Source organism: Pseudomonas folii (assembly GCF_014357575.1).
GTDB lineage: Bacteria > Pseudomonadota > Gammaproteobacteria > Pseudomonadales > Pseudomonadaceae > Aquipseudomonas > Aquipseudomonas folii.
On record NZ_JACONW010000040.1, the window covers coordinates 1 to 42,622 of the forward strand.

Here is a 42,622-nt window from a genome sequence, read left to right on the forward strand (position 1 = left end):
AAAATCGCACCCGTTCAATGATTTATAGGTGTTTGATAAGAGCCATCCTAGCTCTGCGGTTCTTCGTCGTCAGAAGCAGCGTCGGCTTGCAGCTCATCGGCGGAGGTATCCTCGTCAGCGATGCTCAGCGCTTCGCCTTCAATGATTTCGCCGTCTTCACCGATCACCAGCTCTTCGCCTTCGACTTCCGAAGGCTCCTGTACACGCTCCAGGCCAACCAGTTTTTCGTCGCTGGCCAGCTTGATCAGCGTCACGCCCTGAGTGTTACGACCCAGGCTGGACACTTCACTGACGCGGGTACGAACCAGGGTGCCCTGATCGGAAATCAGCATGATTTCTTCACCGTCGAGTACCTGTACCGCGCCAACCAGTCGGCCGTTACGCTCGTTGCTGACCATGGCGATAACGCCCTGACCGCCACGCTTGTACTCCGGGAACTCGGAAATCGCCGTACGCTTGCCATAACCACGCTCGGAAGCGGTGAGGATCTGGCTGCCTTCTTCCGGGATCAGCATCGAAATCAGCTTCTGACCTTCTGGCAGACGCATGCCGCGCACACCGCGGGCAGTACGGCCCATGGCACGAACGTCGGATTCCTTGAAGCGCGTTACTTTGCCGCCGTCGGAGAACAGCATGATTTCCTGCTCGCCGTCAGTGATGGCTGCGGAGATCAGGATGTCGCCTTCGTCCAGCTCAAGGGCGATGAGACCCACGCTACGCTGACGGCTGAAGGCCACCAGCGGGGTTTTCTTCACGGTACCGTTGGCGGTGGACATGAAGATGAACGGGGCCTTCTTCTTGTCTGCAGCCTTTATGCGCGCTTTGCGCTCTTCTTCGGTCTCGTTGCTGTTTTCTGCTTCGTCGAGTTCGCCTTCGACGCCAGCCTCTTCTTCCTCGTCAGCCCGCTTGCGCATGGCCTCCAGGTCGACCGGCAACATAGTGGTGATGTACTCGCCGTCGCTCAGCGGCAGCAGGTTGACCAGCGGACGGCCACGGGCAGCGCGGGACGCTTCCGGGATCTCGTAGGTCTTGAGCCAGTAAACCTTGCCCTTGCTGGAGAACATCAGCAATGTGGTATGGCTATTGGCGACCAGCAGGTGGGCAATGTAGTCCTCATCCTTGATGCCGGTGGCCGACTTGCCTTTACCGCCGCGACGCTGAGCCTGATAGACCGCCAGAGGCTGAGTCTTGGCATAACCGCCGTGGGAAATCGTTACGACGCGTTCCTCTTCAGGAATCATGTCGCCCAGTGTCAGGTCCAGACGCGCATCGAGAATTTCAGTACGACGCACATCGCCGTATTCGACGCGGATCAGCTCCAGCTCTTCGCGGATCACTTCCATCAGACGCACGGCGCTGTTGAGGATGCGCAACAGTTCGCCGATCTGGCTGAGGATTTCCTGATACTCGGTGAGCAGTTTTTCGTGCTCAAGACCGGTCAGGCGGTGCAGACGCAATTCGAGAATGGCCTGAGCCTGCTCAGGCGACAGGAAATACTTGCCGTCACGCAGACCGTACTGCGGATCAAGGTTTTCCGGACGGCATGAATCCGCACCGGCGCGCTCGACCATTTCCACGACTGCGCTGGATTCCCAAGGCGTCGAAATCAATCCGACCTTGGCTTCCGCAGGTGTTGGCGAGGCTTTGATCAGGGCAATAACCGGATCGATGTTCGACAGCGCTACTGCCTGACCTTCGAGCAAATGACCACGCTCGCGGGCTTTACGCAGTTCGAAGACGGTACGGCGGGTGACCACTTCGCGACGGTGACGAACGAAGGCTTCGAGCAGATCCTTGAGGTTCAGGATGCGCGGACGGCCATCGATCAGTGCAACGATGTTGATGCCGAAAACGCTCTGCAGCTGGGTCTGGGCGTAGAGGTTGTTGAGGATAACCTCAGGCACTTCGCCGCGACGCAGTTCGATTACGACGCGCATACCATCCTTGTCGGACTCGTCGCGCAGCTCGGTGATGCCTTCCAGCTTCTTCTCTTTAACCAGCTCGGCGATCTTTTCGATCAGACGAGCCTTGTTCAATTGATATGGCAGCTCGGTGATGACGATCTGCTGACGGCCACCGACCTTGTCGATGTCTTCAACCATCGAACGGGCACGCATATAAATGCGACCACGACCGGTGCGGTAGGCTTCGACGATACCGGCACGACCGTTGATGATCGCGGCAGTCGGGAAGTCAGGGCCCGGGATGAACTGCATCAGTTCATCAATGGAGATTTCCGGGTTGTCGATCAGCGCCAGGCAACCGTCGATGACTTCACCGAGGTTGTGCGGCGGGATGTTGGTCGCCATGCCCACGGCGATACCGCTGGAACCGTTGACCAACAGGTTGGGAATACGGGTTGGCATGACCGCCGGGATCATTTCGGTGCCGTCGTAGTTCGGCACCCAGTCCACGGTTTCTTTATGCAGGTCGGCCAACAGCTCGTGAGCCAGCTTGGTCATGCGCACTTCGGTGTATCGCATGGCCGCAGCGTTATCGCCGTCAACCGAACCGAAGTTGCCCTGACCGTCTACCAGCAGATAGCGCAGCGAGAAAGGCTGGGCCATACGAACGATGGTGTCGTACACGGCAGTGTCGCCGTGCGGGTGATACTTACCGATAACGTCACCGACCACACGGGCGGATTTCTTGTACGGCTTGTTCCAGTCGTTACCCAGTTCACTCATCGCGAACAGTACACGCCGGTGCACGGGCTTCAAGCCATCACGTGCATCGGGCAGCGCCCGCCCGACGATTACGCTCATTGCGTAGTCGAGGTAGGACTGCTTCAGCTCGTCTTCGATATTGACCGGGAGGATTTCTTTGGCCAGTTCGCCCATGAGAAGCTCGATTCCTTTTTCTGGTGAAACTTCGAACATCCATCCGGGAGGAACGAAGCTCGCCGTTACCGGCACGTTTGCCTGGCAACGACTTACGACAAATCAACGAGTTATGCACTGGATCTGCGCAGTAGGGACGACTACTGCATGCGCCCCTGGAAACCGCCGGATGTTACCACAATCGCCGCTAAGCACCTATCCTTTGAAAGCCCTGAAAACGAGCTTGTCTGTCGCAAGACCGCTGAGAAGCGCTTACAGGCCCGCTTAGCGCCCTTGCGGCCAAACTTCCGCTCGTCTTCAAAGGGATCAGTGCAAGCGTTTGCGACACATCAATTGAGTCATTTTTGCGGTGTCCGGGCGCTCGACAATGCCCTTTTCAGTGACGATCACGTCAATCAAATCGGCCGGAGTGACGTCGAACACCGGATTGAATGCTTCGACATCCGCACCCACCCGTTGACCGCCCACTTCCAGCAGCTCACGACCGTCGCGCTCTTCGATGACGATTTCGTCACCGCTGGCCATGTCCATATCAATCGTCGAGCTGGGCGCGACCACCATGAAGCGCACGCCGTGGTGCATGGCGGCGACGGCCAGATGGTAAGTACCGATCTTGTTGGCCACATCGCCATTGGCGGTGATGCGGTCGGCCCCCACGATCACCCAGGTGATGCCTTTGGTGCGCATCAAATGCGCGGCCGCCGAGTCGGCATTGAGGGTCACGGGAATACCTTCGTTGGCCAGCTCCCAGGCGGTCAGCCGTGAGCCCTGCAACCATGGACGGGTTTCATCGGCGTAGACACGTTCGATCATCCCTTCCAGATGCGCCGCACGGATAACGCCCAGCGCGGTGCCAAAACCACCGGTAGCAAGGGCCCCCGTGTTGCAGTGGGTCAGAACCGCCTGCAGGTTGCCCTGATTCTTGCGGATAAGGTCGGCACCCAGTTGCGCCATGGTCAGGTTGGCTTCGCGATCACTGAGGTGGATGGACACCGCTTCAGCTTCCAGCACGACGAGAGGGTCATCGCCTTTCTTGATACGCTGCAGACGTTCGCGCATCCGGTTCAGCGCCCAGAACAGATTCACGGCCGTGGGGCGCGAGTCTGCCAGCACTTTGAAATCTTCTTCAAGGGCCGCCTTCCAGTCACCACCGGCGGCGATACGGGCGCGAGCACCCAGGACAACGCCATAAGCCGCAGTGATGCCAATAGCCGGAGCGCCACGGACAACCATGGAGCGAATGGCCTCGGCCACCCCCGCCGCGTTTTGATAAGCGAGCCAGGTTTCCTCGAAAGGCAAGATGCGCTGATCCAGCAGATACAGAGCGTCATCCCGCCAATCGATGGCTTTCACCTTCTCAGCAGCCAACAATCGATCGCGCATTGCACACTCCATACTCAAAAAACCCAAACCGGACATCAAAAGCTGCCGATTATAGCGAGCCGTCGGCGAAGACGCTCGGGTATACTGCGCCGTCCCCATAATAAGCCCCGGAAGCCCAGTCATGCCTAACGCCGCTGCCCCGCTCGACCTCCTGCTCCTGCCCGCCTGGCTGGTGCCGGTCGAACCCGCTGGCGTGGTACTCAAGGATCATGGCCTGGGCATTCGCGATGGCTGCATCGTTTACATCGGCCCACGCGCCGAGGCCTTGAAGCAAACCGCTCTGCAAACCCTTGAACTGCCTGAAATGCTGCTCAGCCCGGGACTGATCAACGCCCACGGGCATGCGGCCATGACCTTGTTCCGTGGCCTGGCCGACGATCTGCCGCTGATGACCTGGCTGCACGACCATATCTGGCCCGCAGAAAGCAAATGGGTGAATGAGGATTTCATTCGCGACGGCACGGACCTGGCCATTGCCGAGCAGCTCAAAGGCGGCATTACCTGTTTCTCGGACATGTACTTCTACCCCTCAGTGGCAGCGGACCGCGTGCACAACAGCGGAATTCGCGCACAGATCACCGTGCCGATTCTGGATTTTCCGATCCCTGGGGCACGGGATACCGACGAAGCCCTGCACATGGGCGTGCAGCTGTTCAATGACCTGGTCCATCACCCGCGCATTAAAATCGCGTTCGGTCCTCATGCACCGTACACCGTTGGCGATGAGAATCTGGAAAAAATCCGGGTTATTGCCGACGAGCTGGACGCGATGATCCAGATGCATGTTCACGAGACTGCCTTCGAAGTGGAGCAGGCTGTAGACCATTCAGGTGAGCGCCCGCTGGCGCGCCTGAACCGTTTGGGCATGCTCGGTCCGCGCTTTCAAGCCGTGCACATGACGCAGATAAACGATGAAGATCTGGAGTTGCTGGTAGAAAGCAACACCAGCGTGATTCATTGCCCGGAATCGAACCTGAAACTGGCCAGCGGTTTCTGTCCGGTCGAACGACTGTGGCAGGCTGGCGTCAATGTAGCAGTAGGCACTGATGGTGCAGCCAGCAACAACGATCTGGATCTGCTGGGCGAGACCCGCACCGCTGCGCTGCTGGCCAAGGCCGTGGCAGGCTCGGCTGCCGCACTGGATGCCCATCGCGCGTTACGCATGGCTACCCTGAATGGCGCACGGGCGCTGGGAATTCAGAACGAAGTCGGCTCGCTGGAGATCGGCAAGGCTGCCGATATGGTCGCTTTCGACCTGTCCGGGCTGGCCCGCCAACCGATTTATGATCCGGTTTCACAGCTTATATACGCCACTGGCCGCGACTGCGTCAGCCACGTCTGGGTAGCAGGCAAGCAATTGCTCGACGATCGCCGCCTGACCCGTATGGATGAACAGGCGTTGTGCGACACCGCCAAAGCCTGGGGCAAGCGTATTTCCGGGCGCACCGAATAAAGAACGGGCTGGTTGCTCTTCAGCCAGCCCGCTGCACGTATTTTGAGTTCAAGAGGACATCCCATGAGCAACGTCGATCACGCAGAAATCGCCAAATTCGAGGCATTGGCCCATCGCTGGTGGGATCGCAACAGCGAATTCAAGCCGTTGCACGACATCAACCCGTTGCGGGTCAACTGGATCGACGAGCGCGTCAATCTGGCGGGCAAGAAGGTTCTGGACGTCGGTTGCGGCGGCGGGATTCTCTCCGAAGCCATGGCACTGCGCGGCGCAACCGTAACCGGTATCGACATGGGTGAAGCGCCACTGGCGGTCGCCCAGTTGCACCAGTTGGAATCGGGCGTGCAAGTTGAATACCGGCAGATCACTGCCGAAGACCTGGCCGAAGAAATGCCTGGGCAGTTCGACGTCGTGACCTGCCTGGAAATGCTTGAGCACGTACCCGACCCATCGTCGGTGATTCGCGCCTGCTACCGCATGGTCAAGCCCGGCGGCCAGGTGTTTTTCTCGACCATCAACCGCAACCCGAAGGCTTTTCTGTTCGCCATCGTCGGCGCGGAATACATCATGGGCCTGCTGCCGCGCGGCACCCACGACTTCAAGAAATTCATCCGCCCTTCCGAACTGGGTGCCTGGAGCCGTGCCGCTGGCCTTCAGGTCAAGGACATCATCGGTTTGACTTACAACCCGCTGACCAAGCACTACAAACTGGCTTCGGACGTTGACGTCAACTACATGATCCAGACGCTCCGGGAGGCATAAAACATGCGCTTGAGAGCAGTTCTATTCGACATGGACGGTACCCTGCTCGATACCGCTCCGGATTTCATCGCCATTTGCCAGGCCATGCTTGCCGAACGCGGCTTGCCTGCTGTGCCGGACAAGCTGATCCGTGATGAGGTTTCCGGCGGTGCCAAGGCGATGGTTGCTGCGACTTTTGCCATGTCCCCGGACGCCGAAGGATTCGAGGCGCTGCGCCTTGAGTTCCTCGAACGCTACCAGCGTGACTGCGCCGTCCACAGCAAGCTGTTCGACGGTATGGCGGAGTTGTTGGCCGATATCGAAAAGGCCAATCTGATCTGGGGTGTTGTCACCAACAAACCGGTACGCTTTGCGCAGCCGATCATGGACCAGTTGGGACTGTCGCAGCGCTCGGCCTTGCTGATCTGCCCGGATCACGTAACGCGCAGCAAACCCGATCCAGAGCCGCTGACCCTGGCCTGCAAGATGCTTGATCTGGACCCGGCGAGCGTGCTGTTTGTCGGCGACGATCTGCGAGACATCGAATCCGGCCGCGATGCAGGCACCAAAACCGCAGCGGTGCGCTATGGCTACATCCACCCCAACGACAACCCTGATCATTGGGGCGCCGACGTGGTAGTGGATCACCCGCTGGAACTGCGCAAGGTGCTGGATAACGCGCTGTGTAGCTGCTGAAGTCACTTCAGAACTGCCTGCAAAGCGCTGACCTGTGGGAGATCCATATGTGTGCGCAAACTGACGTGGGACCGGCTTTAGCCGGGAAGGCGGTATTTCTGACAACTGATTTTCAGTGACTGTACAGGCCTCTTCCCGGCTAAAGCCGATCCTACGACATCGCGCCCAAAAGGGTCAGCTGTCACTCCGGATCATATTCACCCGAGGTAACCCATGTTCGATTACTCCCCTCGCCCCGACCTGCTCACTGGCCGGGTCATTCTGGTCACGGGTGCTGGACGCGGCATTGGTGCTGCGGCGGCGAAAACCTACGCGGCCCATGGCGCGACCGTCTTGTTGCTGGGTCGCACCGAAGCCAATCTGACTCAGGTGTATGACGAAATCGAAGCCGCGGGTCATGCCAAGCCAGCGGTGATCCCTTTCGATCTGGAAACTGCCCTGCCCCATCAATACGATGAGCTGGCAGCCATGATCGAAAAAGAATTCGGCCACCTCGACGGCTTGTTGCATAACGCCTCGATCATCGGCCCGCGCACGCCTCTGGAGCAGTTGTCCGGGGAAAACTTCATGCGGGTCATGCACATCAACGTCAATGCGATGTTCATGCTGACCAGCACGCTACTGCCGCTGCTCAAGCTGTCCAGGGATGCCTCGGTGGTGTTCACCTCCAGCAGCGTTGGCCGCAAGGGCCGTGCGTATTGGGGCGCTTACGGGGTTTCGAAGTTTGCAACGGAAGGCCTGATGCAAACCCTCGCTGACGAACTCGATACCGTGGCCTCGGTACGCTCCAACAGCATCAACCCTGGCGCCACACGGACCAGCATGCGCGCCCAGGCTTACCCGGCAGAAAACCCGGAGAACAATCCGACCCCGGAAGAGATCATGCCGTTCTATCTGTACCTGATGGGCCCGGACAGCAGCGACGTCAACGGCCAGGCCCTCAACGCTCAGTAATATCGCCCTGCACCCGCCGCGACGGAAAACCGTCGTCGGCGGGTGACTGACGGGTCCCGCAAGTCAAGGTTATGTCACGCAAGACCGCATATCGGCTTCAGCCCCCGCCCAACCCCTTGTATTTAAAGCGTTCTATTTAATTTTCAAGACTGGCACGACTTTCGCTCTGACTCAGCCAATCCAGCAATATGCGCTGAGGAATGACGCCATGATTTCTCCTAATCCACCTAAAGCTATTAATTTCGATGCAGCCAAATTGAAACGATTGGGCATGCATCAAAGACAGGTTCAGAACAACGCCCAGCCGGCAGTTGGCTTGACGCAGCTGGTGCAGCAGCTCGGCCAGCAATTGCAAACCAGCCTGGAAGCGGAGCGAATCCTGGGGATGTTCTTTCGGGGTGTTCAACGTCTGGTCCCGCTTGACGGGCTCAACTACGAATACGCTGAAAGTGACCTTTACATGCAGATGGGCGAACGCGCTCCACACAGCGTCAGTTACAACCTGAGCAATGAAGGCGAAGTTCTGGGACTGTTTACCTTCGAGCGTAGTGTGCGCTTCAGCGAGGAGGAGTTTGCGGCGCTGGAATCCCTCATGACCTGCATACTGTTCCCGCTGCGCAACGCGCTGCTCTACCGGGCCGCCATGCAAAGTGCGTTGCGCGACCCGCTGACCGAGACTGGCAACCGTGTCGCCATGGACCAGACTCTGGCCCGCGAAATAGAACTCGCGCGACGCAACGCCCAACCGTTGTCAGTGTTGATGCTGGATATCGATCATTTCAAGCGCGTCAACGACACCTACGGCCACGCCACCGGCGACGATGTGCTCAAATCCATCGCCCAGGCGATCAAAAGCGAGTTGAGAAACGTCGACCAGATATTTCGCTATGGCGGCGAAGAGTTTCTGATCGTGCTGTCCAACACGGGTCGTGATGCGGCAGGTTTGATGGGGGAACGCTTGCGTCGGGCAGCTCAAGCGCTGATGCACCCAGGTCTGGATCAAACTATGGAACTGACAATCAGCCTGGGCGGCTCAACGCTGCTGCCGGCGGAATCCGCCGGCAGCCTCATGCGCCGCGCCGATATCGCTCTATATGTCGCTAAGCGGCAAGGACGTAATCGTCTCGCGATGGCAGGCTGAACTCAGGTTTCCAGCTCGGCCACTCGGGTGCGCGCTGACTTGGCCTTTTCCAACTGCATGCAATGCTCCAGAAAGAGATACATGTAGTCGTAGCTTTTAGTGACGGCCTGCCGCAGTTCAGTCTGCAATTGCACGCTTGGGTTATTGCCCGCCAGCGTGCAGATGATTTCCAGCGCTTCCCAAGGGTGCGAGTCGTCATACTGCGCGTGCATCTTCAACCACTTCATCGCACGCTTGCGCGACTCCTCGGGAAACCCGTCGGCATACACGTCCGAGGAGCACACGACAGCCGCCCACTCCCCAGTGGCCCCTTCAATGGCGTAGTTGGTTGCGGCCATGCCGACCACCAGTGAATCAGACGAACTGGTGTGCCAGCACCAGTGACTCAGCGCATGCAACTCGGGAGAAACATGCTGAGCCTTGAGGTCATCAAGGCTGACACCGTGGGCATCCGCCCAATTCACCCAATAGTCGGCATGATTAAGCTCCACGCGAATATTGCGCATCAACCAGCGGCGCGCCATGTCCTCGCCGGGATGGCGGGCAAAGCGGGTTTTCGCCAGGCTGTTGGCCATGTAGATGGCGAACTGCTCAACCACCGGCCAGCCACCAATCAAATAGTGACGCATGACTTTAGGGCTCAGGCGCCCGTCACGCATGCGTTGATAAAGCTCGTGCTCGACGACTCTGGATTTGGCGAAACTGCAATCCTTGATCAACTGCTGTGCCCATACCGGATAACTGCTGGCTTCCATGAGCGGACCGGTTCTGCTGAAAGTATCGATCACTGTGTAGCTCCTTTTTTCGTGAAGTTGATGGCTTAGCGGAATGTTCCTGGCGTGCTGAACAAAAGCGGGACGGCCCTTGAAGGGCGTGAATGAAGACTTTGGCACGTGAACAACTGAGGACGTTCAATCAGATATCCCTGAGCGAAGTCAACTCCAATCTCACGCAGTGCAATCTCGATCTGGGGCGTTTCGACGAATTCGGCAATGGTGCGTTTGCCCATGACATGGCCGATGTGATTGATCACCTCGACCATTGCGCGATTGATCGGGTTGTCGAGCATGTCTTTGACGAAGCTGCCATCGATCTTCAAGTAATCCACTGGCAGGTGTTTGAGGTAGGCAAACGACGACATCCCGGCGCAGAAGTCGTCGAGGGAGAACTTGCAGCCCAGCGACTTCAAATCGTTGATGAAACGGATCGCACAGCCCAGATTGGCAATCGCGATGGTTTCGGTGATTTCAAAACAAATCAACGAAGGCGGGATGTTGTAAGTCCGGAATTGCTGCTTCAGGTAGTCGAGAAAGGCATCATCACCGATGCTCGCCCCGGAGAGGTTGATCGCGCACACCATCATGGGTCCGTGGTAACGCTCGTCGTCCCTGCACTGGGCGATGATCTCGAAAACATTGCGCACCACCCAGCGGTCCAGCTGGGTCATCAAACCATAACGCTCGGCGGCCGGAATGAAGTTCTCGGGCAAGATCATCCGCCCCGCCTCATCGCGCAGGCGCAGCAGGATTTCGATGTGCCCGCTGTCATCCTGGCCGTGCTGACCGATACTCGCGATCTGCTGGGAGAACAGGCAGAAGCGGTTTTCGTCCAGCGCCATGTGCAAGCGCTGCACCCACGCCATCTCACCAAAGCGAATGGATACTTCGGAGTCCTCGGCGTGATAGACCTGAACCCGGTTACGGCCTTTTTCCTTGGCCATGTAACACGCCATATCCGCCGAACGCAGCAGCGCCTCCAGCGTCGTCGGAAGCTGGGAGATGTGCACCAGACCCACACTGACCGTGCTGACAAACGGCCTGCCCTTCCAGACGAAGTTCAGGCTCTGAACAGTCTGGCGCAGGGACTCCGCGATCGTTTCAGCCGTCTCCGGCGGGCAGTGCTCCAGCAAGATACCGAACTCGTCACCGCCTAACCGTGCAAGCGTATCGCCTTCACGCAAGCCCTGTTGCAGCAGTGTGCAGATATGCCGCAGCAACTCATCACCGGCCGCATGCCCGCTGGTGTCATTGACCAGCTTGAACTGATCCAGATCCAGGTACATCACCGAATGCTGACTGGCTTGCCGCCCCAGTTCATCGAGCGCCTGCTCAAGTCGATATTCAAACTCACGCCTGTTGGCCAGGCCGGTCAGAGCATCGTGGGTCGCTTGCCAGGAAAGATTGGCGATGTACTGCCGCTCCCGCGTCATGTCGTGCAGCACCAGCACGGTGCCACTGACCTTGCCATCGGTAAAGATCGGCGAACCGACCAATGCCACCGAAACGGTGCTGCCATCCAGACGCTGGATCAGTTTTGAGTGCTCGCTGCCGCCGCTGAGCTGACCACTGAGAATATGCTCGATCAGGGTTGAGCTGTCCTTGCGGTCATTCTCGTCAAGCAGGTTGAACAAGGCCGCAAGCGGAAGACCACTGGCCTGAGCGTTTTTCCAGTGAGTCAGCCCTTCGGCAGCGGGATTCATGTAAACAATGGCGCCCTCGACGTCAGTCGTAATCACGCCATCACCGATGGACTCCAACGTTACCTGCGCACGCTCTTTTTCCACTTGAAGGGCATCTGCAAAGGCATGCCGCTGAGCCAGCAGTTTGTGCGTCCTGAGCAGCGCCAGGATAATCAGCACCACCGCCGTGGCCAGGTTGATGACCAACAGCCACCGCAGAATCCCTCGGGAGCCTTCGCCCAGCGCGTCACTGAACGCTCTGGCAACCGGCGTGACGCGCTCATTGATGGCGGTGATCTGGCCACGCCACTCGGCAATATCCGCCTCGGTTGCCGCACCCGACGAAATACCCTCATGCATCCGATGAGCAAGCGTGTCCAGCTGCATCAGAAAATCATCGCCGAGCCGCCATTGGTCGACGGCTTTTTTCATGTAGCCAAGTTCACGAAAATTCACATACAGCCAAATGACGCTCGCGGCGTCATCAGGGTGATTACCCCCTTGCAGGAAGCCGTCTGTCGCTTTTTCGATATCCGGGACGGGCTTATCCAGGGCTACGCGTAGCGCATGGCCGCCTTTGGGAATAGAAATCGCCTGCTCATAGCGCTGGAAATTGATCTCATCGTGGCCGTCGGCATAGAGATTCAGGTAGTAAATGGCATCTTTCTGGCCCTTGGACCATAGACTTTCGCCGCCGACATAGCTGCGCACGGCCGAAAGCATATAAAGGCTGACACACCCCAGTAAGGCCTGAAACAGCGCGACAGCGATAAATGGCCATACGATGCCCAACAGGCGGGGCTTTTCGAGGATCCGCTTTTGCTTCATGGGTTCCCTTTCATAAGCGATGCCAGATGCTCAACCAGCTGTCTTCAATTCGTCCTGCCCAGAGCCTAGGTCAAATCTGTGAAACCGTTCAGGGAAATTTCTCGAATCCGAAACACACTACCGCCTCGCGTGTTGGAATCGCGATGCAGAGCACATAAAAGAGGAATCAGAGATTGTTAAGTTAGTGAGAGAACGCTGTTAATGCGCCATTACTTACTACCAAGAAAGACCCTTAATCGAGTCTTGGCAAGTAACCGGGGGAATTAAATGTGCTGCAGGTGACCGTAGAGTTTTGCGTAGAGCCCGCCTTCGGCAATCAATTGCTGGTGATCGCCCTGCTCTGCAATACGCCCGCCGTCGAAAACCAGCACCTTATCGGCCTGCTTCACCGCGGATAAACGGTGAGCAATGATCAATGTGGTACGGCCAGTGAGAAACCGCGACAACGCCTGATGCAGGCTGTATTCCGTCGCGGCGTCGAGTGCAGAGGTGGCCTCGTCGAGGATCACCACGCAGGGATCGGCCAATACCATACGAGCGATAGCCAGACGCTGACGCTGACCGCCAGACAATCGCACGCCTGAGCGGCCCACAACACTGTCGAGCCCTTGGGGCAAGCTGCGAATAGTCGATTCGAGCTGGGCAATTTCCAGCGCTCGCCAACACGCTTCGTCGCTGCGCTCGCGACCCATGGTGAGATTGGCGCGCACGGTATCGTTGAACAGCGCCGGATGCTGAAGCACCACCGCGACATTCTCCCGAACGGTTTCCAGGCCGATCTCCTGCTGGGTGGCACCACCAAAGCTGATGGTTCCGGACTGTGGCGTGTACAACCCAAGCAGCAGCTGTACCAACGTACTTTTACCGCCGCCACTGGCGCCGACAATAGCGATCTTCTCACCGGGCGCAATCGTCAGATTCAGTTGATCGAGAATGTTCTCCTCGCCATAACCGAAGCTCAAACCACGCACTTCAATGCCCACGGTCTTCTGACCGGCGAAAGGATTGACGCCACCCGGATACTGCGGCTCATCGGCACGAGCGAGGAGTTCGTTGATTCGGGTCAGCGCCCCGCCTGCGGCGTAATAAGCGTATTGCAGGTTCAGTAGCTGTTCCACCGGGCCGATCATGAACCATAGGTAACTGAACACCGCCAACATGTGACCAATGGACAGGTCTGAAAACAGCACCGTCAACATGGCAGCGGCGCGGAACACATCGATTCCGAACTGGAACAACAGCCCACTGGCGCGATTGGACGCATCGCTTTTCCATTGTGAAGCGGTGGCGTAATCACGAACTTCCCGGGCACGCACGCCCAGGCGACCGAGGAAATATCCCTGGCGGTTACCGGCGCGGACTTCCTGAATCGAGTCCAGCGTTTCAGTCAACGCCTGGGTAAACCGCGAGGTGCTGTCGTTTTCCTGTTTTTTCAGGTGTTTGACCCGCTTGCCCAACTGCACCGTGGCGTAGATCACCAGCGGGTTGAACAACAGAATCAGCAGCGCCAGCTTCCAGTGCATCCACATCAGAATCGTAGCGGTGCCCGTCAGCGTCAGCATCGCCACCAGAAAACGGCTCAACGTATCGCCAATGAATTTGTCCAGTGTGTCCAGATCGGTGACGAGGTGCGCAGTGACCGTGCCGCCGCCCAGGCTTTCGTACTCCCCCAAAGAAATGCGCTTGAGGCGCTCGATCAGGCGAATTCGTACGCGGTAGACAATGTCTTTGGACAGCCGGGCGAACAGCTTGGCCTGCACCACGTTGAACACCAGTGCACCAAGGCGCAGACCGAAGGTGAACAGCAGCATCAGGCCGATGTAACCGGCAGGTTTTTGCAGGCTGTCGGGCAGGAAGTTGTTCATGAACTTCAACGCGCCGTCGCCATGCCCCAACAGCACCTCATCCACCAACAAGGGCAACAGCAGAGGAATCGGCACAGTACACAGCGTAGCCAGCACCGCTACACCATTGGCGATCCACAGCGCTTTTTTATGCCGTGCAGCCAAACGACGAATTTGCGCCCAACTCAAGCGATTGAACGTCGTACCGGGCTCGTGCTGATCAGTGTTGAGAGGATCAGGCACTGGCAGCACGCTCAAGCCAGCGACCCAGTAAAGGTGAAAGCTCTTCCAGCGACTGATAGCCATTGGTCAACAAAGCCAGTTGACCGTTGCGCTCAGCCAGCAAGGTCGGGAAACCCGCAATACCCAAATCCTGGACCCAGGCGAAATCTGCCTGGGTGGCGGCCAACTGTTCAGCGCTGTCGAAGGCTGCGGCGAATTCGATACGCGGCAAGCCAGCGTGCTCGGCGAGTTCGGCCAGCACCGCTGCACGGGTGACGTCACGCCCCTGAACATAAAACGCCTGTTGAATCAGGCCGACCAGTTTCCAGGCAAACTCTGGCTCAAGATGGCGCGCGGCGACGATGGCCCGGCATGCGGGCTCGGTGTCATAGACAAAACCGTCGGGCAACGCATCGTCGAAACGGAACGTCTGCCCGGTGGCTTTCTCAACCGCCTGCCAGTGCTCAAGGATGTAACGCCGGGTGGTCGGATCAAGCGCCGCCCCGCTGCCGGTGCGCAAACCGCCCATCACCAGATGCAACGCCACACCACTCGCCTGCGCCTGCTGAACCAGCGCTTGCGCCACGGGAGCAAAACCCCAGCACCATGAGCACATGGGGTCCATTACATAAAGCAGGCGGGTGGACATGGATCAAACCTCGTCTGGCTGGCGGTCTTCTAAACGATAATTGCGACCGATCGGGTGCGGCTGATTACGCGCTTTGGCCAGTTCGATCTGCTTCTGGCGGTCGATGGCGCTGCGACGGGTTTTCTCACTCAGGCTGTCCCAGCAATACGGGCAACTGATGCCCGCCGAGTAATGCTCACTGGCACGGTCTTCAGCGCTGATCGGCGTACGGCATGCATGACATTGATCGTAGTCGCCTTCGGTCAGGTCATGGCGGACGGTGACACGATTGTCGAAGACGAAACACTCGCCACGCCACAGGCTTTCATCCTGCGGGACTTCTTCGAGGTACTTGAGAATGCCGCCCTTGAGGTGATAGACCTCGCCATAGCCTTCACCCAGCATGTAGCTGGACGCTTTTTCGCAACGGATGCCACCGGTGCAGAACATCGCGACTTTCTTGTGCACTGCAGGGTTGAAGTGTTCTTTGATGTACTCGGGAAACTCGCGAAAACTGGTGGTCTTGGGGTCGATAGCGCCTTCGAACGTGCCGATGGACACTTCGTAGTCGTTACGGGTGTCGATGACCAGCACTTCCGGATCGCTGATGATGGCGTTCCAGTCTTTGGGTTCAACGTAGGTACCGACGGCTTTGTTGGGGTCCACGCCTTCGACGCCCAGGGTCACGATTTCTTTCTTGAGTTTGACCTTGGTGCGATAGAACGGCTGTTCTTCGCAGTACGATTCCTTGTGATCGATGTCGATCATGCGCGGGTCGTTCTTGAGCCAGGCCAGCAGGCCGTCGATGCCTTCACGGCTACCGGAGACGGTTCCGTTGATGCCTTCTTCGGCGATCAGCAAGGTGCCTTTGATGCCGTTGTCGACCATTGCTTGCAACAGCGGCTCGCGCAGTTGGACGTAGTCGCTGAGGGTGACGAATTTGTATAGCGCCGCTACGACGATCGGCTGATTCATCGGCTGTTGGGTCATGTGTATCTCCAGGTGGCGACCCTCGCAAAGGGCCTACCGGATAGAAAATAATTCAATAAAAACACGCAGGGTGTGCAGCGCGGGGCGGATTCTAGCAAAGATGGGGGGATGGGTGGGATGAGAGACCCGCGATAAGCGTAGGATCCGCAGCATCTATATCTTTGTACATATCCGTTACCGTGGTCACGGCTACTATTGGTTGCGCTTTTACAGCGCCTCACTTTCGAAGAGCGCGAAAGTAAGCAAAGCGCTCTTACCCCACCACTCGGCACCTCGCTGTCGCTCGGTGTACCCGCCCACAGATCCTGAACCGTGGGCCGCCGCAACGGGCCATCCATGGCCCAATGCGGCTAACCCGGCGTCCTGCCACTCTTCAACTCAAGAGCGCCCCACGGTTCAGAATCTGCGTTCGGCCAGCGTGGTTTGACGGGGCGCCTAAGATCAAAATCAAAAGCAGATCAAGAGCACGGCCTGGATACACGCGGTTTTATGTGGGAGCGGTGCTTGCCCGCGATTCAGGCGCCGCGGTACGTCAGATATACCGCGGCGCCTGAATCGCGAGCAAGCTCACACAACAAGGTCGGCTCTCAGGCCGCCGCCCTTTTGATTTTGATCTGGGGCGCCCCGTTAAACCACGACGGCCGGAATTCGATATTGCTGTGTGGGGGCTCTTGTTAAAGGAGGGGGCGGCAGGGATGCCGGTTTAGCCGCCTCAGGCCATGGATGGCCGGTGGCGGCGGCCCCACGCAGCAATGTCGGATTACGGGCATGCCGAGCGCCAGCGAGGCACCGAGTGGTGGGGCAAGAGCCTTTTGGTTACTTTTGGTTGGGCCGGCTTCCGGCTCTTTTCAAAAGTGACGCGCTGTAAAAGCGCAACCCATAGATGCCTTCACCGCGATAACGGATATACACAAAAAACCGCTATCACTCCCCACCCGCACAAACAGGCGAAACCGGCGCAGCGCCGGTTTTCGCCCACTCGACTGGCGTATAAGTGTGCAACGCCAGGGCATGAAACTCGCCCATCAAGCCGCCAAGAATGCCGTAGACCTTCTGGTGCCGCTTGACCGCGTTAAGCCCTTCGAATTGCTCACTGACGATGACAGCCTTGTAGTGAGTCTGCTCGCCACGGCTATGCATGTGACTCTCATCAAGCACCTGCAGATGCAAGGGTTGAAACACAGCCAGTGCTGACTCGATTCGCGTTTGCATAGTCATGACGGGCTTCGCTTATGGCTTTTTGGCAGGAGCAGGAGCTGCTTTCTTGGCAGGTTCCAGTTCAGTGGTCATGTCAGCCAGCAACTTGTTGACCACCGGCACAGCGCTTTCCAGCTTGCCCTGAGTCAACTGAGCAGACTGCTGAGTCAGTTCAGGCATCTTGGTCAGAACCTTCTTGCCCAGTGGCGACTGATAGAACGCAACCAGGTCCTTCAGCTCACTTTCAGTGAAGTTCGCCGTGTAAAGCTTGACCATGTCAGGCTTCAGCTTGTTCCAGCCAATGGCCTGGTCCAAAGCAGCGTTGGCTTTGGCCTGGTAAGTTTCAAGAACGGCTTTTTTCGCTTCTGGCGCTTTGGTTTCGGCGAAACGCTGAGCAAACATCTGTTGTACTTGCATGTACACCGGGGTGCCCAGCTTGTCGGCGTTAGCCAGTTTCAAGAAGGTTTCAGCGCTGGCGTTGTGGCTGGCGGTATCGGCAAGAACCTGGCCGCTGGCGCATACCAGAACAGCCGCAGTACAGATGGCGCGAAGACGGGTCATCGAATTTCCTTTCTAGCAGGCGAGGCAGAACCTCAGGGCCGACCATTCTGCGCTCATGTTTGCTAAAGGCTCAACCCCTGACTGCCCAAGCGGTTAAAAACGCGATTGGGGGAACCCAGATGGGATCACGCAGCCTAAACTGCGCATACAAACTTAAGGAGTGAGTCCAGTGAGCCGCACAGAAACCGATAGCATTGGTCCGATCGACGTTCCCGATAACGCTTACTGGGGAGCCCAGACTCAACGCTCACTGATCAATTTCGCCATCGGCGACGAGCATATGCCGTTGCCGGTGCTGCATGCCCTGGCCCTGATCAAGAAGGCCGCCGCCCGGGTCAATGACCGCAACGGCGACCTGCCCGCAGACATCGCCCGGCTGATCGAACAAGCCGCCAACGAAGTACTCGCAGGCGACCTCGACACGCAGTTTCCGCTGGTGGTCTGGCAGACCGGCAGTGGTACCCAGAGCAACATGAACGTCAATGAAGTGATCGCCGGACGCGCCAACGAACTGGCCGGTCAGGGCCGCGGCGGCAAGACGCCTGTCCACCCCAACGACCACGTCAACCGCTCGCAAAGCTCCAACGATTGCTTCCCGACCGCCATGCACATCGCAGCGGCGCAGGCCGTCAAAGAACAGCTTTTGCCTGCGATTGCAGAACTGTCTACCGGTCTGGCCGAGCAATCGGCGCGCCACATGAAGCTGGTGAAAACCGGGCGCACGCACATGATGGACGCGACGCCGATCACCTTCGGTCAGGAGCTGTCGGCCTACGTCGCGCAGCTGGATTACGCCGAGAAAGCGATTCGCGCCACCCTCCCGGCGGTTTATGAACTGGCCCAAGGCGGTACAGCGGTCGGCACCGGGTTGAATGCGCCCCATGGCTTTGCTGAAGCAGTGGCTGCGGAGTTGGCGGCGTTGTCCGGTCTGCCGTTTGTGACGGCCCCCAACAAGTTTGCCGCTCTGGCGGGTCATGAACCGTTGATGGCCTTATCCGGCGCGCTGAAAACCCTGGCCGGGACCCTGATGAAAATCGCCAACGACCTACGCTTGCTGGGCTCCGGTCCACGAGCCGGGTTTGCCGAGGTGAAGCTGCCTGCCAATGAGCCCGGCAGTTCGATCATGCCCGGCAAGGTCAACCCGACGCAGTGCGAAGCGCTGTCGATGCTGGCCTGTCAGGTGATGGGTAACGACGTCACTATTGGTTTCGCCGCCAGCCAGGGCCACCTGCAATTGAACGTGTTCAAGCCGGTTCTGATCCACAACCTGCTCCAGTCGATTCGCCTGCTGGGTGATGGCTGCCGTAACTTCAACGAGCATTGCGTGGCGGGCATGGAACCCGATGCCGAGAAAATGGCTGAACATCTTGAACGTGGCCTGATGTTGGTGACGGCGCTGAACCCGCATATCGGTTATGACAAGTCCGCGCAAATCGCCAAAAAAGCATACAGCGAAGGCCTGACCCTGCGTGAAGCGGCGCTGGCGCTGGGCTACCTCACCGATGAACAGTTCGACGCCTGGGTGCGACCGGAAAAAATGCTTGAGGCAGGCAGCAATGGTTGAGGCCAGACACGGCGCGACCCGTCTCGAAGGTGACGGCAAGCGCATCCTGATGATTTTCGGTACGCCTAAAAGCGCCAGCTTTGGCCATGCCTTGGGCGAAGCTTATGCTCAAGGTGCCCGCAGCGGCGGGCATGTGGTACGTATGCTGAAACTGAGCGAACTGGATTTCGATCCGGTGCTGCATAACGGCTACCAGCAAAGTCAGACGCTTGAGCATGATTTGCTGGAAGCTCAGCGGGAGATTCACTGGGCCGAGCATCTGGTGTTTGTCTATCCGGTCTGGTGGGGTGGCTTGCCGAGCCTGCTGACAGGTTTTCTGGACCGGGTGCTGATGCCCGGTTTTGCCTTCAAGAGCCACGGCCGCAAGAGCGCGGCCAACGAGTTGCTCAGAGGCCGCACCGCGGAACTGCTGGTCACCATGGACACACCGCCGCGCTACTTCCGCTGGGTATACGGCGCTCCGGCACACCGGCAGATGGTCCGCACGGTGCTGGCCTTCTGTGGCATCAAAACCAAACGTTTGAGTGAGTTCGCACCGGTGCAAACTTCGAGTGAAGAGCAACGCCAGCAATGGCTCAAGGAAGCCGAACAGCTCGGCAAACGTTAAGCCTGACTCGCCAGCCTGGCTTTGCGTGCGCGCAGGCCAGCCAGCAAAGACGGCCCCAGCGCTACCACGGCAGAACCCACTACCACCAGCACTGCCCCGCCATACCCCAACGCGTTGATCTCTTCATGCTTGACGAAATCCGGCCACAGCCAGGCGGCGACGGCAACCGATGCGAAGGTCACTAAAGGCGTCAACGCGAGGGTTGCACTGACCCGGGATGCTTCCCAATGCGCCAGCGCTTCAGCAAAAGCGCCATAGGCGACCAGCGTATTCAGGCAACATGCCAGCAGCAGCCAGCCCTGCACGGGGCTGAGTTGCAAGACTTCCATCGGGTGCGCCCAGGGTGTGATCACCAAGGCACAAAACAGGTAGATCACCATCATTACCTGGAATGAATTCCATACCGTCAGCAGTTGCTTCTGACTCAGACCGTAGAACGTCCAGACCGTCGCCGCCAGGAAGGCAATCAGCACGCCGGTGGTGTATTCGCTCATGGATGTCAGCAACTCGCCGAGCCGCTGATTGAAGAACAACGTGAAACCGATCAGCAGCACAGCCAGGCCAAAACCCTGAGCGATGGTAAAACGCTCCTTGAACAGGAACACGCTGCCAATCAGCAGCAGAATCGGGCCAACCTGAATGATCAGTTGCGCGGTGCCGGGGCTGAGAATCTGCAGACCCAGCAGGTACAGAATGTAATTACCGACCAGACCGAACACGGCCAGCGCTACGAGGGCTTTGCCGCGCACGCCTAGCACTTTGAAACTGGGCAGTTGCCGTTTTGCGGCCAGCCAGATGAACAACAACATCCCCGATACCAACAGCCGAAACCAGGTCACCGTGACCGGGTCCATGACCTGCAGAACCTGCTTGAGCTTGACCGGCAAAATGCCCCACAGGAACGCGGTGACCAGCGCCAGACACAGGCCATAGACCCAGCGGCCAGAAGAAATATGCATGAAGAAGTCCCGGATATAAAGCAGAGCGACAGTCTAGGCCCTATGAGCCTGACGACACAGTTACAGTTGCGCAGTGAGAATGCTGACAAGTGTTTTAGTCAGCATCAGCTTTGCGCGGTTCAACGTGATTGCGTTGGTAGGTTTCATCGCCCATGGCTGCGATCTGCTGGTCGATCAGCGCCTCGAACGGCACCAGCAAGGGCGCGAATGAACGCGGGGCTTCGATAATCTCCAAGGCATAGGTAATCGCCTCCAGGGTCGATAGCGCATCCGGTCCCGGTGCTTTTCGCAGGCGGTAGCGCGATTCAGGAGCGGTGCCCAGCGTCACTCGCGGCAACGCAGCCAGCTCCGGATTCAGATGCAACAGCTTGCGCGCCTTGCGCCAGGTCCCGTCAGGAACCACCAACAGAATCGGCAAATTGTCCGGTGGCTCAGCCACCAGATGCTGCGCGCCCTCCCCCGGAAACAACAGGCACGGCCGATAGCCCGGCGGATTGAGTAACGCGTGCAGATCCTCGAAAACCTCACCCACTATCCACTGCGAATTGTTCAGGCCCAGCGCCGCCAACCGCGCGGTATTCAGCGCATGGTTCACTTCACTGGGATGCTGCAAAACCAGTACACGCGTGCGGCTATCCAGCTGCGGGATCAGTGAGCACAGGCAATGGCTTTCGGGACGCAAACAGCGTTCGCAACGCGGGCGGGACATCGGTGTTCCTCAGATCGGGTTGAGTTGCGCTTTGAGCAAATCGCGGAAGGTCTGAATCAATGGCTCGCGGCTGCGTCCGCGTCGCACGATCATGGAGAACGGTGCCTGATAGCCGAACGTCGCTGGCAGCAGAACGCGCAGGTGCCCGGAGTCCACCCAGGATTGCGCGTAGTGCTCCGGCAAGTAACCGATGTAAGCGCCCGACAACACCAGGATCAACTGCGCCTCCATACTTTCGACGGTGGCAGCGCTGTGCTTGAAACCGTGTCGGGCCAGCTCGGCCTGGCTCCAGTAACCGCGTCCAACCATCCGTTGCTGGGCGATGACAGGCTCAGGGATACGTCGCTCGGTAAACAGCGGATGGCGATTACTGCAATACAGCCAGTGCTGCTCGCGATACAGCGGCTGATAAAGCAAGCCGTTCATGCGTGTGGAAAACGAACCAATGGCCAGATCCAGACGGTTATCCAGCACGCCCAGTTGTAACTCGTAAGGGCTCATCACTGACAAATGCAGATGCACAGCGGGATGCTCGGCGCTGTACGCACCGATCACTTCAGCAAACGGCAAAGCCCGGTCACTGACGGTGGAGTCCAGCACCCCGAGGTTCAAGGTACCGCGCAGTTCGCCCTTGAGCGCTGCGGCGTAAAGCTCGAAGCCTTCCAGCTCCCCCAAAAGACGCAGGGTTTCCTGATGGAACAGCTCACCTTTGCTGGTCAGGCTGAAGCCACCCCGGCCTCGATGACACAGGACGATGCCAAGCGCCGCTTCGAGTTGACTCATATAAGTGCTGATTGCCGAGGTCGACAGGTTCAACTCCTGTTGCGCACTGGCAAAGCCTTGATGACGCACCACGCTGGCGAAAATCCGCAGGAGTTTGAGGTCGGGTAAAGCGCTGGGCATGGCGGGGTCCGGTAGAAAAAGATCGCATGTCGTTTTTTCAGGAGCTGCCGAAGGCTTCGAATTCAGTTGTCATGTCACACCGTTTTCGCAGCCTTCGGCAGCTCCTACAGGGATCAATCCAGCTCAAAAGCAGAATTGATCCCTATCTGAATTTGTCGCGCAGCTTAGCCCAAAACCCCTTTAGTTCTGAAATTCCTGAACTAAGTATTTCGCCCCAGCGATTGTTCCTCATCCCTATGCTTCGCAAAATCGACCTCATTGAAACCAACGCTGAGGCACTCTCGTGGACAAGATTTTTCACCAGCCACTGGGCGGCAACGAAATGCCGCGCTTCGCCGGTATCGCCACCATGATGCGCTTGCCGCATTTGCAAACCGCCGCAGGCCTGGACGCCGCATTTGTCGGGGTTCCGCTGGATATCGGCACTTCATTGCGCGCAGGTACTCGCTTCGGTCCTCGGGAGATTCGCGCCGAGTCGGTGATGATTCGCCCCTACAACATGGCCACTGGGGCTGCGCCGTTTGATTCGCTGTCCGTTGCGGACATTGGTGACGTCGCCATCAATACGTTCAACCTGCTGGATGCCGTCCGCATCATCGAAGAAGCCTACGACGAAATCCTCAGCCATGACGTAATCCCTCTGACGCTAGGGGGCGACCACACCATCACCCTGCCGATCCTGCGGGCCATCCACAAGAAGCACGGCAAAGTCGGACTGGTGCATATCGACGCCCACGCCGACGTCAACGATCACATGTTTGGCGAAAAAATCGCTCACGGCACCACATTCCGCCGCGCCGTTGAAGAAGGTCTGCTGGATTGCGACCGTGTCGTGCAGATTGGTCTGCGCGCTCAGGGTTACACCGCCGAAGACTTCAACTGGAGCCGCAAACAGGGTTTCCGTGTGGTCCAGGCCGAGGAATGCTGGCACAAGTCGCTGGCACCTTTGATGGCCGAAGTGCGAGAAAAAGTCGGCGACGGCCCGGTTTATCTGAGTTTCGACATCGATGGCATCGACCCGGCCTGGGCACCCGGTACCGGAACCCCGGAAATTGGCGGGCTGACCACGATTCAGGCTATCGAGATCATTCGCGGCTGCCAGGGTCTGGATCTGATTGGTTGCGATCTGGTGGAAGTCTCTCCGCCTTACGACACCACCGGTAACACTTCTTTACTGGGTGCCAACCTGCTCTACGAAATGCTCTGCGTATTGCCGGGCGTGGCACATCGCTGATCTGCACTTCGCTACAAAAAGGATGCCTCAGGGCATCCTTTTTTATTTGCCCGCGAAGACGACGGATGACAAGGATATTGGCGAATATGAGCTAGCCTTAAAGGCATGATCGACTGGACACACCCTCTGTTTTTACGGAAGTCAGGGCTGATCTCCAACGACAGAACAGGGGATTATCATGGATCGAGACGAAGTTCGGCGGCATGTCGAGGGTGCCCTTGGGGTTATCCTCGTCGACAAGTCAGTGATTCGAGAGAGTCGAACGCTCGAAGACCTCGTTCTTGACGAGGAAGATATTGATGAGCTTTTCAAGAAACTTCACGAATCTGGAATCAACGTCAAGAAACGGGAAAAAGAGGAAGCGCTAAAGCACCCTGAGAGCACGACGGTGATGGCGTTGATTGATCACATCTTTGTCAGCCTGCAGAAGTAACAGCGATGTGCGTTATTCATCGGCAAAAGCGCATTCAGGTAGTTTCAAGGTCATCAGACCTGAACACTGCTGCGGGACGCGGACGCGTCCCGGGAGGGATGTGGCGCGGTGATGACTACCGACGCTGAGGCTGACGGCGCCGCTTGTCGTCGTCGGTGCGCACCGGTACAGGTTGCAATTTAGGGCGCTCGATCAAACCCAGAGCGACCCCGAGATCATGAAGCCAATCTTGCAATTTAGTGTCCATATAGCCCCCCTTCAGGGAAATACTTAACGACCCTATTTTCAAGCCGCTTGTTACAGATAAATAGTAGTGCCAACTCACACTTTACGCCTGCTCGCGCAGTCTTGCGGAAAAACATCTTTCACGATGTGTTCAATGTGACATTTCTTGTGTCGATGCCGCGTATTTATGCGACAGACGGTGACACCGCGCAGCCCTTCTCGCCAACAAGTGCCTCCTACCCGGACAACCGACACCGCGCCAAACGGCAGGAGCGAACTTGTTCGCGAGGCGTCATGCCTGAAACACCGCGCAGCCCCCTCTCACCAACAAGTTGCCTCCTACCCGAACAACCGACACCGCGCCAAACGGCAGGAGCGAACTTGTTCGCGAGGCGTCATGCCTGAAACACCGCGCGGCCCCCTCTCGCCAACAAGTTGCCTCCTACCCGAACAACCTGACACCGCGCCAAACGGTAGGAGCGAACTTGTTCGCGAGACGCGTCATGCCTGAAACACCGCGCAGCCCCGTCTCGCCAACAAGTTGCCTCCTACCCGGACAACCGACACCGCGCCAAACGGTAGGAGCGAACTTGTTCGCGAGGCGTCATGCCTGAAACACCGCGCATCACCCTCTCGCCAACAAGTTGCCTCCTACCCGAACAACCTGACACCGCGCCAAACGGCAGGAGCGAACTTGTTCGCGAGGCGTCATGCCTGAAACACCGCACAGCCCTTCTCGCCAACAAGTTGCCTCCTACCCGAACAACCTGACACCGCGCCAAACGGTAGGAGCGAACTTGTTCGCGAGGCGTCATGCCTGAAACACCGCGCAGCCCCCTCTCGCCAACAAGTTGCCTCCTACCCGAACAACCGACACCGCGCCAAACGGCAGGAGCGAACTTGTTCGCGAGACGCGTCATGCCTGAAACACCGCGCAGCCCCCTCTCGCCAACAAGTTGCCTCCTACCCGGACAACCGACACCGCGCCAAACGGCAGGAGCGAACTTGTTCGCGAGGCGTGATGACTGAAACACCGCGCAGCCCTTCTCGCCAACAATTGGGCGGCATTCCGACAATGAACGATGACGCGGTCAGCCATGAATAAACCACCACATCACTCCGGCAACTGCACCAGCCCCTCATCATCGGTCATGGCTCGCTCCAGCAAATCAGCAGGCAGGTTCTTGCTGGCGCGGGCGCCAAGTAACTTGAGTTGTTCACTGCGGCTTACCAGGTTGCCTCTCCCGTCAGTCAGTTTGTTGCGGGCGGCGCTGTAGGCCTTGTCCAGTTGCTGCAAGCGGCTGCCGACTTCATCCAGGTCCTGGATGAACAATACGAACTTGTCGTACAGCCATCCGGCACGCTCGGCGATTTCCCGGGCGTTCTGGCTTTGACGCTCCTGCTTCCACAAGCTGTCGATAACCCGCAAGGTAGCCAGCAAGGTCGTCGGGCTGACGATCACGATGTTGCGATCAAAAGCTTCCTGAAACAGATTGGGCTCAGCTTGCAGGGCTGCGGAAAATGCCGCTTCTATCGGCACAAACAGCAGCACGAAATCCAGACTGTGCAGCCCTTCCAGACGTTTGTAATCCTTGCCTGACAAGCCTTTGACATGATTGCGCAGCGAGAGCACATGCTGCTTCAGCGCGGTCTGACCGATCACATCGTCGTCGGCACTGATGTACTGCTGATAAGCCGTGAGGCTGACTTTGGCATCCACCACCACTTGTTTGTCGCCGGGCAACATGATCAACACGTCAGGCTGAAAGCGCTCGCCGTCCGGTCCCTTCAGGCTGACTTGGGTCTGATATTCGCGTCCCTTTTCCAGACCGGCATGTTCAAGCACGCGCTCAAGAATCAGTTCACCCCAGTTACCCTGGGTCTTCTGCCCTTTTAGGGCGCGCGTCAGGTTGGTCGCTTCATCGCTGAGTCGCAGATTGAGCTGCTGCAGGCGCTCCAGCTCTTTGCCCAGAGAAAACCGTTCACGGGCTTCGGCCTGATAACTCTCCTCCACGCGTTTTTCGAACGACTGAATACGCTCCTTGAGAGGGTCAAGCAGTTGGCCGAGCTGCTGCTGACTGGTCTCGGCAAAGCGCTGCTCGCGCTCGTCGAAAATCTTGCTGGCCATTTCCGCGAATTGAGCCCGCAGCTCATCCCGAGAACTTTGCAGATCGTTCAGGCGTTGTTGATGGTTTTCCTGTTGCTCGCGCAGTTCGGCAGTCAACGCCGCGCATTGCACATCCAGACGACGCAACTCCGCCTCTTTATTAGCACGCTCGTGATTCCAGTCCTGGGCAGCGGCCTGAGCATTATCGCGCTCATGGCGCAGCAGCTCGACTTCACGACGCGTTGCGGCCAGGTCAGCTTGCTTGACGGAGTTGGCCTGACTCAGATCACTGATCTCATCGCGGCTGGCATCAAGCTGCGCATTCAATCCGTCCTGAGCCATTTGCGCAGTGCTCAGTCGCTCGTCGAGCAGCGCGGTGTCCGCTTGTTGCTGAGTCAGTTTGCGCTGCAGTTGCCAGGCCAAAGCCAACAATGGCAAAGCCGCTGCACCAAGCCCAAGTAGCAGGCTGTTCAAATCCATTGCCATAGGGACTCCAGATGCCGGATTCATGCAGCATTATGCGCGATGCAGCGTGTGCGTCAGCAGCGGATTGCGCGGGGCCTAGCGGCGGTCCAGTTGACCGAGCAAATGCCGGGCGTCCTGCGAGCCCTTGGCCGAGGCCAGTTCCAGCCAGTGGCGCGCCTGCTGCGGCTCGTTGATAGGCGCTTGAGCACACAGCCGACCGTATTCGAATTGAGCGCTGCAATCTCCGGCACGAGCCGCCTGCCGCAATAGCTCGTGGCCAATGCGACGGTCACGGGTGTTGCCGCAATCACGACAGAGCATTTGCCCCAAGCGGCTTTGTGCAACCACCACTCCGCTGCGCGCAGGTTGTTTGAGCAGGCGACCGGCTAAGTGTTTAATGCTGGGCTTTTGATTCAAGCGCGGGTTATCCAGCAACCATAACGCGACACGCAGGGAGAAACGTGCGGGTTCGCGGGCGACAGCTTGAGATTCGTGCGATGGATCAGGACGAGACTTCATAAACACAACGGGGGCAAATCAGGAGGCGCGCAACTCTACACTTTTTCTCACAGAGGTAAAGAGGCAGGCAGCGAAAGGTGCGTTGTAGAGCGAGCGCTCGGGACAATCCACAGAAGCTGTGGATAACTCAGTGGACAACCGCCCCTCGCGCCTCGCAAACGTAGATAGAATGGGGCCTGCGCTCAAACTGACGATTTTTTCACCAGCAAAAAAATTTGATGTTTTTCATTGACTTAATAATTCACCACGCTAAATCAAGCCCTTAGAAGCGCATATGACAGTGATGTGGCAGCAGTTTGCGCCAATGTGCACAAGTCAATCTCGGGCCGGGATTTTTTTCCTGAAAACGCGCGACACAGTGCTCACTATTGAAAGTCGATCTCAACTGGAGCCATGGATTGCGCGGGGTCGGCGACGAACGGACGTCCTTCTCTGTATATTTTTTCACCAGCGCACTTCCAATGCCTTGGCAACTCCGTTACCATCATCGCCGTTAGTACCAAGCTGAAAGTCAATTTTTTTGGTCGAAAAAGTCCCCCGGCAAACTTTCTTCAAAACGTAAGGAAGTTGCTGACAACAAGGGATCGACCACCTCGATGGTTTCCAGACATGGCCTGCATGCCGACTACCCTCAGACGGGAGTGACAGTGCAATCATCCATGGCCTGACCAAACCAGCCTGCAATTGATCAGGATCTGCACCCAGAGCGTCGAACCTTTGCTCTTGTTGTGTTGCCTGCCCTCCTAAGTACCTACCGGTCAGCCCGAGCGCCATACGATAAAGTGCGCTTCAACTGGCTGCTTTTGTTCCAGACAGGTTCTTCGCCCAGCCATATCCTGCACATCAGGATCGCCCGCGTTTACTGGAACGTTTATTTTTGCACGGTAATGTTCCGTGTCGTTTTAGGAAACACCTTAATAATGACTACTCATCATCAGACTCAACACGCTATCCATACACTGACCAACGCTTTTGCCCCAATGAACTGTCTGATCATGGCCGCTCGCAAAGGCTGCTTCAGCTTCACCCTGGTCAACGAACACGGCATCGCTCGTCACACCGAGCGTCTGTACCCCGATCAGTACTCCAGCGCAGAGCCGCTGCAGGCCGTGATCGAGCGTACCCGTCAGGCCCTCATCGCCTGATACGCCGTTCGTTTTCGCTGGAATAAAAAGCCCCGCCCATCAAGGCGGGGCTTTTTTTCGTCCCGACGTTGCTCACACCCGCTATCGCCAAGGGCTATATAGGAACCGATGACCGGCAGGAATTAACTTAAAAACAGTCCTTTACACGCGGAATATGACACTACACTTCAACTCAGGCGATAGAGATCGCTTCCGTCGGGCCTGATCCTGTTGTCGCTGCCATACGTCCGGGCCCGCCGGTCACTTCTTCCCGAGGATGTCATGGGAATCGATGCCAGAGATTTATCCCGCCACGTGATCCGGCCCACTTTGTTGTATCTGGGTCGGCATAGCCCGCGCGCCGAGTCATTCCTGCTCGCCGTCGCCGCCAGTCAATCCCATCTCGGTGCTGCGCTGGACAGCCGCCGCGGGCATGGCCTCTACAGCATATCCGAAGGCCGTCATCGGCAGCTCTGGGATAACTATCTGGCGCTCGATCCCGAACTGGCCAGTCTGGTTCGTGGTCTGGCCAGTCAGCATGCTTTTCTCACCGGGCCGCACCTGGAGCTGACCGTCAATCTGCGTTACTCCACCGCCATCGCCTGGTTGATGGTCGAGGCTCAAGGATCTCGTCTGCCCGCCGATGAAGATCCCCGCATAATGGCCAAAATATGGCGCGAAATATTTCAGCCCCAAGGCCGTTTACGGGATTTCATGAGCGCGTGGCAAACCTGTGTGACGCCACTTTCGCACCCGGCGTGAATGACTTTAAAGCAGATATCAATACAAACAGATCGCGACATCTTCCGCGGATTGTCCTACAAAAAACGCTCTAGATCAGGCCATTCGGACTATGGCGCAATCTGAGAAATGTTGGTAGTTTTCGCGCGGTGATCAACATGGAGTTCTAATAATGAAAAAAGTAATGCTCAAGACCACACTTGGCCTCACCGTCAGCCTGGCTGCCTCTCAGCTGTTCGCCGCTGGCTTCGCTATCAACGAACAAAGCATCAGCGGAATGGGTACCGGTTTTGCGGGCCGCTCTTCCTCTGCCGATGATGCAAGCACGGTATTCGGCAACCCTGCCGGTATGTCCCGTCTCAAGCGCGAACAAGTCAGCGTTGGCGCAGCAGCAATCATCGCCAAGACCGATATTGATAACGCCAGCAGCTCTTTTGGCGGTAGCAATGATGGCGATATGGTACCGGTCGTCGGAGTTCCGATGGGGTATTACGTCAAGCCAATTGATGATCACTGGGCTTTTGGCGTGGGGGTTTACGTTCCATTTGGTCTGGTCACTGACTACGAAAGCAGCTTCGCCGGTCGCTATTTTGCGGATAAGAGCCACGTTCAGGTCGTCACCTTCCAGCCCACCATCAGCTATGCATTCAACGACAAGGTGTCCATTGGTTTTGGCCCAACCATCAACCGTATCGATGGCGAGCTGACCTCCTCAGCCCTTAACCGCGTAACCGGGCCGATCAACGACGGCAAGGTCAAGGTCAAAGGTGATGACACTGCGTTGGGTTTCAACGTCGGCATCCTGGTACAGGCCACCGACAGCACCCGAGTGGGCGCAACCTACCACTCCAAGGTTAAATACAAGCTCGACGGCGACACCAAGATCTCCGGCCCTAACTTCGGTCCATTCAGCGGCCAGAAGTACGACGCCTCGCTGGATCTGACCACGCCTGAATCCGTCGACTTCTCGGTCACCCATGAGCTGGACGCAAACTGGACACTTTATGCGGGCAGTACATGGACTCGCTGGAGTCGTCTGGAAAGCATCGACGTGAAAAACAGCGGCGTACCAGGCCCGCTGACCCCAACTATCGGCACCATCTCCGAGCCTCAGAACTGGCATGACACCTGGGCTCACGCCATTGGCGCCGCCTATAAGGTCAACAAGGAATGGACCTTGCGCACCGGTTTCTCGGTGGATCAATCGCCCACCAATAACGAAAACCGCTCGCCGCGCATTCCTACCGGTGACCGCAAAGCGATCAGCTTCGGCGCTGGCTGGAGCCCGAATGACAACTTGACCATCGATGTTGCGTACTCGTATCTGCGCGAAGATGAAGCGAAGATCCGTGATTCCAGCGCGCAAAAAGGCACTTACAACGCGGACTTCCGCAACACCGCTCACGGTGTGGGCAGCTCAATCACCTACCGCTTCTGATCCATCGACCGCAACGGGCTGACCCGGCACTTTGCGAGTCAACAAAAAGCCCCGCAATCAGCAATGGTTGCGGGGCTTTTTCGTTACAACTGAATCAAGGTTTGGAGGCGATAGCCTTCTCAACGGCAGCAATCAGCTCCGGGTCATCCGGGGTGGTCATGCTGGAAAAGCTGGCGACTACATTGCCTTTGCGATCCACCACGTACTTGTAGAAATTCCAGCGCGGCGCGTTGCTCTGCTCGGCCAGCACTTTGAACAGGTGGGTAGCGTCGTCGCCTCTGACGGGTTGTGGCTCGGTCATGGTGAAGGTCACGCCGTAATTGACGTAGCAGACCTTGGCGGTCTCTTCGCCATCCTTGGACTCTTGCTTGAAGTCATTGGACGGCACGCCAAGTACTTCAAGGCCCTGCCCTTTGAAACGCTGATTCAATGCTTCAAGGCTTTTGAACTGAGGGGCGAAACCGCAAAAACTGGCGGTGTTGACCACCAGCATTGGCTTGCCGGCAAAGCGCTCGCACAGGTTGATATTTTCCTTGGCGCGCAGCTTGGGCAACTCGCCTTGCAGCAGCGCCGGGCAATCGGCAGCCATGGCTGTGCCGCCTAAAGCGAACATAAGAACGGGCAGAGCAATCCAGCGAATGTGCATAAGGCATCCCGAGCGCCCGTGCGGCGCAGTCATTGTTGTCTATGGGACAAACTAACCCGCGCCCGGCCAAATGCCTAGAGGCAAGAACCCACGCCCAGTTGCAAAGCAGCGAGTCCAACGTTTTGCCACGCCCACCAGATCAGTGCCAGCGTCAGTGCCCCAGCCAGGCCTGCGCCCCAGAACCACAATCGGCTCATGCTGCTTGCGCCTGCAATCGGGCAACCGGGCGTTCACGCACGGGCCAGTTCAACCCCGCCGCCAGCAGGCTCAACAGTATCGACACTTGCCAGATCAAGTCGTAATTCCCGGTCCGATCGTACACAACACCTCCCAGCCATCCGCCGAGGAAAGCACCCAACTGATGGAACAGGAACACGATACCACCGAGCATCGACAGGTTACGCACGCCGAACAAGGTGGCGACGGTGCCGTTGGTCAGCGGGACTGTAGAGAGCCATAGTAGACCCATGGCCACGCCAAACAGATAAGCAGAGGTTTCACTGAGGGGCAGCGTGATAAACAACACGATCACCACAGCGCGCAGCAAATACAGCACGGTCAGTAAGCGCGGCTTGGACATGCGCCCGCCCAGCCAGCCTGCGGTGTACGTGCCGAAGATATTAAACAAGCCGATCAGCGCCAGCACAGTGGTACCGACCTTGGCGGGTAGATGCTGATCCACCAGATACGCTGGCAAATGCACGCCGATGAACACCACTTGAAAACCACAAACGAAAAAACCCAGCGCCAGTAACCAGAAGCCCGAGTGCGAACAGGCTTCCCTCAACGCGTCACTCAGGGTTTGCTCGCCACCCACAAGCGGCGCCGGGCTATCCCTGAGCATCATCACCAACGGCAGAATCAGCGCTACCAATACGCCAAGCACCAGCAAGGCACTGGACCAGCCCAGCCAGCCAATCAGCCCCAGAGTACCGGGCAGCATCGCGAACTGACCGAAGGAACCTGCTGCACTGGCGATCCCCATGCCCATGCTGCGCTTTTCAGGGGGAAGTGCACGGCCGACGACACCCAGGATCACTGAAAACGAAGTGCCGGACAGACCAATACCGATCAGCAGCCCCGCGCTCAATGACAGACTAAGCGGCGTGTCGGCCATGCTCATCAACATCAGGCCGACGGCATAAAGAATGCCACCGATGAATACCACTTTCGCTGCGCCGAAGCGGTCGGCCAACGCACCCGCGAACGGCTGCGCCAAGCCCCACATCAGGTTCTGAAATGCGATAGCAAACGCAAAGACCTCACGGCCCCAACCGAAGTCTGCACTCATGGGGGAGAGGAACAAACCAAAGCCATGCCGCGTACCCAACGACAGCGCCAGAATCAACGCGCTGCCTAGCAGGATCCAGCCACTGGTACGCCACACGGATGTCATTGTTGTTCTCCCGCTCACACGCTGAAGCATTATTACGTGGATATACCCGTAACAGAATGTGTGAAAGCTACGCGGTGGGGGATGGGGGTGTCAATGTGATCGGGCTGGCTCTTTCCAGCAGGCACACAGCTGCTGCTTGATTGGTAATGCGATCTCCTGTGGGTGCTTGCTCGCGAAGAACGATAACGCGGTGTGTCTGTTGGACCGGGGCGTCTGCATCGCGGGCAAGCACCGCTTCCACAGGGATCATGCTGTCTGTAGCAACGGTGCTTGCCCGCGAAGAACGATAACGCGGTGTATCTGGCTGACTGAGGCGTTTGATTCGTCGGAGTGCCGCCCAGACCAAGCCTCGCTCCAACAGGGATCATGCTGTCTGTAGGAGCCGAGCTTGCTCGCGAAGAACGATAACGCGGTGTGTCTGTTGGACCGAGGCGTCTGCATCGCGGGCAAGCACCGCTCCCACAGGGATCATGCTGTCTGTAGGAGCGGTGCTTGCTCGCGAAGAACGATAACGCGGTGTGTCTGTTGGACCGAGGCGTCTGCATCGCGGGCAAGCACCGCTCCCACAGGAATTGCATTATCAATCAGCAAGCGCCACTGCTAGCACGATCAAAACCGCCACTTCGAGTAACTCCAGCAATGCGCCCGCCGTGTCTCCAGTGGTGCCGCCCAGGCGCTTGAGCATGAGGTGCCGCAGCCAGAAGAAACAGACAGCGGCGGCAGCCAGAACGTACAGGCCCGATAAACCGGCAACCAGCACGCAGCCCACCGCGCAGACCACCAGCACCTGTTTACCCGCCGAGCGCGGCAAATGGTCAGCCAGCGCCTGCCCCAACCCGCCAGCCCTGACGTAAGGCGTGCAAAGAAACAGACCGAGCATGGCGCTACGACCCAGCACTGGTGCCAGCAGTAACGCTATGGAGTTCTGACTTTCAATCAACGCCAGCAGCGCAGTGAACTTAAGCAGCAGCACCAGAATCAGTGTGACCACCGCAATCGGTCCACTGCGGGGATCTTTCATGATGGTCAAGGTGCGTTCGCGGTCGCCAAAGCCACCGAGCCAGGCATCAGCGCTGTCGGCAAGTCCGTCCAGATGCAGTCCGCCGCTGAGCAACACCCAGGCGGTCAAGAGCAATGCAGCATGAAGCATGACAGGCGCGCCACTGAGCAGCGTATTCAAGCCCAACAACACCACACCGAACAGCACGCCCACCAGCGGATAAAACAGCAACGAACGCCCCATCTCCTCTGGCTTGGGCATGCCGGGCAAGGTGACGGGCAAACTGCTGAGGAACTGCAGAGCGATCCAGAACGGCAACATGTCAGGCTTCCCCGCTATCAAATCATAACTAAAATTGGAATGCTGCCACTGTAGGAACTGCCCGCGCAGTCTCGCAGCAAACACGTAGCCTGTAGGAGTGAGCTTGCTCGCGATAACGGTAGACCTGTTGAAAAATTACCGCCTGGCCTGACGCTATCGCGAGCAAGCTCACTCCTACAGGGCCCTATGTGCTGCGAGGCAGAGCGGTGTCAGGGGCACCGGGACGGCTTCTACAGGTCATCGATTTGCTATAAGGCCGGCTTCAACACACCACCAGCAGCAACATTAATCGCCAACAGCGCGCCATGCCCGACCGTGACCTGCAGCAATTGCTCACGAGGCAAGCCGCGGGCCTTTGCCAGCAACAGGCGCATGACGCCGCCATGGCTGATCAACAAAACACGTTCGCCCGCATAGGCTTGATGCAGTTGTTCGACAGCAGCCAACACCCGCGCCGAAAACTCAATGACAGGTTCGCCATTGGGTGGCGTGAAGCCGTAAGGATCATTCCAGAACAGGCCCAGACCTTCAGCGTCGGTTTCCATCAACTGCGCGGCGCTGTGCCCTTCCCAATCGCCGAAATGCAATTCCTGCAAGCCCGGCTCCAGGCTCAAGGGCAATGTCAGGCGCTCGGCCAGTTCTTCAGCAAAACGCGCGCAACGTTGCAATGGCGAACTGACGATCCGGTCCCATGGACCCGCCTGCGCCACCGCTGTACGCATCTGCGCCCAGCCGATGTCGGTCAAGGCATCGTCCAGGCTGCCGCGCATGCCGCCGCCCAGTTCGGTCTCACCGTGACGCAACATATCAAGATGCAGGATCATGCGGGACGATCTGCCACTGCGGCTTCAGCGAAGGTCGCCATGCCGTTGTGCAACTGACAGGCCAGACGCACCAGCGGCACCGCCAATGCTGCGCCGCTGCCCTCACCGAGACGCATGCCCAGATCCAGCAGCGGCTCGGCCTGCAAGGTCTCCAGCAAGTGACGATGGCCCGGCTCAGCGCCACGGTGACCGAACAACAGCCAGTCACGGCACGCAGGGTTCAGACGCACGGCGACCAGTGCCGCGACGCTGCAAATGAAACCGTCCACCAGCACGGTAATGCCTTCCTGAGCACAGGCCAGATACGCACCAACCAGCGCCGCAATTTCAAAGCCGCCCAGACAGAACAGACTCTGCAGCGGATCGCCAGCCTGCTCGGCGTGCAACTTCAACGCTCGCTCGATGACGTCCGTCTTATGGCTGATGCCCGCTGCATTCAAACCGGTGCCAGGCCCGACCAACAACTGCGCCGCGCACTCGAGCAACGAACAGGCCACAGCACTGGCCGCAGCGGTATTGCCGATGCCCATCTCGCCACCAACAAACAGTTCAGTGCCCACCGCCTTGGCCCGCAGCACACTGTCGCGCCCGGCCTGCAATGCCAGAAGGCCTTGTTCTTGAGTCATCGCAGGGGCTTTGGCGAAGTTCGCGGTACCGGCACCGATGCGCAGGTGGCGTACTCCCGGCAAATCCAAAGGGCTGATAGTGCCCAGATCCACCACATCCAGTTGCGCCGACAACTGCTGGGCAAGCACGCTGATTGCAGCCCCGCCGGTGACGAAGTTGTGCAGCATTTGGCCGGTGACTTCTTGCGGGTAAGCTGAAACGCCTTCTGCAACAACACCGTGGTCACCGGCAAAAATAGCGATCCACACCGCGTCGACCTTGGGTTTGATTCGACCTTGCAGACCGGCCAACTGCACCGCGACGCGCTCCAGTTGCCCGAGGGAACCGGTGGGTTTGGTCAGTTGTTGTTGACGCGCCAGGGCTTCCTCCCGGACCGGAACGTTGATCGCCTGCGCGGGCTCAAGCCACCACGAGTTACTCATAATGCGGATCCTTTCAATGTCAGTGGCAAACCGGCAACGGTCAGCACCACACGCTGGCAACGTTCGGCCAGGGCTTGGTGCAACAGGCCCGCTTCATCGACATAACGACGAGTCAGCTCACCGAGGGGCACCACGCCCAGCCCGGTTTCGTTACTGACAAAAATGATTTCGCCCGGCAATTGCGCCAGACAGTCGAGTAACGCCTGACGCTCTTGCACCAGACGCTCGGTGTTTTCAAGCATCAGCAAATTGGTCAACCACAGGGTCAGGCAATCCACGAGCAAGCAGCGATCGACGCTGGCGTTGTCACGCAGAACCTGCGCCAGTTCGATGGGTTCTTCGATCAGGCCCCAGGTGTCAGGCCGACGCTCGCGATGCAAGGCGACGCGTTGATTCAGTTCGCCATCTACCGGCTGGCTGGTGGCGATGTAAATCACTTCCAGCCCTGAGCCAGCGGCAAGGCTTTCAGCCAGCTTGCTCTTGCCGGAGCGTGCGCCACCGAGAATCAGCTGTTGCATGTGCGGGACTCTCTTAAGAAAAAATGCGTCCATCTCGATTGAAACGCGATACCGGTGGGAGCGGTGCTTGCCCGCGATAAGGCTGGGCGCGATCTTAAGTGAACCGCGTCCAGCCTTATCGCGGGCAAGCACCGCTCCCACAGGGCGATACCATCCCAAATCAACTGCCTCAGCGATTCACCAGCTTCGCGGGCAGCGCGATCACCAGAAAGCTGCTCAGGATCAGGCATCCGGCGAAGAACCACATGGCGCCAGCGCTGCTGCCGGTGATGTCGATGGCGATCCCCATCAGCGAGTTGCTGACCAGTCCGGCGATGTTTGCCAGTGAGCACGCCAGTGCGAAACCGGTGGCGGCGGCGCGGCCTTTGAGGAAGGTGGCAGGCAAGCTGAAGAACACTGGCACCGCACCGATAATCGCTGCCGAAGCGATAGCAAACAGCGCCACCGTCGCCACCAGGTTATGGGTGAAGAAGGTGCTGCTGGCCATGGCTACCGAGCCGATCAGGAACGGCACGATGATGTGCCAGCGACGCTCGCGATAGCGGTCCGAACTGGCACCGATCAGCAACATACCCAGCAACGCTGCAATGCTTGGCAAGGCTGTCAGTACACCGATATGAAACGTATCGACTACACCTGCGTTGCGAATAAACGTCGGCATCCAGAAGCCCATGGCGTAGGCGCTGAGCAGGATAGAGAAGTCGATACCGCCGAGCATCCAGACCTTGAGGTTGAAAAAGCCGTCGCGGAAGCTGTGCTTGCTGTCTTTGGCTTCAGCCTCATCCAGGCGCAGTTCGCTTTCCAGCAAGGTCCTCTCTTCGGCGTTCATCCATTTGGCTTCATTGTGGTTGTTCGGCAATGCCCAGAACGTCAGGATGCCCAGCGCCACACTCGGAATCGCTTCGAGTATGAACAGCCACTGCCAGCCGCGCAGCCCGGCAGTCTGGTCAAAGTGGCCCATGATCCAGCCGGACAGCGGGCCGCCGATCACACTCGACAGCGGCAGGCCGATCATGAACAGGGCAATGATGCGTCCGCGTCGATACGTGGGAAACCAGGTGGTCAGGTAAAACAGCACCCCAGGCAGAAAACCGGCTTCTGCGGCACCCAGCAGAAAACGCAGGATGTAGAACTGCATGGGCGTGGTGACGAGCATGGTGCAGGCCGACAGCAGACCCCAGGTGATCATGATACGGGCGATCCAGATCTTTGCGCCGACTTTCTCCAGCACCAGGTTGCTTGGCACTTCGAAGAGGATGTAGCCCACGAAGAACAGCCCGGCACCCAGGCCAAACGCGGTTTCGCTGAAGTGCAGCTGGTCGAGCATCTGCAGCTTGGCGAAGCCGATGTTGATCCGGTCCAGATAGGCAGCCAGATAGCAGAAGCACAGGAACGGAATCAGCTTCCAGGTGATCTTGCGATACATCGCTTTGATGGGGTCAGCGATGTCAGTCGCTGTTGTATTCACATTCGCAGAGGGCATGGTGGTCTCCTGGCGGAACCTATCGTTTTTGTTTAGCCGCATGTATCAGGCACTTCGGCAGCGCTGGCATGCGGCTTCCAAAGGCAGTGTCAGAAGACTGGAAAGCGCTCTTTCGAAGCGTCCACCCAGTGGGTTCGGCCGGTGTCGACCTGACCAGAGCTCTATGGCCTGGTTCTTAACGGCAGTTGCGAGCTTCAAGCTATAAGCTGCAAGAGGCGGTGAGTTCAGCTTTTTTCTTGTAGCTTGGCGCTTGAAGCTTGCAGCTGCTTCATCGCCTCCACCTTGTTAACCACATCCCCATACTTGCTGTCGATATCGAACAGGTTTGCTTCATGTGGAGCGGGGTGACGGTCGCCGACGCATTCGCGGACCACGATGGTCCGGAAACCATGTTGAACCGCATCCACTGCCGTCGCCCGAATGCAGCCGCTGGTGGAGCAACCGGCCAACACCACGGTGTCGATCCCTTGTGCGTGCAGCATCGATGCCAGGCTGGTGCCGAAAAACGAACTGGCGTATTGCTTGCTGATCACCACCTCGTCGGCGTTGGGCAAAACTTCTTCGCAGAATGCGGCCAGCGGGTTGCCGTCCACCATGTCTTTCATCACCGGGGCCTTCTTGACCCAGATGCCGCCGTCAGCAAAATGCCCGGCATGGTAGCGGATATTGGTGTGCACCACCGGTATCCCGTTCTTTCTGGCACAGGCCAGCAATTCGACGCTCTCGGCCACCGCACTGACCACGCCCGGTGCATACAGCGGCGCGCCCGGTTGGGTGTAGCCCTGCATGAAGTCGATCATCAACAAGGCTGGCTTGTTGCCGAAGCCAATACGCTGGCCCCAGACGCCCTGATAGTTGGCATCGGCAGATTGTTGCTCGCTCATATCGTGCACTCCGTTTTCTGTTCCGCTCAAGGCTGCAGGTTCAGGCGATGGTTTCACCGAGGAAGTCACCGAAAGCTGCAAAGAATCCTTCCAGATCATCCCAAGGGATCATGTGCCCGGCGTTCGCGACATGGGCGATGCGCATGCCCGGTTGCAGCTCAAGGATTTCCGCCTCGTCTTCAGCCAGAATCACACCGCCACGGCCCGCGACGATCAGCAGTGCAGGCACCGGCAGCTTTGGCAGGTCCTGATGAAAATCGACTTCGTGAAAGTCATTGAAGGCGCGGACGATCGCCGGTTCGTAACAGGTGTGCAGCCATTCGGCGCGCAGTTGCAGTTGCTCATCGGTCCAGGTGGCGCAGAACGCGCGCATGGCCTCGGCGTCCATTCCCGACTGCGCCTGGCGAATCGAGTCCACGTACCACGGCAGTTTTGACGGGTATTCGCGGCGGCCGGGTCCAGAGACGGGCGGGTCAATCAATACCAGCTTTTGCAGGCCTTGAGGTTGGCGCACAGCGCTCCGGGCGATAAACCGTGCGCCCATGGAATGGCCGACCAGGTGATAGGCGCCGAGGTCCATGGCCGCAGCAAACGCCGCGATGTCATCGGCGCAGGTGTCGACGCTGTAATCCAGCTCCGGCCCGGTGGAGGAGAGCCCGCGCCCGCGAGCGTCCAGCACGTAGGTATCGAAGTGCTGACCCAGCCGTTCGGCAACAAAGCCCCAGGTGATCGCCGGGCTGGTGATGCCCGGGATCAGAATCAGCGCGGGCTTGTTGTTGTGGGGCGGCCCGCCGTAGCGCAAGTAATGTTGACGGATACCGTTGGCCTGGACGTTGCCGCCGTAGATAAAAGTACTCACGCTGGCACCGCCGATTTCAGTTCGTGACCATACAGGTCGTAGCCGAATACCCAGGCCGGATCTTCCTGGGTGCGCAGCCAGGTGTTGGCGTTGGAGACGGCCTGAACACGTGAAGCGCGATCCTTGCGTGCGGTTTCGTAGAGGTCGAATGCGGTGCTGTAATCGCTCAGACCGGTGGCTTGCAGGCAGCGGGTCAACATCGCGGCGTCCTCAATCGCCATGCCTGCGCCCTGGGCCATGTGCGGTTTCATCGGATGGCAGGCGTCGCCCAGCAGCACCATGCGCCCGCGACTCCAGATTGGCAGCGGATTGCGATTGAGCAGTGGCCATTTGGTCACTGTTTCGCTGGACTCGATCAACGCCTGCACGGTGGGGTGGTAACCGGCAAACGCTTCGTACATTTCCTCGCGGCTGCTGTCGATCCAGTTGCCCTCGAACTCCCACGCAGGATGCGGCACGCCGGTGACGTAGTAGTACTCATCGCGTTTACCCGTGGTGTGGTAAACCATCATGTGCCGGTCGGCACTCCACCATTTCACACAGTTTTCGAAATCCAGGTTGTATTTGCTCAGCACGTGATTGGGAATCAGCGCCCGATGCGCTACCCAGCCGCTGTACAGCGGTGCTTCCTGACCGAGCAACTCTTCACGAATTTTCGAATTGATGCCGTCGGCACCGATCACGATGTCCGCCTCGGCGGTACTGCCGTCGGTGAAGCTCAGGCGCACGCCATTGGCAGTTTCCTCCAGGGTGCTCAGGCACTTGCTGAAGTGCACGCTGCCGGGTGCAATGCTCGACATCTGCAAGGCATGCAGGTCGCCGCGATGCACGGTGATGTAGGCCGCGCCGTATTCCTTGCGAGCGAACTCACCCAGCGGAATACGTGACATGTAATCGCCGCTGGCACCGTCACGGCTGAACCAGAAATCAGGGTGCGAGCCCATGTCGCTGAGTTGCTGTTCGATGCCCATGCGGCGAAAGATTTTCATGATGTTCGGACCCATATGGATCCCTGCACCGATCCGCGAGAACTCCGGCGCCTGCTCGTAGATGTCGACTTTGAAGCCCGCCTGCTGCAATAGCGTGGCGGCTGCTGCCCCACCCAGACCTGCACCGACGATGGCTATTTTTTGCGTATCTGGCATGGGCTGTTTCCTTCGTAACGGAGTCTTTGATGGTCGGGAGGTGATGGTCGTCCCGAGGTGTTTTTAAAGTGTATACGCTCTTTTTTTCTGATTGGAATAGCTTTGTCGAAAAAATAATTCGCGGGTTATTTATCGATGTCACTCAATGTAACCCTATTTTTATTGGTTTGTGTGAGTGGGTAACAATCTGGCGTGGCTATTGCAGACCGCTTCCGATTGATGTCTTATCGTAAATATAGGGTGTACACACTATAAAAATGCACTGACTTGTAGCGCTGCGCCTTTCTTTGGTGCGTGAAGGCGGCGAAAGCAGATACGAAACATCACAGCGTCGAGGCACGACGAAGGAGAAATGAAATGGCGGTAAGCGATTGCGAATTGACTCAGATGTTCGAGCACGTGCTGGCCTTGTCCAAGGTCGATGCGACCCAGAGCGTGGCGGTGCTCAAGAGCCATTATTCAAACCCCAGAACCGTGCGTGCTGCGATGGAGGCTTCCCAGCGTCTGGGGGCCAAGGTATATGCCGTTGAACTGCCATCGTTCAACCATCCCAAGGCCATGGGTAATGACATGACCGCTTACTGCGGCGACACCGCGCTGACCGGCAATCTTGCGGCGCAACGGGCCCTTGAAGCGGCTGATTTGGTGATCGACACCATGATGCTGCTGCACTCCCCGGAGCAGGAGCAGATCCTCAAGACCGGTACACGGATTTTGCTCGCGGTAGAGCCACCGGAAGTGTTGGCCCGCATGCTGCCGACCCTGGCTGATAAGGAGCGGGTGCTGGCCGCCGAGCAGGTGCTCAAGGAAGCCCGCTCCATTCATGTGAAGTCCAGGGCGGGCAGCGATTTCCGCGCTCAACTCGGTCAGTATCCGTCTGTCACCGAGTATGGATTTGCCGATGAGCCAGGACGCTGGGATCACTGGCCCAGCGGCTTTCTGTTCTCTTGGCCAAACGAAGAAACCGCGGAAGGCGTGCTGGTTATCGACGTAGGCGACATCTTGCTGCCGTTCAAGAATTACTCCCGGGAACAGATCATTCTGGAAATCGAAAAGGGCTTCATTACCGAGATCAAGGGCGGTTTCGAGGCTGAATACCTGCGCGATTACATGAAGTACTTCAATGATCCCGAGGTGTACGGCATCTCCCACATTGGCTGGGGTTTGCAGCCGCGCGCGCAATGGACCGCCATGGGCCTGCACGACAAGAATGACGGCATGTGCATGGATGCCCGTGCGTTCTATGGCAACTTCCTGTTCTCTACCGGTCCCAATACCGAAGTCGGCGGCACCCGCAAGACGCCTTGCCACATGGACATCCCGCTACGCCGTTGCGATATCTATCTGGACGACAAGGCCGTGGTGCTGGGCGGGGAAGTGGTTGCGCCAGAGGCGTCGCTGGCGAAGTTGTGAGCCTATTGGAGCGAGGCTTGCCCGCGAATGAAGCGACGCGATCAGGAGGATACAACGCGTCATCATTCTTCGCGGGCAAGCCGCGCTCCAACAGAATATCTATATCGTCTGGATTTTCTA

39 protein-coding genes are annotated in these 42,622 nt (G+C 58.1%); 13 read left to right on the plus strand and 26 right to left on the minus strand.

Going from position 1 to position 42,622, the window contains the following annotated elements; genetic code table 11:
• Positions 1-47: 47 nt before the first annotated feature.
• The gene (gyrA, locus tag H8S59_RS10790) at positions 48-2,840 is read right to left on the minus strand and encodes a DNA gyrase subunit A (RefSeq protein ID WP_187521403.1); all 2,793 of its coding nucleotides are present in this window, start codon (positions 2,838-2,840) and stop codon (positions 48-50) included.
• A gap of 306 nt (positions 2,841-3,146) precedes the next feature.
• On the minus strand, positions 3,147-4,223 hold the full coding sequence (mtnA, locus tag H8S59_RS10795) for an S-methyl-5-thioribose-1-phosphate isomerase (RefSeq protein WP_095094842.1): 1,077 nt from the start codon (positions 4,221-4,223) through the stop codon (positions 3,147-3,149).
• Positions 4,224-4,344: 121 nt separating this feature from the next.
• Here mtnA and H8S59_RS10800 point away from each other — a divergent pair, with 121 nt between their 5' ends.
• The 5 genes from H8S59_RS10800 (at position 4,345) to H8S59_RS10820 (ending at position 9,208) form a co-directional block, all read left to right on the plus strand.
• Positions 4,345-5,676 carry a TRZ/ATZ family hydrolase gene (locus H8S59_RS10800; RefSeq protein WP_095094844.1) on the plus strand — a complete coding sequence of 444 codons (1,332 nt, stop codon included), beginning with the start codon at positions 4,345-4,347 and terminating at the stop codon, positions 5,674-5,676.
• Between the two features lie 63 nt (positions 5,677-5,739).
• Positions 5,740-6,438 carry a bifunctional 2-polyprenyl-6-hydroxyphenol methylase/3-demethylubiquinol 3-O-methyltransferase UbiG gene (gene ubiG / locus H8S59_RS10805; protein ID WP_095094846.1) on the plus strand — a complete coding sequence of 233 codons (699 nt, stop codon included), beginning with the start codon at positions 5,740-5,742 and terminating at the stop codon, positions 6,436-6,438.
• Between the two features lie 3 nt (positions 6,439-6,441).
• Entirely contained in the window at positions 6,442-7,113 is a 672-nt protein-coding gene (gene mupP / locus H8S59_RS10810) for an N-acetylmuramic acid 6-phosphate phosphatase MupP (RefSeq protein ID WP_122397352.1), read from the plus strand.
• 213 nt (positions 7,114-7,326) lie between these two features.
• A complete protein-coding gene (locus H8S59_RS10815) occupies positions 7,327-8,067 on the plus strand; it encodes a YciK family oxidoreductase (protein WP_187521404.1) in 741 nt (246 codons plus the stop codon).
• 208 nt (positions 8,068-8,275) lie between these two features.
• Complete coding sequence (locus H8S59_RS10820; RefSeq protein ID WP_187521405.1) at positions 8,276-9,208, plus strand: GGDEF domain-containing protein; 933 nt, start codon at positions 8,276-8,278, stop codon at positions 9,206-9,208.
• Positions 9,209-9,210: 2 nt separating this feature from the next.
• Here the strand turns inward: H8S59_RS10820 and H8S59_RS10825 are convergent, their stop codons facing one another.
• The 7 genes from H8S59_RS10825 to H8S59_RS10855 form a co-directional block, all read right to left on the minus strand.
• The gene (locus H8S59_RS10825) at positions 9,211-9,963 is read right to left on the minus strand and encodes an iron-containing redox enzyme family protein (protein ID WP_214658288.1); all 753 of its coding nucleotides are present in this window, start codon (positions 9,961-9,963) and stop codon (positions 9,211-9,213) included.
• Between the two features lie 65 nt (positions 9,964-10,028).
• Positions 10,029-12,494: an EAL domain-containing protein gene (locus H8S59_RS10830; RefSeq protein WP_187521407.1), complete on the minus strand. Its 2,466-nt coding sequence runs from the start codon at positions 12,492-12,494 to the stop codon at positions 10,029-10,031.
• Positions 12,495-12,757: 263 nt separating this feature from the next.
• Entirely contained in the window at positions 12,758-14,644 is a 1,887-nt protein-coding gene (locus tag H8S59_RS10835) for an ABC transporter ATP-binding protein (RefSeq protein ID WP_246475231.1), read from the minus strand.
• Positions 14,574-15,176 (minus strand): DsbA family protein, encoded by a 603-nt coding sequence (locus H8S59_RS10840; protein ID WP_187521422.1) that lies wholly within the window; start codon positions 15,174-15,176, stop codon positions 14,574-14,576. The genes H8S59_RS10835 and H8S59_RS10840 overlap by 71 nt, the downstream gene beginning before the upstream one ends.
• A 36-nt stretch (positions 15,177-15,212) precedes the next feature.
• Entirely contained in the window at positions 15,213-16,163 is a 951-nt protein-coding gene (gene trhO, locus H8S59_RS10845) for an oxygen-dependent tRNA uridine(34) hydroxylase TrhO (protein ID WP_484573322.1), read from the minus strand.
• Between the two features lie 939 nt (positions 16,164-17,102).
• On the minus strand, positions 17,103-17,396 hold the full coding sequence (locus H8S59_RS10850; RefSeq protein ID WP_095094864.1) for a BolA family protein: 294 nt from the start codon (positions 17,394-17,396) through the stop codon (positions 17,103-17,105).
• Positions 17,397-17,408: 12 nt separating this feature from the next.
• Positions 17,409-17,936, minus strand: coding sequence for a DUF2059 domain-containing protein (locus H8S59_RS10855; RefSeq protein ID WP_087272298.1), 528 nt, complete (start codon positions 17,934-17,936; stop codon positions 17,409-17,411).
• Positions 17,937-18,105: 169 nt separating this feature from the next.
• On the opposite strand from H8S59_RS10855, the gene H8S59_RS10860 reads away from it, so the two are divergent.
• Positions 18,106-19,500, plus strand: coding sequence for a class II fumarate hydratase (locus tag H8S59_RS10860; RefSeq protein WP_187521409.1), 1,395 nt, complete (start codon positions 18,106-18,108; stop codon positions 19,498-19,500).
• Positions 19,493-20,107 (plus strand): NAD(P)H-dependent oxidoreductase, encoded by a 615-nt coding sequence (locus H8S59_RS10865; protein ID WP_095094868.1) that lies wholly within the window; start codon positions 19,493-19,495, stop codon positions 20,105-20,107. The genes H8S59_RS10860 and H8S59_RS10865 overlap by 8 nt, the downstream gene beginning before the upstream one ends.
• On the opposite strand, the gene H8S59_RS10870 is transcribed toward H8S59_RS10865, so the two are convergent.
• The 3 genes from H8S59_RS10870 to H8S59_RS10880 form a co-directional block, all read right to left on the minus strand.
• Positions 20,104-21,066 (minus strand): DMT family transporter, encoded by a 963-nt coding sequence (locus H8S59_RS10870; protein ID WP_187521410.1) that lies wholly within the window; start codon positions 21,064-21,066, stop codon positions 20,104-20,106. The genes H8S59_RS10865 and H8S59_RS10870 overlap by 4 nt on opposite strands.
• Before the next feature lie 94 nt (positions 21,067-21,160).
• Positions 21,161-21,775 (minus strand): tRNA-uridine aminocarboxypropyltransferase, encoded by a 615-nt coding sequence (locus tag H8S59_RS10875; RefSeq protein ID WP_187521411.1) that lies wholly within the window; start codon positions 21,773-21,775, stop codon positions 21,161-21,163.
• A gap of 9 nt (positions 21,776-21,784) precedes the next feature.
• The gene (locus tag H8S59_RS10880; RefSeq protein ID WP_027902059.1) at positions 21,785-22,678 is read right to left on the minus strand and encodes a LysR family transcriptional regulator; all 894 of its coding nucleotides are present in this window, start codon (positions 22,676-22,678) and stop codon (positions 21,785-21,787) included.
• 283 nt (positions 22,679-22,961) lie between these two features.
• Between H8S59_RS10880 and speB the strand changes: the two genes are divergently transcribed.
• Both speB and H8S59_RS10890 read left to right on the plus strand, forming a co-directional pair.
• Positions 22,962-23,912, plus strand: coding sequence for an agmatinase (speB, locus tag H8S59_RS10885; protein WP_087272316.1), 951 nt, complete (start codon positions 22,962-22,964; stop codon positions 23,910-23,912).
• A gap of 178 nt (positions 23,913-24,090) precedes the next feature.
• Positions 24,091-24,345, plus strand: a complete 255-nt coding sequence (locus H8S59_RS10890; RefSeq protein WP_095094875.1) for a hypothetical protein — start codon at positions 24,091-24,093, stop codon at positions 24,343-24,345.
• Positions 24,346-24,460: 115 nt separating this feature from the next.
• Here H8S59_RS10890 and H8S59_RS27155 read toward each other — a convergent pair whose 3' ends face one another.
• From H8S59_RS27155 to H8S59_RS10900, 3 genes are all read right to left on the minus strand, one after another.
• Positions 24,461-24,592, minus strand: a complete 132-nt coding sequence (locus tag H8S59_RS27155) for a PA1414 family protein (protein WP_141230148.1) — start codon at positions 24,590-24,592, stop codon at positions 24,461-24,463.
• A gap of 1,092 nt (positions 24,593-25,684) precedes the next feature.
• The gene (locus H8S59_RS10895) at positions 25,685-27,049 is read right to left on the minus strand and encodes a DNA recombination protein RmuC (protein ID WP_176469873.1); all 1,365 of its coding nucleotides are present in this window, start codon (positions 27,047-27,049) and stop codon (positions 25,685-25,687) included.
• A 189-nt stretch (positions 27,050-27,238) separates the two neighbouring features.
• The gene (locus H8S59_RS10900; RefSeq protein ID WP_187521412.1) at positions 27,239-27,661 is read right to left on the minus strand and encodes a tetratricopeptide repeat protein; all 423 of its coding nucleotides are present in this window, start codon (positions 27,659-27,661) and stop codon (positions 27,239-27,241) included.
• 920 nt (positions 27,662-28,581) lie between these two features.
• Between H8S59_RS10900 and H8S59_RS10905 the strand changes: the two genes are divergently transcribed.
• The 3 genes from H8S59_RS10905 (at position 28,582) to H8S59_RS10915 (ending at position 30,964) form a co-directional block, all read left to right on the plus strand.
• Positions 28,582-28,806, plus strand: a complete 225-nt coding sequence (locus tag H8S59_RS10905) for a hypothetical protein (protein ID WP_027902063.1) — start codon at positions 28,582-28,584, stop codon at positions 28,804-28,806.
• A gap of 261 nt (positions 28,807-29,067) precedes the next feature.
• A complete protein-coding gene (locus tag H8S59_RS10910) occupies positions 29,068-29,547 on the plus strand; it encodes a hypothetical protein (protein WP_095094885.1) in 480 nt (159 codons plus the stop codon).
• Between the two features lie 151 nt (positions 29,548-29,698).
• Positions 29,699-30,964: an OmpP1/FadL family transporter gene (locus H8S59_RS10915; protein WP_095094888.1), complete on the plus strand. Its 1,266-nt coding sequence runs from the start codon at positions 29,699-29,701 to the stop codon at positions 30,962-30,964.
• 94 nt (positions 30,965-31,058) lie between these two features.
• On the opposite strand, the gene H8S59_RS10920 is transcribed toward H8S59_RS10915, so the two are convergent.
• The 11 genes from H8S59_RS10920 to H8S59_RS10965 all read right to left on the minus strand — a co-directional run bounded on the left by H8S59_RS10920 (position 31,059) and on the right by H8S59_RS10965 (position 41,089).
• Complete coding sequence (locus tag H8S59_RS10920) at positions 31,059-31,610, minus strand: glutathione peroxidase (protein ID WP_122805736.1); 552 nt, start codon at positions 31,608-31,610, stop codon at positions 31,059-31,061.
• A 74-nt stretch (positions 31,611-31,684) separates the two neighbouring features.
• Positions 31,685-31,807: a hypothetical protein gene (locus H8S59_RS27070; protein WP_281391285.1), complete on the minus strand. Its 123-nt coding sequence runs from the start codon at positions 31,805-31,807 to the stop codon at positions 31,685-31,687.
• A complete protein-coding gene (locus tag H8S59_RS10925) occupies positions 31,804-33,006 on the minus strand; it encodes an MFS transporter (protein ID WP_214658287.1) in 1,203 nt (400 codons plus the stop codon). Before H8S59_RS10925 ends, H8S59_RS27070 begins: the two co-directional genes overlap by 4 nt.
• Positions 33,007-33,586: 580 nt before the next feature.
• Complete coding sequence (locus H8S59_RS10930) at positions 33,587-34,327, minus strand: adenosylcobinamide-GDP ribazoletransferase (RefSeq protein WP_187521413.1); 741 nt, start codon at positions 34,325-34,327, stop codon at positions 33,587-33,589.
• Between the two features lie 248 nt (positions 34,328-34,575).
• Positions 34,576-35,151, minus strand: a complete 576-nt coding sequence (gene cobC, locus H8S59_RS10935) for an alpha-ribazole phosphatase family protein (protein ID WP_187521414.1) — start codon at positions 35,149-35,151, stop codon at positions 34,576-34,578.
• On the minus strand, positions 35,148-36,200 hold the full coding sequence (gene cobT, locus H8S59_RS10940; protein ID WP_187521415.1) for a nicotinate-nucleotide--dimethylbenzimidazole phosphoribosyltransferase: 1,053 nt from the start codon (positions 36,198-36,200) through the stop codon (positions 35,148-35,150). Before cobT ends, cobC begins: the two co-directional genes overlap by 4 nt.
• Positions 36,197-36,718 carry a bifunctional adenosylcobinamide kinase/adenosylcobinamide-phosphate guanylyltransferase gene (gene cobU / locus H8S59_RS10945; protein ID WP_187521416.1) on the minus strand — a complete coding sequence of 174 codons (522 nt, stop codon included), beginning with the start codon at positions 36,716-36,718 and terminating at the stop codon, positions 36,197-36,199. Before cobU ends, cobT begins: the two co-directional genes overlap by 4 nt.
• Before the next feature lie 169 nt (positions 36,719-36,887).
• The gene (locus tag H8S59_RS10950; RefSeq protein ID WP_095102538.1) at positions 36,888-38,201 is read right to left on the minus strand and encodes an MFS transporter; all 1,314 of its coding nucleotides are present in this window, start codon (positions 38,199-38,201) and stop codon (positions 36,888-36,890) included.
• 224 nt (positions 38,202-38,425) lie between these two features.
• Positions 38,426-39,085, minus strand: coding sequence for an N-carbamoylsarcosine amidohydrolase (locus H8S59_RS10955; protein WP_187521417.1), 660 nt, complete (start codon positions 39,083-39,085; stop codon positions 38,426-38,428).
• A 40-nt stretch (positions 39,086-39,125) separates the two neighbouring features.
• A complete protein-coding gene (locus H8S59_RS10960; RefSeq protein ID WP_187521418.1) occupies positions 39,126-39,944 on the minus strand; it encodes an alpha/beta fold hydrolase in 819 nt (272 codons plus the stop codon).
• Positions 39,941-41,089 (minus strand): FAD-dependent monooxygenase, encoded by a 1,149-nt coding sequence (locus H8S59_RS10965; protein ID WP_187521419.1) that lies wholly within the window; start codon positions 41,087-41,089, stop codon positions 39,941-39,943. The genes H8S59_RS10960 and H8S59_RS10965 overlap by 4 nt, the downstream gene beginning before the upstream one ends.
• Before the next feature lie 357 nt (positions 41,090-41,446).
• On the opposite strand from H8S59_RS10965, the gene H8S59_RS10970 reads away from it, so the two are divergent.
• Positions 41,447-42,502 carry a 2,5-dihydroxypyridine 5,6-dioxygenase gene (locus tag H8S59_RS10970; protein WP_187521420.1) on the plus strand — a complete coding sequence of 352 codons (1,056 nt, stop codon included), beginning with the start codon at positions 41,447-41,449 and terminating at the stop codon, positions 42,500-42,502.
• Positions 42,503-42,622 lie beyond the last annotated feature (120 nt).

Excerpts from the sequence above, each read along its gene's own strand:
- H8S59_RS10875 (WP_187521411.1), bottom strand. The coding sequence starts at position 21,775 with ATGTCCCGCCCGCGTTGCGAACGCTGTTTGCGTCCCGAAAGCCATTGC.
- cobC (WP_187521414.1), bottom strand. The coding sequence starts at position 35,151 with ATGATCCTGCATCTTGATATGTTGCGTCACGGTGAGACCGAACTGGGC.
- H8S59_RS10880 (WP_027902059.1), bottom strand. The coding sequence starts at position 22,678 with ATGCCCAGCGCTTTACCCGACCTCAAACTCCTGCGGATTTTCGCCAGC.
- trhO (WP_484573322.1), bottom strand. The coding sequence starts at position 16,163 with ATGAATCAGCCGATCGTCGTAGCGGCGCTATACAAATTCGTCACCCTC.
- ubiG (WP_095094846.1), top strand. The coding sequence starts at position 5,740 with ATGAGCAACGTCGATCACGCAGAAATCGCCAAATTCGAGGCATTGGCC.
- H8S59_RS10830 (WP_187521407.1), bottom strand. The coding sequence starts at position 12,494 with ATGAAGCAAAAGCGGATCCTCGAAAAGCCCCGCCTGTTGGGCATCGTA.
- H8S59_RS10950 (WP_095102538.1), bottom strand. The coding sequence starts at position 38,201 with ATGCCCTCTGCGAATGTGAATACAACAGCGACTGACATCGCTGACCCC.
- mupP (WP_122397352.1), top strand. The coding sequence starts at position 6,442 with ATGCGCTTGAGAGCAGTTCTATTCGACATGGACGGTACCCTGCTCGAT.
- H8S59_RS10865 (WP_095094868.1), top strand. The coding sequence starts at position 19,493 with ATGGTTGAGGCCAGACACGGCGCGACCCGTCTCGAAGGTGACGGCAAG.
- H8S59_RS10930 (WP_187521413.1), bottom strand. The coding sequence starts at position 34,327 with ATGTTGCCGTTCTGGATCGCTCTGCAGTTCCTCAGCAGTTTGCCCGTC.
- H8S59_RS10870 (WP_187521410.1), bottom strand. The coding sequence starts at position 21,066 with ATGCATATTTCTTCTGGCCGCTGGGTCTATGGCCTGTGTCTGGCGCTG.
- H8S59_RS10900 (WP_187521412.1), bottom strand. The coding sequence starts at position 27,661 with ATGAAGTCTCGTCCTGATCCATCGCACGAATCTCAAGCTGTCGCCCGC.
- H8S59_RS10970 (WP_187521420.1), top strand. The coding sequence starts at position 41,447 with ATGGCGGTAAGCGATTGCGAATTGACTCAGATGTTCGAGCACGTGCTG.
- H8S59_RS10840 (WP_187521422.1), bottom strand. The coding sequence starts at position 15,176 with ATGTGCTCATGGTGCTGGGGTTTTGCTCCCGTGGCGCAAGCGCTGGTT.
- H8S59_RS10825 (WP_214658288.1), bottom strand. The coding sequence starts at position 9,963 with ATGGAAGCCAGCAGTTATCCGGTATGGGCACAGCAGTTGATCAAGGAT.
- H8S59_RS10905 (WP_027902063.1), top strand. The coding sequence starts at position 28,582 with ATGACTACTCATCATCAGACTCAACACGCTATCCATACACTGACCAAC.
- H8S59_RS10920 (WP_122805736.1), bottom strand. The coding sequence starts at position 31,610 with ATGCACATTCGCTGGATTGCTCTGCCCGTTCTTATGTTCGCTTTAGGC.
- mtnA (WP_095094842.1), bottom strand. The coding sequence starts at position 4,223 with ATGCGCGATCGATTGTTGGCTGCTGAGAAGGTGAAAGCCATCGATTGG.
- gyrA (WP_187521403.1), bottom strand. The coding sequence starts at position 2,840 with ATGGGCGAACTGGCCAAAGAAATCCTCCCGGTCAATATCGAAGACGAG.
- H8S59_RS10800 (WP_095094844.1), top strand. The coding sequence starts at position 4,345 with ATGCCTAACGCCGCTGCCCCGCTCGACCTCCTGCTCCTGCCCGCCTGG.
- H8S59_RS10815 (WP_187521404.1), top strand. The coding sequence starts at position 7,327 with ATGTTCGATTACTCCCCTCGCCCCGACCTGCTCACTGGCCGGGTCATT.
- H8S59_RS10925 (WP_214658287.1), bottom strand. The coding sequence starts at position 33,006 with ATGACATCCGTGTGGCGTACCAGTGGCTGGATCCTGCTAGGCAGCGCG.
- H8S59_RS27155 (WP_141230148.1), bottom strand. The coding sequence starts at position 24,592 with ATGGACACTAAATTGCAAGATTGGCTTCATGATCTCGGGGTCGCTCTG.
- H8S59_RS10835 (WP_246475231.1), bottom strand. The coding sequence starts at position 14,644 with ATGGCTATCAGTCGCTGGAAGAGCTTTCACCTTTACTGGGTCGCTGGC.
- H8S59_RS10850 (WP_095094864.1), bottom strand. The coding sequence starts at position 17,396 with ATGACTATGCAAACGCGAATCGAGTCAGCACTGGCTGTGTTTCAACCC.
- H8S59_RS10855 (WP_087272298.1), bottom strand. The coding sequence starts at position 17,936 with ATGACCCGTCTTCGCGCCATCTGTACTGCGGCTGTTCTGGTATGCGCC.
- cobU (WP_187521416.1), bottom strand. The coding sequence starts at position 36,718 with ATGCAACAGCTGATTCTCGGTGGCGCACGCTCCGGCAAGAGCAAGCTG.
- H8S59_RS10890 (WP_095094875.1), top strand. The coding sequence starts at position 24,091 with ATGGATCGAGACGAAGTTCGGCGGCATGTCGAGGGTGCCCTTGGGGTT.
- cobT (WP_187521415.1), bottom strand. The coding sequence starts at position 36,200 with ATGAGTAACTCGTGGTGGCTTGAGCCCGCGCAGGCGATCAACGTTCCG.
- H8S59_RS10955 (WP_187521417.1), bottom strand. The coding sequence starts at position 39,085 with ATGAGCGAGCAACAATCTGCCGATGCCAACTATCAGGGCGTCTGGGGC.
- H8S59_RS10965 (WP_187521419.1), bottom strand. The coding sequence starts at position 41,089 with ATGCCAGATACGCAAAAAATAGCCATCGTCGGTGCAGGTCTGGGTGGG.
- H8S59_RS27070 (WP_281391285.1), bottom strand. The coding sequence starts at position 31,807 with ATGAGCCGATTGTGGTTCTGGGGCGCAGGCCTGGCTGGGGCACTGACG.
- H8S59_RS10820 (WP_187521405.1), top strand. The coding sequence starts at position 8,276 with ATGATTTCTCCTAATCCACCTAAAGCTATTAATTTCGATGCAGCCAAA.
- H8S59_RS10915 (WP_095094888.1), top strand. The coding sequence starts at position 29,699 with ATGAAAAAAGTAATGCTCAAGACCACACTTGGCCTCACCGTCAGCCTG.
- H8S59_RS10910 (WP_095094885.1), top strand. The coding sequence starts at position 29,068 with ATGGGAATCGATGCCAGAGATTTATCCCGCCACGTGATCCGGCCCACT.